This window comes from Pseudochrobactrum asaccharolyticum (genome assembly GCF_003314995.1).
Classification (GTDB): domain Bacteria; phylum Pseudomonadota; class Alphaproteobacteria; order Rhizobiales; family Rhizobiaceae; genus Pseudochrobactrum; species Pseudochrobactrum asaccharolyticum.
In genome coordinates, this window is the sequence record NZ_QNRH01000003.1 from 254,224 (window position 1) to 311,894 (window position 57,671).

Annotated in this window: 48 protein-coding genes (2 of these 48 only partly in view); 29 read left to right on the plus strand and 19 right to left on the minus strand. The window is 49.8% G+C overall.

The genetic code is table 11. The features are described 5' to 3' along the window. From DFR47_RS09570 to DFR47_RS09595, 6 genes are all read right to left on the minus strand, one after another. Positions 1 to 2,017: the 5' portion of a phosphoketolase family protein gene (locus tag DFR47_RS09570; RefSeq protein ID WP_113944186.1), read on the minus strand. 374 nt of this gene lie to the left of the window's left edge; only the first 2,017 of its 2,391 coding nucleotides appear in the window; the start codon lies at positions 2,015 to 2,017; its stop codon lies beyond the left edge, outside the window. 16 nt (positions 2,018 to 2,033) lie between these two features. Beyond that, positions 2,034 to 3,218, minus strand: coding sequence for an acetate/propionate family kinase (locus DFR47_RS09575; RefSeq protein WP_113944502.1), 1,185 nt, complete (start codon positions 3,216 to 3,218; stop codon positions 2,034 to 2,036). A gap of 62 nt (positions 3,219 to 3,280) precedes the next feature. Beyond that, positions 3,281 to 4,393: an ABC transporter permease gene (locus DFR47_RS09580; protein WP_113944187.1), complete on the minus strand. Its 1,113-nt coding sequence runs from the start codon at positions 4,391 to 4,393 to the stop codon at positions 3,281 to 3,283. Between the two features lies 1 nt (position 4,394). After that, positions 4,395 to 7,178 (minus strand): ribosome-associated ATPase/putative transporter RbbA, encoded by a 2,784-nt coding sequence (gene rbbA, locus DFR47_RS09585; protein ID WP_113944503.1) that lies wholly within the window; start codon positions 7,176 to 7,178, stop codon positions 4,395 to 4,397. Positions 7,179 to 7,180: 2 nt separating this feature from the next. After that, on the minus strand, positions 7,181 to 8,260 hold the full coding sequence (locus DFR47_RS09590; RefSeq protein ID WP_113944188.1) for an HlyD family secretion protein: 1,080 nt from the start codon (positions 8,258 to 8,260) through the stop codon (positions 7,181 to 7,183). Between the two features lie 370 nt (positions 8,261 to 8,630). Continuing rightward, positions 8,631 to 9,530 carry a LysR family transcriptional regulator gene (locus DFR47_RS09595; RefSeq protein WP_113944189.1) on the minus strand — a complete coding sequence of 300 codons (900 nt, stop codon included), beginning with the start codon at positions 9,528 to 9,530 and terminating at the stop codon, positions 8,631 to 8,633. Positions 9,531 to 10,009: 479 nt separating this feature from the next. Here DFR47_RS09595 and DFR47_RS09600 point away from each other — a divergent pair, with 479 nt between their 5' ends. The 7 genes from DFR47_RS09600 to DFR47_RS09630 all read left to right on the plus strand — a co-directional run bounded on the left by DFR47_RS09600 (position 10,010) and on the right by DFR47_RS09630 (position 17,046). Further along, entirely contained in the window at positions 10,010 to 10,885 is an 876-nt protein-coding gene (locus DFR47_RS09600) for an amino acid ABC transporter permease (RefSeq protein WP_113944190.1), read from the plus strand. Continuing rightward, positions 10,885 to 11,649, plus strand: coding sequence for an amino acid ABC transporter ATP-binding protein (locus tag DFR47_RS09605; protein ID WP_113944191.1), 765 nt, complete (start codon positions 10,885 to 10,887; stop codon positions 11,647 to 11,649). The genes DFR47_RS09600 and DFR47_RS09605 overlap by 1 nt, the downstream gene beginning before the upstream one ends. An 18-nt stretch (positions 11,650 to 11,667) precedes the next feature. Further along, positions 11,668 to 12,501 carry an ABC transporter substrate-binding protein gene (locus tag DFR47_RS09610; protein WP_113944192.1) on the plus strand — a complete coding sequence of 278 codons (834 nt, stop codon included), beginning with the start codon at positions 11,668 to 11,670 and terminating at the stop codon, positions 12,499 to 12,501. Between the two features lie 16 nt (positions 12,502 to 12,517). Next, entirely contained in the window at positions 12,518 to 13,354 is an 837-nt protein-coding gene (locus DFR47_RS09615) for an ABC transporter substrate-binding protein (protein ID WP_113944193.1), read from the plus strand. Between the two features lie 155 nt (positions 13,355 to 13,509). Then, on the plus strand, positions 13,510 to 14,901 hold the full coding sequence (gene argH / locus DFR47_RS09620) for an argininosuccinate lyase (protein ID WP_113944194.1): 1,392 nt from the start codon (positions 13,510 to 13,512) through the stop codon (positions 14,899 to 14,901). Positions 14,902 to 15,004: 103 nt separating this feature from the next. Continuing rightward, positions 15,005 to 16,183, plus strand: a complete 1,179-nt coding sequence (locus DFR47_RS09625) for an aminotransferase-like domain-containing protein (protein WP_113944195.1) — start codon at positions 15,005 to 15,007, stop codon at positions 16,181 to 16,183. Between the two features lie 14 nt (positions 16,184 to 16,197). After that, complete coding sequence (locus tag DFR47_RS09630) at positions 16,198 to 17,046, plus strand: aminotransferase class IV (protein ID WP_113944196.1); 849 nt, start codon at positions 16,198 to 16,200, stop codon at positions 17,044 to 17,046. A 50-nt stretch (positions 17,047 to 17,096) separates the two neighbouring features. Here the strand turns inward: DFR47_RS09630 and DFR47_RS09635 are convergent, their stop codons facing one another. Next, positions 17,097 to 17,666: a helix-turn-helix domain-containing protein gene (locus tag DFR47_RS09635; RefSeq protein WP_113944197.1), complete on the minus strand. Its 570-nt coding sequence runs from the start codon at positions 17,664 to 17,666 to the stop codon at positions 17,097 to 17,099. A 115-nt stretch (positions 17,667 to 17,781) separates the two neighbouring features. Between DFR47_RS09635 and DFR47_RS09640 the strand changes: the two genes are divergently transcribed. The 9 genes from DFR47_RS09640 (at position 17,782) to DFR47_RS09680 (ending at position 26,643) form a co-directional block, all read left to right on the plus strand. Continuing rightward, positions 17,782 to 18,729, plus strand: coding sequence for an ornithine cyclodeaminase family protein (locus DFR47_RS09640; RefSeq protein WP_113944198.1), 948 nt, complete (start codon positions 17,782 to 17,784; stop codon positions 18,727 to 18,729). A gap of 24 nt (positions 18,730 to 18,753) precedes the next feature. Continuing rightward, positions 18,754 to 19,887, plus strand: a complete 1,134-nt coding sequence (locus DFR47_RS09645; RefSeq protein WP_113944199.1) for an aminotransferase — start codon at positions 18,754 to 18,756, stop codon at positions 19,885 to 19,887. Positions 19,888 to 19,968: 81 nt separating this feature from the next. Then, positions 19,969 to 20,748: a transporter substrate-binding domain-containing protein gene (locus DFR47_RS09650; RefSeq protein ID WP_113944200.1), complete on the plus strand. Its 780-nt coding sequence runs from the start codon at positions 19,969 to 19,971 to the stop codon at positions 20,746 to 20,748. A 50-nt stretch (positions 20,749 to 20,798) separates the two neighbouring features. After that, a complete protein-coding gene (locus DFR47_RS09655) occupies positions 20,799 to 22,172 on the plus strand; it encodes a M20/M25/M40 family metallo-hydrolase (protein ID WP_113944201.1) in 1,374 nt (457 codons plus the stop codon). Continuing rightward, positions 22,172 to 22,840 carry an ABC transporter permease gene (locus tag DFR47_RS09660; protein WP_113944202.1) on the plus strand — a complete coding sequence of 223 codons (669 nt, stop codon included), beginning with the start codon at positions 22,172 to 22,174 and terminating at the stop codon, positions 22,838 to 22,840. Before DFR47_RS09655 ends, DFR47_RS09660 begins: the two co-directional genes overlap by 1 nt. Positions 22,841 to 22,844: 4 nt before the next feature. Further along, positions 22,845 to 23,525, plus strand: coding sequence for an ABC transporter permease (locus DFR47_RS09665; protein ID WP_113944203.1), 681 nt, complete (start codon positions 22,845 to 22,847; stop codon positions 23,523 to 23,525). Between the two features lie 371 nt (positions 23,526 to 23,896). Further along, positions 23,897 to 24,892: a DUF1852 domain-containing protein gene (locus tag DFR47_RS09670; protein ID WP_425373335.1), complete on the plus strand. Its 996-nt coding sequence runs from the start codon at positions 23,897 to 23,899 to the stop codon at positions 24,890 to 24,892. Positions 24,893 to 24,919: 27 nt separating this feature from the next. Then, positions 24,920 to 25,948, plus strand: a complete 1,029-nt coding sequence (locus DFR47_RS09675; protein ID WP_113944204.1) for a methionine synthase — start codon at positions 24,920 to 24,922, stop codon at positions 25,946 to 25,948. Positions 25,949 to 26,136: 188 nt separating this feature from the next. Next, on the plus strand, positions 26,137 to 26,643 hold the full coding sequence (locus tag DFR47_RS09680; RefSeq protein WP_113944205.1) for a flavin reductase: 507 nt from the start codon (positions 26,137 to 26,139) through the stop codon (positions 26,641 to 26,643). Between the two features lie 91 nt (positions 26,644 to 26,734). Here DFR47_RS09680 and DFR47_RS09685 read toward each other — a convergent pair whose 3' ends face one another. Then, entirely contained in the window at positions 26,735 to 27,409 is a 675-nt protein-coding gene (locus DFR47_RS09685; RefSeq protein ID WP_113944206.1) for a GntR family transcriptional regulator, read from the minus strand. Positions 27,410 to 27,798: 389 nt separating this feature from the next. Here DFR47_RS09685 and DFR47_RS09690 point away from each other — a divergent pair, with 389 nt between their 5' ends. From DFR47_RS09690 to DFR47_RS09730, 9 genes are all read left to right on the plus strand, one after another. Then, positions 27,799 to 28,824, plus strand: a complete 1,026-nt coding sequence (locus tag DFR47_RS09690; protein ID WP_374788378.1) for an ABC transporter substrate-binding protein — start codon at positions 27,799 to 27,801, stop codon at positions 28,822 to 28,824. A 93-nt stretch (positions 28,825 to 28,917) separates the two neighbouring features. Next, positions 28,918 to 29,982 (plus strand): ABC transporter ATP-binding protein, encoded by a 1,065-nt coding sequence (locus tag DFR47_RS09695; protein ID WP_113944208.1) that lies wholly within the window; start codon positions 28,918 to 28,920, stop codon positions 29,980 to 29,982. Next, positions 29,979 to 31,148: an ABC transporter permease gene (locus DFR47_RS09700; protein ID WP_113944209.1), complete on the plus strand. Its 1,170-nt coding sequence runs from the start codon at positions 29,979 to 29,981 to the stop codon at positions 31,146 to 31,148. The genes DFR47_RS09695 and DFR47_RS09700 overlap by 4 nt, the downstream gene beginning before the upstream one ends. Continuing rightward, on the plus strand, positions 31,148 to 31,930 hold the full coding sequence (locus DFR47_RS09705) for an ABC transporter permease (protein ID WP_113944210.1): 783 nt from the start codon (positions 31,148 to 31,150) through the stop codon (positions 31,928 to 31,930). The genes DFR47_RS09700 and DFR47_RS09705 overlap by 1 nt, the downstream gene beginning before the upstream one ends. 81 nt (positions 31,931 to 32,011) lie before the next feature. After that, entirely contained in the window at positions 32,012 to 33,271 is a 1,260-nt protein-coding gene (locus DFR47_RS09710) for an alpha-hydroxy acid oxidase (RefSeq protein WP_113944211.1), read from the plus strand. A 12-nt stretch (positions 33,272 to 33,283) separates the two neighbouring features. Next, positions 33,284 to 34,246, plus strand: coding sequence for a bifunctional Delta(1)-pyrroline-2-carboxylate/Delta(1)-piperideine-2-carboxylate reductase (gene lhpI / locus DFR47_RS09715; RefSeq protein ID WP_113944212.1), 963 nt, complete (start codon positions 33,284 to 33,286; stop codon positions 34,244 to 34,246). A gap of 175 nt (positions 34,247 to 34,421) precedes the next feature. Continuing rightward, complete coding sequence (locus DFR47_RS21760; RefSeq protein WP_170137475.1) at positions 34,422 to 35,414, plus strand: helix-turn-helix transcriptional regulator; 993 nt, start codon at positions 34,422 to 34,424, stop codon at positions 35,412 to 35,414. 118 nt (positions 35,415 to 35,532) lie between these two features. Further along, positions 35,533 to 37,020 carry an amidase gene (locus tag DFR47_RS09725; RefSeq protein ID WP_245416523.1) on the plus strand — a complete coding sequence of 496 codons (1,488 nt, stop codon included), beginning with the start codon at positions 35,533 to 35,535 and terminating at the stop codon, positions 37,018 to 37,020. Positions 37,021 to 37,025: 5 nt separating this feature from the next. Next, positions 37,026 to 38,432: a purine-cytosine permease family protein gene (locus DFR47_RS09730; protein ID WP_245416524.1), complete on the plus strand. Its 1,407-nt coding sequence runs from the start codon at positions 37,026 to 37,028 to the stop codon at positions 38,430 to 38,432. 126 nt (positions 38,433 to 38,558) lie between these two features. Here DFR47_RS09730 and DFR47_RS09735 read toward each other — a convergent pair whose 3' ends face one another. Genes DFR47_RS09735 through DFR47_RS09770 form a run of 8 tightly spaced genes read right to left on the minus strand, consistent with a single transcriptional unit; the run spans position 38,559 to position 47,719 of the window. After that, positions 38,559 to 39,176: an FMN-binding negative transcriptional regulator gene (locus DFR47_RS09735; protein WP_113944215.1), complete on the minus strand. Its 618-nt coding sequence runs from the start codon at positions 39,174 to 39,176 to the stop codon at positions 38,559 to 38,561. Between the two features lie 13 nt (positions 39,177 to 39,189). Beyond that, the gene (locus tag DFR47_RS09740; RefSeq protein WP_113944216.1) at positions 39,190 to 40,641 is read right to left on the minus strand and encodes an amidase; all 1,452 of its coding nucleotides are present in this window, start codon (positions 40,639 to 40,641) and stop codon (positions 39,190 to 39,192) included. Between the two features lie 60 nt (positions 40,642 to 40,701). Further along, positions 40,702 to 42,258, minus strand: coding sequence for an ABC transporter substrate-binding protein (locus DFR47_RS09745; RefSeq protein WP_113944217.1), 1,557 nt, complete (start codon positions 42,256 to 42,258; stop codon positions 40,702 to 40,704). Positions 42,259 to 42,282: 24 nt separating this feature from the next. Then, entirely contained in the window at positions 42,283 to 43,134 is an 852-nt protein-coding gene (locus tag DFR47_RS09750; protein WP_113944506.1) for an alpha/beta hydrolase family protein, read from the minus strand. Between the two features lie 23 nt (positions 43,135 to 43,157). Further along, on the minus strand, positions 43,158 to 44,792 hold the full coding sequence (locus DFR47_RS09755; RefSeq protein WP_113944218.1) for an ABC transporter ATP-binding protein: 1,635 nt from the start codon (positions 44,790 to 44,792) through the stop codon (positions 43,158 to 43,160). Next, on the minus strand, positions 44,789 to 45,607 hold the full coding sequence (locus DFR47_RS09760; RefSeq protein ID WP_113944219.1) for an ABC transporter permease: 819 nt from the start codon (positions 45,605 to 45,607) through the stop codon (positions 44,789 to 44,791). The genes DFR47_RS09755 and DFR47_RS09760 overlap by 4 nt, the downstream gene beginning before the upstream one ends. Next, positions 45,604 to 46,548 carry an ABC transporter permease gene (locus DFR47_RS09765; protein WP_113944220.1) on the minus strand — a complete coding sequence of 315 codons (945 nt, stop codon included), beginning with the start codon at positions 46,546 to 46,548 and terminating at the stop codon, positions 45,604 to 45,606. Before DFR47_RS09765 ends, DFR47_RS09760 begins: the two co-directional genes overlap by 4 nt. A 4-nt stretch (positions 46,549 to 46,552) precedes the next feature. Next, positions 46,553 to 47,719 carry a C45 family autoproteolytic acyltransferase/hydrolase gene (locus tag DFR47_RS09770; RefSeq protein WP_113944221.1) on the minus strand — a complete coding sequence of 389 codons (1,167 nt, stop codon included), beginning with the start codon at positions 47,717 to 47,719 and terminating at the stop codon, positions 46,553 to 46,555. 222 nt (positions 47,720 to 47,941) lie between these two features. On the opposite strand from DFR47_RS09770, the gene DFR47_RS09775 reads away from it, so the two are divergent. Beyond that, positions 47,942 to 48,871 carry a GntR family transcriptional regulator gene (locus tag DFR47_RS09775; protein WP_113944222.1) on the plus strand — a complete coding sequence of 310 codons (930 nt, stop codon included), beginning with the start codon at positions 47,942 to 47,944 and terminating at the stop codon, positions 48,869 to 48,871. A gap of 63 nt (positions 48,872 to 48,934) precedes the next feature. Here DFR47_RS09775 and DFR47_RS09780 read toward each other — a convergent pair whose 3' ends face one another. The 3 genes from DFR47_RS09780 to DFR47_RS09790 form a co-directional block, all read right to left on the minus strand. Further along, complete coding sequence (locus tag DFR47_RS09780) at positions 48,935 to 51,484, minus strand: TonB-dependent receptor (protein ID WP_113944223.1); 2,550 nt, start codon at positions 51,482 to 51,484, stop codon at positions 48,935 to 48,937. A 151-nt stretch (positions 51,485 to 51,635) separates the two neighbouring features. Then, a complete protein-coding gene (locus DFR47_RS09785; RefSeq protein ID WP_113944224.1) occupies positions 51,636 to 52,589 on the minus strand; it encodes a FecR family protein in 954 nt (317 codons plus the stop codon). A 126-nt stretch (positions 52,590 to 52,715) separates the two neighbouring features. Beyond that, the gene (locus DFR47_RS09790; RefSeq protein WP_113944225.1) at positions 52,716 to 53,315 is read right to left on the minus strand and encodes an RNA polymerase sigma factor; all 600 of its coding nucleotides are present in this window, start codon (positions 53,313 to 53,315) and stop codon (positions 52,716 to 52,718) included. Positions 53,316 to 53,644: 329 nt separating this feature from the next. Between DFR47_RS09790 and DFR47_RS09795 the strand changes: the two genes are divergently transcribed. The 3 genes from DFR47_RS09795 to DFR47_RS09805 form a co-directional block, all read left to right on the plus strand. Continuing rightward, complete coding sequence (locus DFR47_RS09795) at positions 53,645 to 54,154, plus strand: MarR family winged helix-turn-helix transcriptional regulator (RefSeq protein WP_113944226.1); 510 nt, start codon at positions 53,645 to 53,647, stop codon at positions 54,152 to 54,154. Between the two features lie 121 nt (positions 54,155 to 54,275). Next, positions 54,276 to 55,895, plus strand: coding sequence for an AMP-binding protein (locus tag DFR47_RS09800; protein ID WP_113944227.1), 1,620 nt, complete (start codon positions 54,276 to 54,278; stop codon positions 55,893 to 55,895). Positions 55,896 to 55,953: 58 nt separating this feature from the next. Then, positions 55,954 to 57,671, plus strand: the 5' portion of a protein-coding gene (locus DFR47_RS09805; RefSeq protein ID WP_113944228.1) for a bifunctional salicylyl-CoA 5-hydroxylase/oxidoreductase. 604 nt of this gene lie beyond the right edge of the window; the window shows 1,718 of its 2,322 coding nt (coding positions 1-1,718); the start codon lies at positions 55,954 to 55,956; its stop codon lies beyond the right edge, outside the window.

Consider the following 57,671-nt stretch of genomic DNA (forward strand, 5'->3'; position numbering starts at 1 on the left):
TACCATGCGGGTGATGCTGCGGTGACTGCAGCGCCATCAGATCAACAATATTGACAACGCGGATGCGCAAATGCGGCAGCGCTTCACGCAGCATAGCTGTGGCGGCCAATGTTTCCATCGTCGGCACGTCACCGGCGCAGGCCATCACCAGATCAGGCTCCATACCATCTTCGCTACCTGCCCAGTCCCATTTGCCAAGACCGGCCTCACAATGCTTTTCTGCTTCATCCATGGTCAGCCATTGTGGAGATGGCTGCTTACCGGCAACGATCACATTCACGCGGTTCCAAGTTTTGAGGCAGTGGTCACCCACCCAAAGCAGCGTATTGGCATCCGGCGGGAAATAAACGCGGACGATATCGGCGCTCTTATTGGCGACCAGATCGACAAAACCCGGATCCTGATGGGAGAAGCCGTTGTGATCCTGTCGCCAGACATGGGAGGTCAGCAGATAGTTGAGCGATGAAACCGGCTTACGCCATGGCAGTTCGCGCGCGACCTGCAACCATTTGGCATGCTGGTTGAACATGGAATCCACAATATGGATAAAGGCTTCATAGCAGGAGAAGAAACCGTGACGGCCTGTCAGCAAATAGCCTTCCAGCCAGCCCTGACACAAATGCTCACTCAGCACTTCCATAACGCGGCCATCAGCAGCCAGATGATCATCGCTGTTTAGTGTTTCTGCCATCCAGACGCGGTCGGTTGCTTCAAAAACACTGCCAAGCCGATTGGACGCCGTTTCATCGGGCCCGAAGACACGGAAGTTTTTATCCTCATCATTGAGGCGGAGGACATCGCGCAGATAATCACCGAGAATTTTGGTGGTTTGTTCCTGCACCGCTCCCGGTTCGGTAACATTGACCGCATATTTGCGGAAATCCGGTGTTTTCAGGTCTTTGCGCAGCAAACCGCCATTGGAATGCGGAATAGCGCCCATGCGTTTTTCGCCACTTGGCGCGAGCGCGCGCAGTTCCGGTTTCAGCTTGCCGCTTGCGTCAAACAGGTCTTCCGGATCATAGCTGCGCATCCAGTCTTCAAGGATTTTGCGGTGAGAATCATCGGCACGACAATTGGCAACCGGTACCTGATGGGAGCGCCAATGGTTCTCCACCATTTTACCGTCAACCACTTTTGGCCCTGTCCAGCCTTTTGGGCTGCGCAGGATAATCATCGGCCAGCGCGGACGTTCCGGCGATTTAAGATCGGCCTGCTCTTTAATGGCTTTAATACGGTCAAAAGCGCTGTCAAAAGTTGCAGCCATCAACTGATGCATTTTTTCGGATTCATGGCCTTCGACGAAAAACGGCTCATAGCCATAGCCGGTGAAAAGACTGTGCAGGTCTTCATCCGACATACGAGCAAGCAGGGTCGGATTGGCGATTTTATAGCCATTCAGATGCAGGATCGGCAGCACCGCGCCGTCGCGCTTCGGGTTGAGGAATTTGTTGGAATGCCATGCAGCCGCCAAGGGGCCGGTTTCGGCCTCACCATCACCAACAACACAGGCAACGACGAGATCAGGATTATCAAAAGCTGCGCCGTAAGCATGAACGAGTGCATAGCCAAGCTCGCCGCCTTCATGGATGGAGCCCGGAGTTTCCGGAGCCACATGGCTTGGCACACCACCGGGGAACGAGAACTGACGAAACAGCTTTTGCATGCCGCCAACATCTTCGGTGATGTCGGGATAGGTTTCCGTATAGGTGCCTTCCAGATAGGTATTCGCCACCATGCCAGGGCCGCCGTGACCGGGGCCACAGACATAGAGCACATCTTTGTTGCGCTTTTTAATGATGCGGTTGAGGTGCACATAGATGAAGTTCAAACCGGGTGTTGTGCCCCAATGGCCGAGCAAGCGCGGTTTGACATGTTCAGGTTTTAAAGGCTCGCGCAGCATCGGATTTTGCATCAGGTAAATCTGGCCGACGGAGAGGTAATTGGCTGCACGCCAATAGCGGTCGGTCAGTTTCAGCTGATCTGGAGTAAGCGGCTGGGCGCCAGTCTGATTATTCATTCCGGAATTCCTTAACCTATTGGGAGGATTGGTTTAAAACAGTGAGGGTTTCAGCGGCAATCACTTGCTCTTCATCAGTTGCGAGCATGAAAGCGGCGATTTTGCTTGATTGTGTGCTGATGCGGAAAGCATTCTTATTATTGGCCACCTCATCCAGTTCGACGCCCAGCCATTGTAATTTTCTGGCAATGAGGGCGCGGATTTCGGGCTGATGTTCGCCAATACCGGCAGTGAAAATAATGGCATCCAACCCGCCAAGACTGGTCACCTGACGGCTGATTTCACCGGCAATGCGGGTGGTGAAAAGATCAATCGCTTGTTTCGCCTCTGGTGCATCACTGGCCAGCAAGTCGCGGCAATCACCGCTGATGCCGGACACACCGAGCAGGCCGGAGCGATGATAAAGCATATCAGTCAGCTCATCGGTGCTCATATTCTGCTGGCTCAACAGATGCAGCAGCACACCGGCATCAATATTGCCGCAGCGTGTCGCCATCGGAATACCATCGAGCGTGGAGAAACTCATGCTGGTATCAACGCTTTTGCCTTCTCTAAGTGCGCAAAGGCTCGCTCCGCTACCAAGATGAGCAACAACGAGTTTCTTACGACCTAAATCCGGCTCAAGCTGAGTAAAATGTTGTGCAATGGATTGATAAGAAAGCCCGTGAAAACCATAGCGTTTGATGCCCTGATCGTGCATCGCACGCGGTATGGCAAAACGGCGGTTCACATCCGGCATGGTGCGATGGAAGGCTGTATCAAAAGAGGCTGTTTGCAGAATATCAGGGAAAAGCTGGCGGATCGCTTTAATCAGCGCCAAACTTTTGGGTTGGTGGAGCGGCGCATAGGCCGACAACTCGTCAATGGCCTGAATTGAGCGATCATCAATCAATGCAGGGCCTGCAAAAACATCGCCGCCATGCACAACACGGTGACCAATGGCTTTAATGCGGCTCAGGTCAATATGGGTTGAAAGCTTATCGAAAACTTCGCTCAACACACTGACAATATCCGCAGAATCCTCAGACTGCAGTTGCAAATCCAGCCGTTCTTTGCCGCGCTCCATATGAAAACTCAAAGGAGACGCGGCAAAATCAATGCCAGCTTTAGCGGATTTATGCAGAGACAAGCCGTCCCATTCAAAACTGCCGATTTTGACGGTCGATGATCCTGTATTGAATGTGAGAATTAAATCATTCATTCCAAGTCTTTCCATAATCAGCAGCTTTGCAGGCAAAGTGAGGCAGGCTTTATTGTGTCAGATCACCTCAGGAAGTTACGGAAACGTTTGAGCGCGAAGAAGAAGAGCACGGAACCGATAATCATGAGGGCTAGAAATTGCGGCCAGACCACGCTTAATCCTGCCCCACGGAACAGCACCGATTGCGCGAGAATAACAAAATGCGTGTTTGGCGCTGCCAGCATGATATTCTGAATGATTTCCGGCATGCTCTCACGCGGTGTCATCGCACCGGAGAGAACCTGCAACGGCAGCAGGATCAGCACAATCAGCAGCCCGAATTGCGGCATGGAACCGGCAATGGTTGCCAGATAAATGCCAAGACTGGTGGTGGCAAAAAGCTGAAGTGCTACCCCGAGCAGGAACAGGATAATCGAGCCGTTGATCGGTACCGACAGCACGCCTTTGACAATGAACAGCAATGACATTGCCGTGGCAACCAGCACCACAAGCCCCATCGACCAGACCTTACTGATCATGATCTCGATCGGGGTTACCGGCATCACCAGCAGATGCTCAATCGTGCCGTGTTCACGCTCGCGAATGAGTGCCGCACCGGTCAGGATGATTGACAGCATCGTCACCGAGGCAATCACGTTGGTGACCGCCCCGAACCAGCCTTTGTTCAGATCCTGATTGAAGCGGGCACGCAGGTTTTGCTCAACCGGCATTTTGCTGGCACTGCGATAATGATTGAGAAACTCGCTCACTTCATTGGTTACAATGGCCTGCACATAGCGCCCGCCGCTAAAGGCCTGGCTCATACGCGTCGCATCAATATTCAGCTGAATGGTCGGATTGCGTCCGGCCAGAAGATCACGCTGGAAGTTTGGCGGAATATCCAGCGCAAATGTATCCAGACCGGTATCCATGCGCTTGTCCATCTCATAGGTGGAGATAAGTTTCGGCGGCACAAAATAAGGCGGATAAAATGCGGTAGTAATCCGGCCGGAGATCGGGGACTGATCCTCATCAACAATTGCGATTGCCGCATTGTTAAGGTTCTCCGGCATGGCTTTGGAAGCCGTATAGATTGCCAGTGTGAACGCATAGACAATCAGGATCATCAGCATCGGATCGCGGGCAAGACCACGCAGCTCCTTGATGCCGAGACGGAATATATTGGAAATCCTCATCTCAGCGCGCCTGTTTCTTGAGAAGAACAATACCCAGCACCATCAGCACCGGAATGGTTATCAGCAACATCAGGAAAGGCATGCCCAGATCAGAGAAGCTGAGCGCTTTCGAGAAAGTTCCGCGCGAGATGGTGGTGAAGTAGGTTGTCGGATAAATCTGACCGATCAAAGCCCCCGCACCACGCAAAGAAGAAACCGGATCAATGATACCCGAATATTGCACGGCAGGGATCAGCGTCATCAGCGCTGTACCGAAAATAGCGGCGATCTGACTGTTCATGAAAGTAGAGAGCACCAGCCCCATACCTGTCGTGATAATCACATAGAGCAAGGCAGCCGTGGAATAGGTCAGGAAACTGCCGGTAAACCGCACCTGAAAGATGAATACCGCGAAGGCGGTCAGCATCAGGAAGTTGAAGAAGGCAAGGCCGACATAAGGCAATTGCTTGCCGATCAGAAACTCGAATTTCGTGACCGGTGTCACGTAGAAATTGATAATCGAGCCCAGTTCTTTTTCGCGCACAACACTCAGAACCGAGAGCATGGCCGGAATAACCAGCAGCAACAGCGGAATAACTGCAGGCACCATTGCCACCAGACTTTGCACATCCGGATTATAGCGATAGCGGATTTCCATATTGAAGCTAGTGAGGGCTGTGGTGTTGCCATAGAGCTCGCGGGCTTTTTGCGACAGCCAGTTCAGATGCGTGCCTTGCACATAGCCCTGAATGGTTTCAGCACGGGTCGGCATTGCACCGTCAATCCATGCGCCGACTTCAACAGGACGCCCATGCTCAACATCGCGGGCAAAGTTCGGCGGTATCTCAATCGCCAGACTGATCTCGCCGTTACGCATCCGCCTGTCGAGATCGTCATAATCAAGGATCGGATCTTTTTCGATAAAATAGCGCGAGCCGGAGAACTGGCGGATATAATCACGGCTGATCGCTGTGTCGTCGCGGTCAATCACCGCAAAACTTAAGTTATTAACATCGAGATTGATACCGTAACCAATCACAAACATCAGGATAACACTGCCAAGCATAGCCAGTGTGGCGCGGATCGGATCACGCCGCAGTTCCAGCGTTTCGCGTCTGGTATAGGCGAGCATGCGGCGCAGATCAGGCATCCAGCTTGCAGACGGAGCCGGAAGTTCCCGTACCCGTTTTACAGTTTGTGCTGTCTGTTCTGCAGCTGCTGCATTAGCTGGTTGCGGTGCAGGCGCAGTTTCACCAATGGCATCTTCAAGATAGCCGATGAACGCCTCTTCCAGTGTTGCAGCCGAACGGCTGGCAGTGATCGCAGCCGGTGTATCGCTGATTAGCACTTTACCGGCATGCATCAGGGAAATCCGGTCGCAAAGCTCTGCTTCATTCATGAAATGGGTGGAGACGAAGATCGTCACATTATCTTTGCGCGAAAGATCGGCGAGGATTTGCCAGAAGGCATCACGCGCCACCGGATCAACGCCAGAGGTCGGCTCATCGAGAATGAGAATATCCGGCTGATGGATCAGGGCGACCGCGAGCGACAAACGCTGACGAATACCGAGCGGCATATCATCCGGATAGATATCCATCATCTCTGTCAGGTCAAAACGCTGCGACAGTTCTGTAATACGCTGCTTGGTTCTGGCTTCTTCCATGCCAAATAATTTGGCGTGGAGTTCCAGATTTTGATGCACCGTCAGTTCTGAATAGAGTGAGAAAGCTTGTGACATGTAGCCGACGCGACGGCGGATATCGATATCTTTGGTATCAACTTCACGGCCAAACAGGCGGGCAATACCGTCACTTGCAGGCAGCAAACCGGTCAGCACTTTCATGGTCGTGGACTTGCCGCAACCATTGGAGCCGAGAAAGCCGAAAATCTCGCCGCGCGGAATACAGAAGCTGACATTATCAACGGCCGTAAATTTGCCAAAACGCACGGTGACATGCTCGGCTTCGATGGCAATATCGGTGATGCTTTCATCACGCGGCGGGATCACCACCTTATGATGGTCTTGGCGCAATTCCTCCGGTAGCAGGGCGATAAAGGCATCATCCACATTCGGTGTGCCGGTTTGTTGCATCAGCTCTTTAGGCGTACCGCTGGCGAGAATCTGCCCGTCATTCATGGCGACAAGCCAGTCAAAACGCTCGGCTTCTTCCATATAGGCCGTGGCAACAATCACGCTCATACCCGGACGATCTTTGCGGATATCGTCGATCAGCTCCCAGAACTGACGGCGGGACAGAGGATCAACGCCGGTGGTCGGCTCATCAAGAATCAGCAGATCAGGATCATGGATCAGCGAGCAGCAAAGACTGGTTTTTTGCTTCATCCCGCCGGAGAGTTTACCGGCAGGACGATCCGCAAAAGGCGACATGCCGGTGCGCGCCAGCAAATCCGCAATACGGCGCTCGCGTTCATGCTTATTGTGGCCGAACAATCTGCCGAAGAATTCAATATTCTCAAAGACGGACAGGGTCGGATAAAGGTTTTTACCCAGACCTTGCGGCATATAGGCAATACGCGGAAAAGCGGACTGGCGATGGCGCTTGTCAGCAATATCCCCGCCCAGCACATCAATGCGGCCTTGCTGCATAATGCGCGCACCGGCAACCAGTGACAGCAAGCTGGATTTCCCCACACCGTCAGGGCCAATGAGACCGATCATGCGACCAGTCGGAATATCCAGTGTCAGATCACGCAGGGCTTGCTTGGTGCCATAGGTCAGGCTGACATTTTGTATGCGGACGACAGGTTCATCGCCCGCGCTGTTATCGCTCGCCAGATCCATGCTCATTGTACAGGTTCCGCAAGGTTCTGTGGCCATGTGGCTTCAGAGTTCAGCTTCACATAGACCGTACCCGGAAGACCGGTTTTGACCTGCTGAATATATTTCTGCAGCAGTTCCTGCGGGATTTTGGCTTTGACGCGGAACACCAGCTTCTGGCGCTCTTCTTCCGTTTCAACGGATTTTGGCGTGAACTGGGCAACGTCAGCCACAAAGCTGATCTTGGCCGGAATAACAAATTGCGGTGCAGCATCCAGAACAATGCGTGCCTCAGCACCAATTGCGACCTGACCGGCCTGTGCAGTCGGCAGGAAGAAGGTCATGTAAACATCGCTCAGATCAACCAGATTAAGCACACGGCCACCGGCAGAAATCACTTCACCTGGCTGGGCAACACGATATTGAACGCGGCCCGGTTTTGGCGCCTTCAATGTGGCATCATTGATCTCAACGGCAATTGTTGAAATTGCAGCTTTGGCGGCGTCAACGGCGGCTTCCGCATCAACAACCTGCGCTTTGGCGGCGCTGATACCGGCTTCCGTTGCAGCCAGCTGTGCTTTGGCAGCACTCACGGCCGCTTCAACACCACGGGCATTGGCGCGGTCATCATCAAGTATTTGCTGCGAGACAGTGCGGGATTCACTCAGCTGTTGCGAGCGTACCAAGCGGCGTTGTGCGGCATCCAGTTGTGCTTCACGCTGCGCGATGATGGCAGCTGCTGCTTTTTGTTCTGCTTCGCGTTGTGCGACCAGACTACGGGCGGTTTCAATGCTGATTTCTGCGCGGCGCAACTGGGCTTCGGCCTGACGGCGCTGGCTTTCGGCCTGATCTGTATCCATCTGCGCCAGAACATCACCGGCATTCACAAAGTCACCTTCATCCGCCAGAATTTGACGAATGCGGCCGGGGCTTTTGGTGGAAATATCGATCTCAACGGCTTCAATACGACCGTTTCCGGAAGCAATGCCTTCCGGCAAGCTGTCATTGTTCAGCTTTTGCCATGCATAGTAACCACCGGCTGCAATTAATGCCGCCACTACAATAAATATATATTTTTTATTCGGATTTGATTCACTATTTGCCATTACCGCGCCTGACTATTTTAAAATAATTTCCCAACGGACTGGTCTATTAATCAAGCCCCGTCATTGATTATAGTCAATACTAATAATTCTAATTTAGCTTCGCAGAATTTGGCCTGAGGTAATAATTCTTTCTTTTAAATTCCTTGTTGAGCCAAAGTAGAAGTAAAACGGCGGTTTACTCTGTTTAAAACTACTCAAAGCGCGATAACTCTGCTCAGTGAATAAGAAAAATCCGGATTGCTAAGATCATAGCAATCCGGATTCTCACGAGAATTTGAACTGTGTTTGCAATCATTGCTCCTCTTTTGAAACAGAGCAGCCCCCCCTTAGACAAAACTTATTTGATCGGACAGGGGCATCGAATCTGGTCTTATAAGTCGGTTTCGATAACCGTTTTTATCCAGTCCGTGAAAATTTTAAGCGAGGAAAGATTTTCCTGATCAGATGCAGGCGTAAACCAATAGCAACTGGAACTCTTATAATTAAAATTCGGAGGATTGATTAATCTGCCTGAAATGAGGTCATTGATGATCAGGCCTCTGGGTATGAAAACCATCCCCTTTCCTTCAAGTGCTGCACTGATCGCCATTGTATAATAGCCAAACCGAAGAAAACGCGGGACTGGCGTGTTCAGCAGCTTTTTCTCTGTCACAAAATGTTGCCAGTCAATCGGCGTGCCCGGATGTTCAATGAGCACGCCATTTTGCAAATCCGCAACTTTTTCAGGGAGACCGTACTTTTTCCAATATTCAGGAGAAGCGACGAGAATAACGTCATTGCCAAACAGATAAAGACTTTTAGATGAAGACGGAGCTGTTTCACTAAACGAAAAAATACCGTCAGCTTTAACTGTACCAGGCAGCGCACCTAAGTTTGTGAACTGTACTTCTATCTCTGGATGCAGATCCGCAAATTCAAAAAACCTTGGTAAGAGCCATTTGTCACCAAGAATGGGCGGCACTTGCAGACGCAATATTTGCTGGTCAGGTTTCAAACGGGCGGTTAATAAACTTGCATCTTCGATTGCCCTGATGACTGTGGTTGCGCAATCAAGATAAATAGCGCCGGTTTTTGTTAAAACCAATCCGTTGATGGTGCGCGTAAATAATGGTGTACCTATCATATTTTCTAGCGCAATCAATTGCTTGCTGACAGCACTTTGCGACATATTCAGGCTTCGTGCTGCAGCGGTTGTATAGCCGGAACTGGCCAGTTCAATGAGAACTTTTAAGGCTGTCGTCGAAGGAAGAAACCGTCGGGCCACAGGCATAAATACCTCAATATTTTTAGTTCCGGAATGCCTATGAAAACTGTTCCATACGACGACAGGAATGAGACATCTTACAAGATGATTACTGTTTGGTTTCAGAGCTTGCGAGCACTTCAGCACAAATCAGCATAACCTTGTTTATTTTTAATGGCTAGTCGGTTTTGTCATAGGGCCTAAGCATTAATGTCGTTTGTCTCAATAAATTCACTATGGAATACATATGAGACGAACAATGCGAAGAATGACAAGGTGAGGAGCTGTCGTTTCAATGCATGGAGGAGAGGAAACGTTCGTTGAGCAAATAAGATTTTAGTATCTCTGCAGATCAAATGGCATCACCATAACTGATTGGCTGCCGGAATGAGTGCTCATCGTTATCTTGTAAACATCATAAAAATCCGCGCAGGTCTTTAAGAGCCTGACCGAAAAATATTGTCCGATGCAGAGGTGTCTCTGATTTTGAACATAGGAAACCAATAATGCAAACAATTGCCAAAACGACAGATTATGTCGTGGTGAAGCCGGGGAATTGGGGGCGGAAACTCTTAGCAGTTGTCCTGATATTATGTATCGTTTTTATCATTAATGCATTCCGCACAGGCGATATCGCTTGGCAATATGTATCAATGTATTTGTTTTCGGCCCCTGTATTAAAAGGTGTTGTGAATACAATTATCATGACATTTTTTGCCATGATACTGGGTGTTGCATTGGGCATATTGGCCGCTGTTATGCGCCTTTCAGATAATAAAGTGCTGCAGAATGTAGCGCTTGGTTATATCTGGCTATTTCGTGGGCTGCCAACACTGCTTTTATTGCTGTTATGGTTTAATCTTGCGCTGATTTTTCCGAATATCAGCCTGTTCGGATTTTTCCCGATTAAAACCATTGATATTATGACGCCGTTTTTTGCTGCTCTTTGTGGTTTGGGTATTCAGCAGGGTGCTTATACGGCAGAGGTTGTGCGTGCGGGGATTACCTCAATCGATAGCGGTCAGCTGGAAGCTGCGCAGTCGATTGGCATGACAAAGCGTAAAGCCATGCTGCGGATTATCTTGCCGCAGGCGATGCGTGTGATCATTCCGCCGATCGGGAATGAAACAATCGGCATGGTTAAGCTGACCTCACTCGCCAGTGTTATTCAATATGCGGAAGTGCTGCGCAGCGTAGAGAATATCTATTACAATAATTCCCGTGTGATCGAGCTCCTGTTGGTTGCAGCCATTTGGTACATGGTGATTGTCACGATCCTCAGCATCATACAGATTTATGTCGAACGGCATTTTTCTAAAGGCTGGCAAGGTAGCAAGCAAACCAGAACGCAAGACAATCAGACGATTGAGGGAGAGGCGTAATGGATAATGCTATCATTCGTATGCAGAACGTGCAGAAGTTTTACGGTGATTTTCAGGTTCTGAAGAATATCGATTTTCAAATAACAAAGGGCGAAGTTGTTTGCGTTATCGGACCGTCTGGTTCCGGAAAGAGCACTTTTCTTCGTTGTATCAACCAGCTTGAGAGCATTAGCAGCGGTCTGATTACAGTGAATAATGAGATTGCCGGTTATCGTCTGCGCGGTAATAAGCTCTATCCGCTGAGTGACAGTGATGTTGCGCGGCAAAGACGTGCAGTCGGCATGGTGTTTCAGCGGTTCCATCTGTTCCCCCATAAGACCGTTATGGAGAACATTATTGAGGGGCCGGTACATGTACAAAAACGTAATCCGGCAGAATGTAAACAAGAAGCTATTGAACTGCTGAAACGTGTCGGGCTTGTCAATAAAGCGGATTCCTATCCGACAGAGCTGTCCGGTGGTCAGCAGCAGCGCGTTGCAATTGCACGTAGTTTAGCAATGCGGCCTGAGGCTATGCTTTTCGACGAGCCAACATCGGCGCTCGATCCTGAATTGGTCGGAGATGTTCTCTCCACGATGAAAGATCTGGCTAAAAGCGGCACCACAATGATTGTGGTGACCCATGAAATCGGCTTTTGCCGTGAAGTTGCTGATCGTGTGATTTTTATGGATCACGGCTCAATTCTGGCGTCCGGAACGCCGGAAGAGATCCTTGATAATCCGCAAAATGAGCGCATCAAAAATTTTGTCACTGCTGTTCTATAATAAACCTGAGGGGAACTCATGAAATATACAGCATTTATACTCTCTGCCGCATTTTTCCTTGGCGCACCAATGGCCGCCGGCTTGGCACAAACGCCTTTGAAAACAGTAGAGGAAGGAGAAATCCGGTTTTTGAATAATCCGATTTATCCGCCTATGGAGTTTGTGGACGAGAAAACCGGTGAAATTGACGGTTTTGATCCTGACCTGGCTAAAGCAATTGCTGAACGTCTGAAACTTAAGCCGGTATTCGTAAAAGCAGCCTTTAGTGATTTGCAAAGTAGTCTACAAACCGGACGCGGAGATGCGATTATCTCAGGAATGAGTGATACCGTTGCGCGTCAGGATGCAATGGATATGGTTGACTATATTGTCAGTGGTCCGACCTTTTTCACCTTAAAAAGTAATGCCGGTGAAATAAAAGTACAAACAGATGTCTGCGGCCGGACTGCGGCAGCATCCCGTACGGGCACCATTCCGCGCGATGTCGCAAAGTGGAGTGACGAGAACTGTGTTGCTGCAGGTAAGCCGGCAGTCAAGTTTGAAGGTGTTGCAGATTCAAATGCGGCACGTTTAGGCATGAAGCAAGGGCGCTATGATGTTGTTGTGCAGGGAAGTGAAACGCTTGCATGGCTCGTGCAACTGGAGCCTGAAAATTATAGCATTATCGGCGATCCGATCCTGAATAATGATGTTTTTGCGATCGGTTTCAAAAAAGATAATCCGGAATTACGTGACGCTGTTCTGAACGCCGTCAATGAAATGATTGCAGACGGCTCTTATGGAAAACTGCTTGGGAAATGGAACCTGAAAGCCAATGCAATCGACAAAGCCACTGTGAATGGCGTTAAATAAGTATGAGGATGATATAATGAAAATCCGGCATATTCTGGCAACAGCTATTGTTGGTATGCTTTGCTCTGTTTCACTGGCTTCCGCGCAGGAAAAACTGCCGGTGGTCGCTGAGGGCGAATTGCGCATTCTTAATAATCCGATTTATCCGCCGATGGAGTTTGTCAACGACCAGACAGGCGAACCGGATGGTTTTGATATTGATCTGGCAAAAGCAATTGCTGAAAAACTCAACCTGAAGCCGGTTTTTGTAAAAACCTCTTTCAGTGATCTTCAGAGTGGTATTCAAACCGGACGCGGCGATCTTATTCTTTCCGGTGTAACCAATACACCGGCCCGCCGCGATGCCATGGAAATGGTTGATTACATTGTCAGCGGTCCGGTATTTTTCACGATGCAGAAAAATGCGGATGAAATACCAGGTCAGGCTGATCTTTGCGGTAAAACAGTTGCGGGCTCGCGCACTTCAGTTGCACTCATCAAAGATGTGAATGACTGGAATGAAACAAACTGTGTTGCTGTCGGAAAACCAGCGCTTGTTTATGAAGGTGTCGCAGATTCCAATGCTGCGCGTCTTGGCATGAAACAGGGGCGTTATAATGCTGTTGCACAGGGTAGTGAAACTTTGAGCTGGTTGCTGAAACTGGAACCTGACACTTATAAAGTTTTAGGAGAGCCAATCTCGAAGTCTTCTCTGTTTGCGATTGGCATCAAGAAAGATAATCTGCAGATGCGCACAGCAATTGTTGAAGTCATCAATCAACTCATTGATGACGGTACATATTCTGCACTTCTGGAAAAGTGGAACCTGCAGAAGAACGCTATCGACAAAGAAACGGTCAATCGTACCTTCTGAGTGCTCGCTGAGTGCCTGACGTAAAAGAACAGGCACTCAGCTACCTTCAAACTGAACGGCACAGTAAAAAGCCGGCCTCACAATCAATTTTTATTTGATGCGATGACCATGTCATTCAGCAAACAACCCCTTTTGTCTTCGTGATGGAGTGACAGATGTCTTCAACCGCACCAAACACATGGTCTCCTTTGTTTACTGTACCTGTTTCTAATGATTTTCAGGATTTCCATGAATGTCTGGATCAGGATAAACGAATTGCGCTGTATGATGTACAGGGCTCAAAAGTACACGCAGATATGCTGACCCGTGCCGGCATTCTGTCACAGGAAGATAATATCAAGATCCAAAGCGGACTTGATATGATTGCTGCAGAAATGCAGGAAAACCGCTTCGTGTGGCATAAAGAATATGAAGACGTGCATATGAATGTCGAGCAGCGTCTGACAGCATTAATCGGTGATGCCGGTAAAAAGCTGCACACAGCACGTTCACGTAATGATCAGAACTCAACAGATATCAGGCTTTATGCGCGTGCCGAACTTGATCAATTGATTGTTGAACTAAAACAACTGATTAGCGCATTCAGTGATCTGGCTGAGCTGCATTCAGAAACAATCATGCCAGGCTTTACACATTTGCAAGTGGCTCAGCCTATTACTTTCGGGCATCATTTGATGGCTTATGCGGAAATGTTTCTGCGTGATCTGTCCCGTGTTGAGGAAGCAAGAGAGCGTTTGAATATGTCGCCGCTGGGAATGGCGGCATTGGCCGGAACAAGTTTCCCGATTGATCCGGAATATAGCGCGAAGCACCTCGGTTTTGCGGATGTCTGCCACAACTCGCTCGATGCGGTTTCTGACCGGGATTATATCGTTGATATTGCCAGTGCTTCGTCGCTGATTATGGTGCATCTCTCGCGCTTTTGTGAAGAAGTGATCATGTGGTGCACGCCATTGTTTAACTTCATTGAAGTGGGAGATGCTTTCTGTACCGGATCGTCCATTATGCCGCAAAAGCGTAATCCGGACTTGGCTGAACTGGTTCGCGGTAAAGCAGCTCGTGTTATCGGTAATCTGACGTTCTCAGTCACTCTGAGTAAGAATTTACCGCTCGCGTTTAATAAAGACTTGCAGGAGTGTAAACCACCATTGACGGATACACTTGAAACCGTTCGTCCGTCAGTTTCTATTGTTGCGCAGATGATTGCTTCGATCACTGTTAACAAAGAGGCAATGCTGGCTGCTGCCCAGCAGGGCTATTCTACAGCGACCGATCTGGCTGATTATCTGGTGCGCAAAGGTGTAGCATTCCGCGATGCTCATCACACGGTTGCAGCCATTGTTCGTATCGCGCGTGAGCAAAAAATCGACCAGCTTTCGGATATGGCTCTGGAGAACATGCAGGCTGTCAATCCGGCAATTGCGGCTGATGTCTATTCAGTGCTGACAGTTGAAGGTTCAGTTGCCAGCCGTAATCATACAGGTGGTACAGCACCGGCACAGGTTAAGCGCGCAATCGAACGGGTTCGGGGCATTCTCGCACAATAAATCTGAGGGATCTGTGCGCTATACACAGCGCACAGATCCGGCTTTGGTGCTCTTACGGCAGCGAAACACTTCGCTTTTCAAGTAATACTTATGGAAAATGAAAATGAATAATCATTTTGCCGACCGGATGGCGAGCGTCAAGCCTTCCGCAATTCGTAGTCTTAATACCAATCCGGATATGATTTTCTTTGGCGGCGGTTATCCCGATGCCTCCCTCTTTCCGGTTGAAGCATTGCAGAAAGCCTATCAGGACGTTTTGCAACACTCGGGTGCACAGGCATTGCAATATTCATTTTCTGCGGGTTTGCCTGTTTTACGCGAGCAGATAGCCCGGCGTATGAAAGATGAGACTATTGAGTGTTCAACGGATAATATTCTGGTGTTGCAAGGTGCGCAGCAGGGTCTGGATCTGGTGGCAAGCCTTTTGGTCAACAAAGGTGATGTTATCATCACAGAGGCACCGACTTTTCTGGGCGCCTTAGGTGCATTCGCTGTCTACGAACCGGAATACGAAACTGTGCCTGTTGATGGGGATGGGCTGGATGTAGCGGTTCTGGAGCAGATCCTGAAGACAACCAAGAATGTGAAGTTTCTCTATACGATACCTGATTATCATAATCCTACAGGTGTCACCATGAGTTTGGAGCGCCGGAAAGCGCTCATTGAACTGGCCAATCGTTATGACTTGGTTATTCTGGAGGATACGCCTTATCGTGAGGTGTATTTTGATAAGGCTCCGCCACCTGCTTTAAAATCAATGGATACTGAGGGGCGGGTTATTTATCTTGGCAGCTTCTCTAAAATCCTGTCTCCGGGTTTGCGCATGGGGTGGGCGGTGGCCAGTGAAGAAATGATCCGGCGTCTGACCTTGCTTAAGCTGGGTGCCGATACGCAGTGTAGTACATTGAACATGTCTGCGATCAGTTATCTGCTGGAAAACTACGATCTGGAGAGCCACATTAAGAAAATTCGTGCCAGCTATATGGTCAAACGCGATATTTTGCTTAATGCAATGCGCGAAAATTTTTCACAGGAAATCGCCTTCACTTATCCGGATGGCGGATTGTTTACCTGGCTTACTTTTCCGTCGGATTTTAATTCGCGGGAATTTCTGCTGAACTGTGCCATTCCGCAATTTAATGTCGGCTATGTTCCGGGTGATGCATTTTATGCGAAGACTCCTGAACATAATCATGCACGAGTCAGTTTCTCAACAGTATCGGCAGAAGATATTCAAAAAGGAATATCTCTGCTAGGCGAAGCCTATAAACAATACAGATAATCCGGAGGCACCAGATGTCATCACTTGTTTATCTCAATGGCCGGTTTGTGCCTGAAGAACAGGCAACTCTGCCTGTCTTCGACCGGGCGACACTGTTTTCTGATGCAGTTTATGAAGTGACCTGTGTCGTTGACGGGCAACTGTTTGATTATCATGCTCATATGCAGCGCTTGAAACGCTCTTTAACAAAACTCGACATGAAATATGATGTTGATACCGAAGCATTGCTGGCAGTTCATCAACGATTGATTGCTGAAAATGCAATTCATAACGGCATGGTCTATTTACAGCTATCACGCGGGACGGCTGACCGCAGTTTTCGTTACAGCAATGAACCAGAGCCAAATCTGTTTTGTTTTACGCAAAAACTGGGAGTTGACCCTAAGCAGACATTACAGCGACGACTGAAGCTGATTTCAACAGAAGAGGGGCGTTGGAGTCTGCTGGATATTAAAACGACACAGCTGCTTTATGCATCTTTGGTGAAAACACGCGTTATGAAACAAGGTGCGGATGATGCATTGTTTCTTAACAATGGCTACGTCACGGAAACAACGGCAGCAAACTTCTTTATTGTAAGCGAAGCGGGGACATTAGTAACATGTCCGTTAAACGGTACATTGTTGCCGGGCATTACGCGACAAAGAATACTTGATCTGGCTTACGCGGATGGTTTTTCTGTCGAAGAACGGCTTTTTACAATTGATGAAGTTTATAAAGCACGAGAAGCTTTTGTCACATCGGCCGTTAATTTTGCGACACCTGTTGCGGAGATCGACGGAAAATGTTTGATCCCCGAGGGGAATAGTCCGGTTACGTCGAGGTTGCACAAATTATATCTGGATGAGGTGCCAAAGTCCTGAATAGTGTTTATTTGAACATAGCGGGCAAAGACATTCCGGTTTACTGCTTATCAGGATAATACATTTCTGATGAACAAAACCGGTTTGTCCTGCTTGTTCAGATATGCATAGTTTTGTGCAGAGCTATAAATCGCAAAAGTACCGGCGGGATAGTCCGTATAGACACCTGACAGTCCTAACGTGAGCGTGCCATCTGTCACAAAAAGCATTTCATGCCAGCCTGCCGGATCAGGCTCGGCCTCATAATGATCACCCGCGCCTAAACACCAGCGCCACATCTGAGCCTCTGACGCGGCCGGTGCAGAGCCTAATAATGTTGCCACGCTTTCTGGCTTATTTCCGCGCCAGGTGATCTCGTTGATATTCTCACGGGTAGTGCGGTTTGGATCTCTGACTAGTTCGACAAAATCCACACCAAGCGCAGATGCCAGTTTGTCGAGGCTCGACAGACTGATATTGGCTTCGCCCCGCTCGACAGCAACAATCATACGCCGGCTGATGCCGGAGGCCTCCGCCAGTGCGGTCTGGCTCATGCCCAACTCCGCACGTCGTTTTTTCAGGTTACCAGAAACGTGCATTAAAACATCATCACGCTCTTGACTGTGCAATATATTGCTCATAACCTATCCTTACACGCATTGGCCATGCTGTACAATTTTTTTCTTTTACCCTCCTGAAAAAGGGCAAAAGCAGATTGAACTCGACCATTCGTTTCTTGATAGGACGTAAAGAGTTATGCAGCAATATCCCATCGTTCTCGACGATGCCGCTATCCAAAATCTTTTGGGCAAGCTGGACATCAGAGACATTCTTGAGAAAATGTTCAAAGCATTGGGCGAAGGAAAAGCCGCCCAGCCGCCGCAGACATTGAGCTTATTTCCCGATGATACAGGCGATTTTATTACCTATCTGGGCGTGCTCGCCAATGAAAAAGTATTCGGCGCCAAGCTTTCCCCTTATATCGTTAATGGTGGAAATCCGGTTGTAACCGCATGGACAGTTCTGATGTCTGCCGAAACTGGATTGCCATTATTGCTCTGCGATGCAAAGCGGCTGACCGTTGAACGCACAGCGGCAACCACTGCTATTGCCGTGGATCAGCTTGCACGAAAAGATGCAGCAAAACTGGCTATTATCGGCACTGGTGCGATAGGGCAGGCGCATTTGCGCTATGTGGAAGCCATGCGTGCGTGGACTGAAGTCAGGCTCTGGTCACCACATGCACATCAGCAAAACGGATTATCTCAGACACTGGCAACAGGCGCGCCGGTCATTATAGCAGCCAATGCAGAGGCAGCTGTTCAGGATGCGGATGTCATCTTGCTTTGCACATCTTCCGGCACACCGGTGATTGATGTCAAACATCTTCGCAACGATGCACTTGTCACATCGATCAGCACCAATGTTGTCAATGCACATGAGATCGATCCGGCCGCTTTATCCGGTTTTGATGTGTACTGCGATTATCGGGAGACAACCCCGAAGTCAGCAGGAGAAATGAAACTTGCAGCCGCATCCGGTGGCTGGACCCCTGAAAATATTCAGGGCGACCTGCCGGAACTCCTCACTGCAAAAGCGGCAAAACCTGCATATCAGCGGCCTGTATTTTTCAGATCAATTGGTCTGGGGCTTGAAGATATTGCAGCAGCCGTTGCCGTGCTGGCTGCCCATCGAAAACAATAAACTGACATTTGAAAGGTGAAATCCATGAAAATTCGCGATTTTGGCGTAGAAATCTGGATGAATGCTTGGGAAAATAACTGCGAGTGGAACCTTGCAGAAACCTGCGTGGAATCTTTGACCGTTGCAGAGCTGCTTGAAATGGCCGGCAAAACCGACACTATTATGGGCGAACTTCTCCCGATGAAGCTCACTTATGGCGCCATTGAAGGCAGTGACCGGTTGCGCGACCTTGTGGCAGGTCTTTATGCCAATCAGCAGCGTTCCAATATTGTCATTACGCATGGTGCAATCGGTGCCAATGCGCTTGTTCATGAAACGCTTGTGGAGCCGGGTGACCGCGTTATTTCTGTGCTGCCAACCTATCAGCAGCATTACTCAATTCCTGAGAGCTATGGTGCTGATACACAGATACTGACACTGCGTGAAGACAATAATTTTCTGCCTGATCTCAATGAGCTCAAGGCGCTTGCAACCGCAGGCACAAAGCTCATTGCAATCAATAATCCCAATAATCCGACAGGGTCATTGATGGACGAGGCGTTTCTCAAGAAAATCGTCGAAATCGCTCGCGCGTGCGGCGCATGGATTCTGTGTGATGAAGTCTATCGCGGCACGGATCAGCAAGGCGATGGTATGACCGCCTCTATTGCTGATCTTTACGAAAAAGGTATCAGCACCGGCAGTATGTCCAAAACGTATTCCCTTGCAGGTCTGCGGCTGGGCTGGATTGCCGGTCCGGTTGAATTGCTAAAAGCCGTCTCCATCCATCGCGACTATAACACAATCAGCGTCGGTATGATTGATGATCTGTTTGCGTCGATCGCATTGGAAAATCGTGCGAAAATTCTCAAGCGTAGCCATGAGATTACCCGCACTAATCTTGCAATTTTGTCAGAATGGGTTGAGAGCGAGCCGCTTATCTCATGGGTTAAGCCGCAATCAGGCACGACTGCACTTTTGCGTTTTGACCTGCCTATCAGCTCCGAGAAATTCTGCATTGAACTTCTGCGATCAACCGGCGTGATGCTGACACCGGGCAGTGCCATGGATATGGAAGGCTATTTGCGTATCGGCTACGCAAACGGGGCAGATATTCTGCGTAAAGGCCTGAAGCTGATTTCACGCTTCCTGAAAGAGCAGCAGGCTTTGGCTGCTTAAAGCCATATAAAATTATGCTGTCCGGAGGACAATATTCTTTCGGGCAGCAAACTCAATAAATAAGAATAGGGGAACATATATATGAAACTGATTTTGAGTGCATTGGTACTGGGGGCAACACTCACAAGTGCCGGAGCACAACAATTACATATCGGAACAAGTGCCGACTATCCGCCATGGGAGTCGGTTGACGCCAGCGGTCAGATTATTGGTTTTGACCGGGATGTAGGAGATGAGCTTTGTAAACGGATGGAAACCAGTTGTGAGTGGCAGAACCAGGCCTATGACGGCTTGCTTCCGGGTTTACAGGTCGGAAAATTTGATCTTGTTATGTCAGGCGTTTCGATTAATGAAGAGCGTGCTCAGCGGGTTGATTTTTCTGCTGCTTATGCGGATGCACCCAATGCGATCGTTGTTGTTGCCGGTCATGATGCTGCCGTATCAAAATCGGCTCAAGAACTGGTCGAAAAACTGAGCAGTTCGCCTATTGGTGTCCAAAGCGGTACAACCCATGAGCAGGTGATCCGCGCACACTTTCCTGAAGCAGATATCCGCGTTTATGACAGACCTGACCAGATTGCCGATGATTTGCTTGCAGGGCGCATTGATGCGGGCCTGATGGAGCGCTCAGCCTGGGAGCCGCTTGTTAAAGAACGCGGTGAGGGTAAACTGGTTTACGCAGGGCCATTGCTTACTGGTACAGATTTTCCGGAGTTCGGAAAAGGGCAGGGTATTGCGCTGAAAAAAGGCAATGCTGAGCTGCAAAGCAAGGTCAACGAAGCAATCACTTCAATGCTGAAAGACGGCACAATCGCCGCAATTTCTCAAAAGTGGTTCGCCTACGACATTTCCAAAAAGTGATGTCAAAAAAGGGATGGCCTTGCGCCGTCCCTTAATTCTTTGGAAGAGCTATGTATCAAGAGAATATGTTCCTTCAGGCAGCTATCCGCGATCTGGCGGAGCTGGTGAAAATTCCTTCTGTCAGTGCCCGTGCACAAGATCTTGAAACCTGTGCCGCTCATGTAGAAAGCCTGTTGAAATCAGAGGGATTTGTTACAGAGATATGTGCGGGAGAAGTCGGGCCGTTCGTTGTGGCAGAAACAGGCAATGGTCCTTTCACTATGGTGATTTATAATCACTATGACGTACAGCCGGAAGAGCCGGTGGAGCTTTGGAGCAGTCCGCCTTATCAACTTACAGAGCGTAATGGCCGTTTGTACGGGCGTGGAGCTGCAGATGACAAAGGTGAGTTCATTAGTCGTCTGGCAGGTTGGCGCAAATATCGGCAGAATAATAATGATCCGCTGCCTTACCGGTTGATATGGATTGTTGACGGTGAAGAGGAAATCGGCAGCCCTTCCTTGACCGATTTTCTGCAAAAACGATTTCCGGCGCTTAAAGCCGATGTTTGCTGGTGGGAGTTTGGTGAAATTGACAGTGAAGGTCACCCTGTTGTTCTGATGGGCTTTAAAGGTGTGACCGCTATTGAGCTGCAATGCCGGACTGCACGGGCAGACTTACATTCAAGCTTCGGTGCACTTTTCGATAATGCTCTTTGGCGCATTGCTACGGCTGTGTCTTCCATGCGTGATGAAAGCGGACGCGTCTTAATCGACGGTTTTTATGACTCAATACCGGATGTGCCGGAAGCCGTGGAGCAGCTGGTTGCAACGCCGCCTTATACGCTTTTCAGCCTGCAGTCTGCGACCGGCGGCCAACGCCTTTTAGACGGCACAGATGAAAATAATTTCTATCGGCGTCTCAATCTGGAACCATGTCTGAATATCAATGGTATCAGCGGCGGTTATTCGGGAGAGGGGGCAAAAACCGTATTACCGGCTCAAGCATCTGCAAAGCTGGATTTTCGTCTTGTACCGGAGCAGCAACCGCTTGAAATCGTCACACTTGTCCGGAAACATCTGGATAAACACGGTTTCGGGGACATCGAATTAATTATTCATGATGCAGAGGTACAAGCTGTTCGCAGCAGTCATGAACATTGGGCTGTACAGCAAGGCCTCCGGCTTCTCAAAAAGCATTTTGGTAAAACACCAATTATTCAGCCAAGCTCTCCGGCGTCCGGCTTAGCCCATCCCTTTGTTAAAGAAATGGGCGTAACTCTATTCGGCGCAGGGCTGACACATCATGGTGCAATGCTTCACTCACCGGATGAGAACATCATTATTGATCAGCTTGCTAAAATGATCGATTTTTCGGCTGAGTTTTTCGAAACCGTTGCGCATCAATGTGAAGCGGAACAAAGCAATCGGGAAGAGGCAAGATAATGTCGACAGTCATTGCTTATCTTCCTCAGCTATTAAGTGGTTTAGGTATAACGCTACTGGTTGCAGTTGGTAGTTTTTTGTGCGGGTTTTTGGCGGCAATTATACTGGCTCCGCTAGCAATTTATGCGCCCGCGCCGATACGCAAAGCAATTGCGCTCTATGTTGGCCTGATCCGCGGACTACCGGAACTGCTGGTGATTTTCCTGATATTCTATGGCGGAACGGTTCTGCTGACGCAGGTCGCTGGTCGTTATGTGGAAGTTAATGCCATCACGGCAGGTATTGCGGCTCTCTCATTTGTTTCAGCGGCTTATCTCACCGAAATTCTACGTGGGGCGTTGCTCAGCGTATCCGGTGGGCAATGGGAAGCAGCGTTTGCGTTGGGATTAAGACGCCCCAGAGCATTCAGATTGATTATTTTGCCGCAAATGATGACGCGGGCATTACCCGGACTAGGGAACCAGTGGCTGGTGATCCTGAAAGAGAGCGCGCTTGTTTCAATCATCGGACTGGAGGAATTGATGCGTAAATCTGTTGTCGCGGCTGGTGCGACACGGGAGCCGCTTGCTTTCTATCTGACGGCCGCTGCCCTCTATATTGTGATCACCGGTATCTCAACTTTAATTATCCGGGCGTATTCGGTCCACTTAACACCACAGATGCGGTAGTCTCATGTCATTTGATTTGTTCTTACCTGCTTTCAATGCCATTCAGCATGGTATCTGGCTTACATTGCTGATCACTATTGCGAGTTTCATCGTTGGTCAGATTTTTGCTCTGCCATTGGCATTAGCTTTGGTGTCATCCAGATGGTGGTTAAGCTACTCAGCGTCGACCTATACTTTTATGGTGCGCGGAAGTCCTTTGCTCGTCCAACTATTTATTGTCTATTATGGTCTGGGACAGGTTGAGGCTGTCCGATCAAGCTTCCTGTGGCCGGTACTCAAAAGTCCGCTTTACTGCGCGATCATCACCATCGGTTTGAATTCAGCGGCATATATGGCTGAAATTATTGCCGGAGCAATCCGTCAGCTACCAAAGGGGCAGTTTGAAGCTGCAAGTGCTTTGGGTCTGAGCAGATATGTTGCACTCGTGAAAGTGGTTTTTCCTCAGGTTTACCGGACACTCCTGCCTGCCATTGGCAATGAACTGGTGCTGGTGATGAAAGGTTCAACACTTGCAAGTGCCGTTACCGTGATTGAAATGACGGGAGCAGCACGTATTTTTGTTGCCAGAACCTACGCGCCATTTGAAACCTTTCTGATTGCAGGTTCAGTATATTTAGTAATGGGTGCAATTTTCGGGCGTATCGTGAAAGCAATTGAAATAAAAGTAGCAATACCGCAGCGTTAAGCAAAAAAAACAGCGATGCGCTCCCAACGGGCGCGTCGCTGTTTTTATATTTGCAATACAAGCGCTTGAGTTGACCAGATGTTTAGCGATCTCGCGTGAGGCGCTCTCTTTTCAAATCTTTTTCACAGTGTTTAAGAATTCACGTATGTAGCGTGTCAGTCATATCGCGATACTGATGCGGTATGGCGATAATTCATGAGCTAAATTCACGTTTCAATGAAATCAAATCATTTTTATTCATTCAATAGCTTAGGCATAAGATATGCACCGCTCTTATCTGCAGACAATATGTAGATTGCTGACTGAGAAGACCAGAAAAGAAAACTAGGACGTCCTGAATAAGCAAAGACAGGGTTTGCTCAGGAATGAGGATGCAGATCGCGATGAATAAAGAATTTGATTTTAACATTAAGAGCATTCGTTTTGATGAGGATTATCAACCCTCAGAAAATACGCGTATTACGACCAATTTTGCTAATTTGGCCAGAGGCGCGAACAGGCAGGAAAATCTGCGTAATGCTCTGAAAATGATTGATAATCGTTTTAATGCCTTGGCGCATTGGGATAACCCAAAAGGCGATCGCTATTCCGTTGAAATTGAAATCATTTCCGTTGAGATGAATCTGAATGGTGAAGGCAATAAGAATGCTTTCCCGCTAATCGAAATATTGAAAACGAATATCATTGACCGTGTAACGAACGAGCGCATTGAGGGCATTGTCGGCAATAATTTCTCCTCTTATGTGCGTGATTACGATTTCAGCGTTGTGTTGCCGGAACATAACCGCAATCAGGCTGCGTTCAGCATCCCTGCCGGTTTTGGTGATCTGCATGGCAATCTTTTCAAATATTTTGTAAATTCAGAGAGTTACAAAGAACATTTCAGCAAAGCGCCGGTTATTTGTTTGAGCGCATCCAGCAGCAAAACCTACTTGCGTACCGGAAATCAACATCCTGTCTTGGGTGTCGAATATTTGCAAAATGAATTCTCTTCGACAGATCAGTATTTCGAGAAAATGGGATTGCAGGTTCGCTATTTCATGCCGGCGAACAGCGTTGCACCTTTGGCTTTTTATTTTAGCGGTGACTTGCTCCGTGACTATACTGATCTTGAGCTTATCAGCACGATCAGCACCATGGAGACTTTCCAAAAAATCTATCGCCCTGAAATTTACAACGCCAATTCTGCAGCAGGTGCGTCTTACCAGCCAAGCTTGAAGCATTCAGACTATTCATTGACGCAAATTGTCTATGATCGGGAAGAGCGTAGCCGGATGGCGGTTGAGCAAGGAAAGTTCGCTGAAGAACATTTTATCAAGCCGTACAAAACCATTCTTGAGCAATGGTCTGCAAATTATGTTCTTTAATGAACTAGCATTATAAGGTTGCCTATTATGAAAACACTGTTGCCTACTTCAACCGCCGGCAGCTTGCCAAAACCGTCATGGCTTGCAGAACCGGAAAAGCTTTGGTCGCCTTGGAAACTGCAGGGCGAAGAACTGATTGAAGGCAAGCAAGATGCTCTGCGTTTGGCTTTAGATGATCAGCGTCAGGCCGGCATTGATATTGTCAGTGATGGTGAGCAGACACGCCAGCATTTTGTCACGACATTTATTGAGCATCTCAGCGGTGTTGATTTTGAAAAGCGTGAGACGGTCAGAATCCGTGATCGTTACGATGCGAGCGTGCCGACTGTTGTTGGTGCTGTGTCCCGCCAAAAGCCGGTTTTTGTTGAGGATGCCAAGTTTTTGCGTCAGCAAACCAAGCAGCCTATTAAATGGGCTTTGCCTGGCCCGATGACCATGATCGACACGCTTTATGATGCTCACTATAAAAGCCGCGAAAAGCTGGCTTGGGAATTTGCTAAAATTCTCAATCAGGAAGCGAAAGAGCTGGAAGCTGCCGGTGTTGATATCATCCAGTTTGATGAGCCTGCATTCAACGTTTTCTTCGATGAAGTGAATGATTGGGGCGTGGCTACACTGGAACGGGCGATTGAAGGCCTGCAATGCGAGACGGCTGTCCATATTTGCTATGGTTACGGTATCAAAGCCAATACAGACTGGAAAAAGACACTGGGTTCCGAGTGGCGACAGTATGAAGAAGCTTTCCCGAAGCTGCAAAAATCCAGTATCGATCTGATTTCGCTGGAATGCCATAACTCCCATGTTCCGATGGATTTGATTGAATTGATCCGCGGTAAAAAGGTGATGGTTGGCGCTATCGACGTGGCGTCTAATACTATTGAGACACCGGAAGAAGTGGCGGATACGCTACGCAAAGCACTCCAGTTTGTGGATGCCGATAAGCTCTATCCTTGCACCAATTGTGGCATGGCACCGCTGTCGCGTCAGGTTGCAAGAGGTAAGCTGAATGCGTTGAGTGCGGGCGCTCAAATTATCCGCAAAGAACTTTCCGCTTAATATTCATTTGTCACAAGGTTGCCGGTTTTACGGATTTGCAAATCCATAAAGCCGGTAACTCATCCTCCCTTTCCACGGATGACGTCGGAATGCCTGTGCTGAAATTGCGGGTAGGGGATTTAAATACGAACAGGAACACCGGCGAATGGTTCAGTATCGCCTGTTCCAAATGCGTTTGAGAGGCCGGTATGGGCATTGTGGATCACCGCTTTAACATTGTGGACAAAACTACATTTCGCAGCGGGATGTCACGCCTTGGCTCGGCAGTGAATATCACCAGTACGCTTCATAACGGCAAACGCTATGGTTTTACGGCATCTGCGGTTTGCAGTGTCAGCGATACACCAGCGACACTTCTGGTTTGTATCAATCGTGCGAGTTCATGCTTCCATGCATTTGAAAATACGCGTCATTTTTGCGTCAACACACTGATGCCGGGTCAGGAGCATATCTCAAATATTTTCGGCGGAGGAGTTGCAACACCGATGGAGGAGAGATTTGCACTTGATAACTGGAGCGAAGGTCTTACCGGTGTTCCGGTTCTTGCCAGCGCATCGGTCAGCTTCGAATGCGAGCTGACCAATGCCGTGGATGAAGCAACACATCGCATCCTTTTCGGGCGTGTGATTAATATTCGTGAAAACGAAGAACAGGGCACGCTGCTTTATTGCATGCGTCGTTATCTCAACGGCTAAGCTCAGATGCTGTGTTCCGAAAATTTTTTATATTATATATCGACCCGCTGCTTGAGCCTTGTCTGTCCGCAGGTCTGGGCGCGGAGACATTTTAGTAAAAAGCCGGATCCGCACCGGAAGCAATATCATCGCGTATAGCCTGTGCCGCGCCGACTGAATCGCGCGCACGTAATGCTGCTACAATTTCATGATGGCGCTTCACATCTGTTGCCCATGTCTTTTTTAAGCTGGCATAGATGTGTGGCCCCAAACGAAGCCATAGCTGCTCAATGAACTCCATCATAATTGGCATATTAGCAACTCTGTAAATTGCAAAATGGAATTGCCTGTGTATGCGCAATGCTTCATCCATAGAGCGTTTCTGGGCTGTTAACATTTCCTCATAAAGAGCAGAAATTGTTTCAATATCTTCCTGTGTTGCCAGTACGGCCGCATGTGCCCCAGCCATTTCCTCAAGCCGGATGCGCAGCATCAGAAGCTCGCGGAAAGTCTCTATTTTCAAGACCGGCACCTTAAAGCCGCGGTTCGGCATAATCTCCAGAACACTTTCTGAACTCAGCCTTCCCATTGCTTCGCGTACCGGCATTGAACTCATTCCGAGTTCCTCAGCGATTGGCTTGATATTGAGATGCGTGCCGGGACGGTAAGCGCCGATAAGAAGAGCTTCACGAAGAGTCAGATAAGCGCGTCTGTTCATCCCGATGGAATCATCGTCGGGTAAGTATGATCTCAGGTCGACTTTATCCGACGCTACCACATTATTCATTGAACATCCTGTCTGCTCTTATGACGTGTATGCCCTAAGGTTGCCCGTAAAAATAGCCGTGCCTCAGTTTTTCACAAGGAAATCTTCAGATCATTGAAGGCTATCGCTTGGTTGCCAGACGGTTTTTCGTTCTGCCTGCCCATAGAAAATAGCTTATTTATCAAAAAAAGCCAATTTTAAACCTTGGTATGATCACACTTAAAAAAAACTTGCGTTATTTATAGCATATTTGTAATGGTGTGATCGCACTGTCGGTGTGTACATAAATTTTATCTGAGGTTTCAGGTCGCTTTGAGGTGAATGATTTGACACTTCTCGTATTCGGCAGGCTCTAAAAATTTTCCAAAAGTGAAAAGGGGAACATCATGTCATTTGCAAAAGCAGGGTTCTTGTTAACTGTGACGTCAGCTCTGTCGCTGAGCTTCGCGCTGCCTGCGCTTGCGCGGGATTTTACCGTTGTTTCATGGGGCGGCAGCTTTCAGGACGGCCAGCGCGAAATCTATTTCAAGCCTTTTTCGAAAGAGAATGGCAAGCCGCTCCTCGATGAGTCTTGGGATGGCGGCTACGGCGTCATTCAGGCTAAGGTTAAAACCAGCTCGCCTAACTGGGATGTGGTGCAGGTTGAAGCCGAGGAGCTCGCATTAGGCTGTGCTGACGGGCTTTATGAAAAAATTGACTGGGACAAGATGGGCGGACAGGACAAGTTCCTCGACAGTGCTGTGAATGATTGCGGTGTTGGCGCTATCGTCTGGTCGACGGCGATTGGCTATGATGCCGATAACCTCAAAGAAGCGCCGAAATCCTGGGCAGATTTTTGGGATGTGAAGAAATTTCCGGGCAAACGCTCACTGCGTAAGGGCGCAAAATATACACTCGAATTTGCACTGATGGCGGATGGCGTATCCTCTGACAAAGTCTATGAAGAGCTGTCCACGCCGGAAGGTCTGGATCGGGCATTCAATAAACTGAATGAATTAAAACCATATATCGTGTGGTGGGAAGCCGGCGCACAACCGTTGCAATTGCTTGCATCCGGTGAAGTCGTGATGGCCTCTGCCTATAGTAACCGTTTGGTTGCCGTCAGAAATGATGAAAAGCGGAATTTCCAGGTTGTCTGGCCCGGCAGTATTTATGCGGTGGATAGCTGGGTGATTTTGAAAGACGCCGAGAATAAAGACATGGGCATGGATTTTATTGCCTATGCCAGCCGTGCTGACAATCAGGTGAAACTTCCGAAATATGCGGCCAATGGCCTGCCAAACCGTGAGGCAGCATCCATGGTGCCAGCGGAACTGGCTAAGGATCTGCCAACTCATCCGGATAATATACAAGACGCGATCTCACTTGATGTCGATTTCTGGGTCGATAATGGCGAAGCATTGACACAGCGCTTCAACGCCTGGCTCGCGCAATAATAGCACCCTGCCGGAAAGCTCCGCAAACGACCTTTCCGGCATAGCCTGCCTTTTCCCGATTATGTCCCTTATCTGATAGCGATGGAGCGCTCCATGGCGGAATTCATTCGATTTGATCAACTTACCAAATTTTATGGCTCGGTCGGCGTTGTTGAACAACTCGACCTTGGTATTGAAAAAGGTGAGTTTGTGAGCCTGCTGGGGCCTTCCGGTTCCGGTAAAACAACATTGCTTATGATGCTGGCCGGCTTCACGCAGCCGACTTCAGGCAAAATCCTTGTTGACGGTAAAGCGATTAATGCTGTGCCAACCCATAAGCGGGGCATTGGCGTTGTATTCCAGAATTATGCACTGTTCCCGCATATGTCTGTGGGCGAAAATATCGCTTTTCCGCTGCAAATGCGCGGTGTTGGCAAAGTTGAAATTTCTGAACGCGTGGCCAAAGCGCTGGATATGGTGCAGCTTTCTGCAATGCGTGACCGCAAACCATCGCAGCTTTCCGGTGGTCAGCAACAACGTGTGGCGCTTGCCCGCGCACTGGTATTTGAGCCGGGTGTTGTTTTGATGGATGAGCCGTTGGGTGCACTTGATAAGCAATTGCGTGAGCAGATGCAGCTCGATATTCGCGCCCTGCATAAGCGGCTTGGCCTGACGATCGTGTTTGTGACACATGACCAGAGTGAAGCACTGACGATGTCGGATCGTATTGCTGTTTTCAACAAGGGACGTATCGAGCAGATTGGTACGCCGCGTGCGATCTACGACGAGCCACAGACCCGTTTTGTTGCGGAATTCATTGGTGAGACTAATCTCATTGAGGGCATAGTGGAGCGGATGGAAGGCAGGAATGCATTGGTACGGCTGCATGATGGTCAGTTAGTAACGGCCGCTTCCACAGCGCAGTTCAACACGGGTAAGAAAGTATTCTTATCCGTGCGGCCGGAACGTATTGAACTGGGCACTGAAACCACAGGCGACAATCATTTTAAAACCAGTGTTTTGGATAGTGTGTATCAAGGTGATCACCTGCGTGTGCAGCTTGATGAACGGGCGCACAATTTTGTTGCGCGGCTTGATCGCAAGGCACAGGAATGGCAGGCGGGCACCAATGTTTCAGCATGTTTTTCCGCTGCTGATTGCTGGACAATTGCAGCATGATCAGCTCCAGCAAAAACATACGCGCCATGCTTCTGATCGCACCGCTTTTCGTGTTTATCCTGTTGTTTTTCATATGGCCGCTCGGGGTCATGATGAAGCAGGCCGTGTCAGATACTGCGGTGTTGCAAGTCTTGCCACGCACAGTCGAAGCCGTGAAAACCTATAATGGCAATGATGCTCCGACACCGGAGATGAAACAGGCGCTGGTTGACGATCTTAAGGCTTCCACCGATCAGCTGGCCATGGGCGATATGATCCGCCGGCTCAACAGTGCGCAGCCAGGGTTTCGCACATTGATGACGAAGACAGTGTCTGCGCTTGAAAAGACACCGGCACCTGATCTTGAGGTCATCGATAAACGCTGGAGCCAGCCGCAATATTGGCGCGCTGTTGCCGGAGCATTGTCACCGTGGACTGATCGTAACTTGCTTGCGGCCGTTGATATGGAACGTGATGCCTCGGGTAATCTCGCGAGCAAGGATACAGGAACTTCTGCAAACCGTGCCATTATGCTCCGCACTTTCTGGATTGCGGCTTTGGTAACACTGGCTTGTGCGCTGATCGGTTATCCTTATGCTATTTTGCTTGCAGGTGCTGCCGGTTGGGTACGCAATCTGCTTTTTGCCGCTGTACTGTTGCCGCTTTGGACTTCACTGCTCGTGCGCACTGCAGCATGGTTTATCCTGTTGCAGGATAAAGGGCTTATCAATGATATGTTCATCTGGCTTGGCCTGACGGATAGTCCGCTGCCGTTGATTTTCAATCGTGCGGGCGTGATTATTGCGATGACGCATGTGCTGTTACCCTTCATGGTTCTCCCGATTTACAGTGTTCTTATTGCGGTTCCCAATAGCCTGATGCCAGCGGCAGCCTCACTGGGGGCAGCACCTTGGCGCGCTTTTCTGCGTGTGCTTCTGCCACTGTCTATGCGCGGGGTGTTGTCCGGCATGTTGCTCGTTTTCATGAGTGCCATCGGTTATTACATCACGCCTGCGCTGATCGGCGGACCTGGCGATCAAATGATCAGCTCTATCATTGCTTATTACGCCACGGGTTCGGCCAATTGGGGTATGGCAGGAGCATTGGGAATGGTGTTGCTGGTTGCCTGCCTGCTTCTCTATGCAGTTTACGGACGTCTGACAGCTGAAGAAAAGGGGAAGGCGTGATGAACCGCATCCTGAAAATCCTGTTCGGCGCTGCAGCCGTAACTTTTCTCATAGCGCCGCTTTTTGCTATTTTACCGCTCGCCTTCACAGACAGTATCTTTCTGACTTATCCGATGCCCGGCTGGTCGTCGCGTTGGTTTCAAGAGCTGTCCGGTGCTGAGGTATGGCGACGTTCGATCATTAACAGCCTGATCATCGGCGGCGGCACAACAATCCTTGCCACGACACTTGGTTCTATGGCGGCACTGGGTTTGCGGCATCATGGTTTGTTTCTTTGCGGATCGCTGCGCACATTATTTTTGTTGCCAATGGTTGTGCCGGCAGTGGTGCTGGGCGTTGGTATGCAGCTGCTGTTTGCACAACTCGGCATCGCCAACAGCTATCTTGGTGTTATCGTTGCCCACACGGTGGTGTCCATTCCTTTCGTGATGGTCAGCGTCAGCGGTGCGCTACGGGGCATTGATCAACGCGTGGAACTGGCGGCTGAAAGTCTTGGTGCATCACCTTTCACAGTGTTCCGTCGGATTACACTTCCGCTCGCTATGCCGGGTGTGGCTTCGGGGGCGGTGCTGGCCTTTGCGACCTCTCTGGATGAGGTCGTGTTGACGCTATTCGTGGCAGGGCCAAATCAGCGGACGCTGGCCAGACAGATGTTCTCCACGCTTCGTGAAAATATCAGTCCGGCAATTGCAGCCGCAGCATTCCTGTTCATCGTGGGTACACTGATTTTTGGCCTCGTTATTATGCTGACGAAACGTCAATCGCTAACAGTAAAAGCGTAAACGCTCCTGTTTCTTTAAATTCAAATGCGCATCACAGAGCTGCCTTCTATCGTGAAGGCGCAGCTCTGCCGGAAGTGAAAAATGAGCCAAGTGAAAGACACACATTCATCAAGCCGTACGGATGCTAATCTGTCAGCGGTTAAGAGACATAAGATATCTGCAACGGTCAGAAAGCGCTTCCCATCCGTCGAGCATATGAAGCGCAGCGCTCGCTGGCATATTCCGAATTTTGCGTGGGAATATCTGATTGGCGGCATCGGATCCGAGGCAAATGTTCGCCGTAATATTGATGATCTTCAGCAGGTCCTCTTTATGCCGCGCTATATAAGCGATGCTCAAAACGTCAATATTCAGACAACTCTCTTCGGAAAGACGTTTGATGCACCATTCGGTGCGGCACCCGTCGGTCTTGCCGGTCTGCAAGTGCCCGGATGCGAAGTGCATATTGCCGGTGCGGCACGTTCAGAGAATGTGCTTCAGGTTTTATCGACCCACGCTACCACCGCATTGGAGAAGATCAGATCAAGTGCCGGTTCGAATGGCTGGTTTCAGCTATATCCGCTGAATGATCCGGAAATGGAGACTGACCTCATCCGCAGGGCTGCCAAAGCAGGCTATGAGGTTCTGGTGGTGACGGTGGATATTCCTGTGAGTACGCGCCGCGACCGTGATATCCGCAACGGCCTCAGCGTGCCACCGGAATTCGGCATACGAAATGCAGTACAGATGATGATGCGGCCGACATGGCTGATGCGTCTAGCCAGATACGGTATTCCGCATTTTGAAAATCTTGAGCCTTATGCCCCAAAGGGGTTGTCTCTGACAGAGTTTGGCGAATTTCTTGACCGCGTTCTCGCAGGGCACATCACGCAGGAGCGCTTCAAACGTATCCGTGATCAATGGCAGGGTAAGATTGTCGTGAAAGGTATCCTCAGTCCTGAGGAGGCTCAGCATTATATCGCGCTCGGAGCAGACGGCATCGTTGTTTCAAACCATGGTGGTCGGCAGCTTGATGCAGCGCCGTCCTCCGTTTCGATGTTGCCGTTGGTACGAGAAAAGCTTGGCAAAGATGCGGTTATTCTCGTCGATGGCGGTGTCAGAACCGGTCTCGATATTGCCCGTATGATTGCGCTTGGTGCGGATTATGTGCTGATGGGGCGGCCATTTATGTATTCCATCGGGGCGATAGGTAATGCGGGGCCACAACATTTGATTGAGGTTCTGAAGGCAGAACTGACAGGAACACTGGGGCAATTGGGTTGCCGTTCACTTGAGGAACTATCTGGTTTTCTCCACAAGCCGTCGCCCATCGGGAGCCCAGCGGATTGCATATTGAGTTGAGGAGTAATCATTATGAATACAAATGAAGTCACGACTATTCCGGTTTATTCTCCGGAAGCAACAGCAGCTGCCTTGCCTTTCGGTGCCTTGATCGAAGCGCTGCGTGAAGCTTTTGGACAAAATCCGAAGGTTCCGTTGCGGCACCATCATCATATTCCGCAGAATGACAGTACTGATGCTACTCTTTTGCTGATGCCTGCATGGCAGACAAATGGTGGTGTCCTTGGCGTCAAGATTGTCACCATCTATCCGGGCAATGCTGCAAAGAAATTGCCGGGGCTGCACTCTACCTATCTGCTCTGTGACGGAGCAACAGGACAGCATCTTGCATTGCTGGATGGTAACCAGATTACAGTCAGACGAACTGTCGGCGTAGCAGCACTGGGTGCCTCGTTCTTAGCACGGAAAAATGCTTCCAAGCTTTTGCTTGTCGGAGCCGGTCGGGTAGGCTCAATGACACCGCATGCATTTAAAGAAGTCCGGCCGATTGATGAGGTGCGAGTCTGGGATATTGATAAAACCAATAGCGAACGCCTTGCTGCACGTCTGAATGATGAGGGGATGAAGGCTGTGGTGGTTGATGATTTGGAAGCGTCTGTGCGTAGCTCAGATATTGTGAGTTGCGCGACCCTTTCAACAGAGCCGTTAATCCGGTTTGAGTGGCTTTCACCTGGCACTCATGTGGATTTGATCGGCAGCTTCACGCCTGCAATGCGCGAAGCGGACAATGCATGTTTCAGCAATGGTTCTGTCTATATTGATTCACCGGATGCGCTCGAAGAGTCCGGTGATCTTATCGATCCGATAAAGGCCGGTGTGTTCAGCCCCTCTGCGATTTTGGGTACTTTGGCTGAACTCTGTCAAGGTAAAGCAGAAGCCCGCCGGTCGGATGAGCAAATCACTGTTTTTAAGGCTGTCGGAACCGGATTGTCCGACCTTGCCGCAGGAACATTGGCATTTAATACGTTGAAATAAATCTGATATCAGTTTCTTCGACGGGCCTTATCCTCGCAGTGCTCTGGGGGCTGCGAGGATAAGGATTATTCAGTTCAAAAACTCAAGTGATCGTCTTCGGATTACGCAGCCACATACAGATCGGTTTCAACATGAAAAATATGTGATATTTATATTTTCGTGTTGGAGGGGACATATGATGTATCGCGCCGCCGATTTAAGCTGTGTGAGGATGATATCCTCAATCATTGCCGATACCGCACCGCCGTCCGAAAAAGCTGAACTGGTACTTGATGAATTGTTCCGGCTTATCCCTTATGCTGCGGCGCAGATTTGTACATGGGATGAACATAAACATACACACTTTACTGTCGCGGCGCGTGGTTACTCCACCACTGTACGAACAGCACTTAACGGGGCTGGGTATCGTGACGATATCGTCTGGCCATTTTTGGAAAAAAATGAAGGTGCCGTTTTTTGGAAAGATTGCCCGTTTAATCGCGATGACTCTCCGTTTTATTCACGATTTTTAGCGCCTCAGGGCTACCGCGAAGGCGGTACGGTTTTACTGCGCAGTGCTAAAGGACATTATGCCGGTATGCTGATGATGAATTTGGAAACTTATCAGGCACCGGCAGAAACTGAACAGGCTTTACTAGGTATTGTCGGAGCAGGGCTTACTCCCTTAGTGGACAGGTTCCATCATGTTCGTCGTCTGGCTGCAATCTGCGCACCACAACGTGCAGCGATTGTCTATCACAACCTCTATGGCTGGATTGATATTAGCGGTGACGGATTGCCGCCGGAGGCTTTTTTACAAGTTGTTGGGGTTCCGGATATTGTAGCGCTTCCTGTCCGGTCGAATTGGCGTGATCCGGCAATGTCGTACTCACGCAAACGAAGTGATCGAGGCACAATTATCGCTTATGAAATTTATCCCCTGCATGATCAAAATTGCGAAATATTGCTGACGTGGGCACGAGAAACTTCGCCCCATCAGTTGACGGCTCGTGAAACAGAAGTGTTAGCTGCGTTAACACAAGGATTATCCAATACGCAAATTGGCAGGAAACTGGGTGTGAGTACGCGTACGGTCTCAACGCATGTTGAGCGGATACTTGATAAGTTAGATGTACCGACACGTGCAGCGGCAGCTTCAATTGCTGTTCGTATGGGGCTGGCGCACTGATTATATACGTCATTTGACGGATGCGGTTTTACACTTTGAGGCCATATATTTTTCCCTGACGAAACCACGATACGAGCGCATACAATGCGCTGCTCAAAAAGTTCGTCGGGGAGGCTTCTTGTCATTATCAGATATAACCGAATTATCGACGGCTGCTGCAATTGCTGATGCAGTTAAATCAGGCGAAGTTTCACCTGTCGAGGTGATTGATGCGACTATCCAACGTATAGAACAGCGTAATCCGAGCTTGAGTGCCGTGACATATCAGGATTATGCAGGAGCGCGTCAAGCAGCCCGGCAGCTTGAAAAAGCCATTATCAAAGGTGAGCCGACAGGTTCTTTAGCCGGTGTTCCGGTTTTGATGAAGGATTTATTCGGCTTTAAGCCAGGGTGGCCGGCCAGCTGCGGGCTGGTTTCGGTATTGCGTGATAATCTGGCAACGGGCTGGAGTATGTTTCCGCAAAGAATGGAAGCTGCCGGTGCCATTGTTCTGGGACAGACCAATAGTCCGGTTTTTGGTTTTCGCGGTACCACCGATAATAAAACTGTCGGCCCCACCCGCAACCCGTTTGACCTCACCCGTAATTCCGGAGGTTCCTCAGGAGGCAGTGCAGCAGCTGTTGCAGATGGTTTGGTTCCTCTGGCCGGTGCAACAGATGGCGGCGGTTCTATCCGCATACCGGCGGCGTGGTGCGGAGTGGTTGGATTTCAGCCATCCGCAGGACGGATACCGTTTATAGCACGTCCCAATGCTTTTGCGATATCTTGCTATTTATATGAGGGGCCGATTACCCGTACGGTAAAAGATGCAGCTTTAGCAATGACAGCCTTACAAGGGGCTGATGTGCGTGATCCTTCGTCATTGAGTGTCGATGCAGATTTCCAGCAGGCATTGGTGCAGGGTGTTAAAGGTAAGAGAATAGGATTTACGCCCGATTTTGGCATCTTTCCTGTTGAGCTAAAAATTAAAGAACTGGTTACAAGTGCGGTTAATACATTCGCAAATGCAGGCGCGATTGTTGAAAATATACATATTGGATTTGATTATTCACAAAGTGAACTGAGTGCTTTATGGAGCCGGATTACAGCAATCGGCGTTTATAATACGCTTGAAGAATTGAAAAACAAAGGGCGTGATTTACGGTCGCTTTGTCCGGATGAGCTACCCGACAGCATGATGCGTTGGGTTGATGCTGTGCCGTCCTATACATTTCAGCAATTGAGTGAAGATCAGAAAATCCGCACACGTATATATGACCGTTTTACGGCTCTGTTCGAAACTTATGATTACATTGTCGCTCCGACACTTGCTGCAATGCCTGTTCTCAATTCAACAGATGGTGAAACACAAGGGCCTTGTAAGATTAACGGAGAAACAGTGGATCCGTTGATCGGCTGGTGCATGACTTACCTGACAAATTATACCGGCAATCCGAGCGCATCTGTTCCGGCGGGACTGGTAGATGGTTTGCCTGTCGGCCTGATGGTCATCGGCCGCAGGCATGATGATGCCGGAGTGATGTCCGCTATTGCGGCTTTTGAGAGCGAGAGACCCTGGGAGGGAATCTACCGTATTCCGGAAGGGAGGTCCTTGGACAGACCCTGACCGGTTTGACGGATAAGCACATAAAATCAGATCAAGAAGCGGGGGTAACTCGCGGCCATTGCCATGGAGGAAAAGGCATGGAACAGCATAAAATTAAAAATAGGGATGATGGTGAATTACTGGCGAATGAATACGAACACGAACCGGTTCCCGCATTTGCGCGCCGTAGTGTCGCCTCCGTTACGACAGTCTGGTTAGGATTTCCAATGATTATCACCTGTGCCATGACCGGTTCGATGCTGGTGGCAAGTATGGGATTTTCAAAGGCTTTCTGGGCTATTATTACCGGTAACATTTTATTGTTTTTGCTGGTGTCCGTAATCGGGGCTGTAGGCGCACGTACGGGTATGAACTTTGCGCTACTGGCAAGCAATGTTTTTGGCAGGCGCGGCTATGTTGCAGCTTCAGGCTTGCTGTCTTTACTGATCCTTGGCTGGTTTGCGGTACAGGTGGGTTTTACCGGCAATATTCTGCACGCAGCTTTCGGGTATAATTATTTCATTATCTCACTCATTGCAGGGCTGTTTTATCTTGGCATTACCCTGATAGGTATTCGCGGATTACATTGGATTGGAGTAATCTCGGTGCCTACATTTATCATTCTCGGCACATGGGTGGCTTTTGATGCGGTGTCACGTTCGAATCTTGCTGATGTCTGGGCTTATGCAGGAAATGAAAATGGCGTGCCGATGGCTTTTGGCGTGGCTATAACTGTGGTGATCGGTTTGTTTATTGACGGGGCAACCGTCTCACCCGATTTTAATCGTTGGGCAAAAAACAGTACTCATTCATCTGTTGCTGCTTTTATTACTTTCCCGATTGCTCATACTTACGCGCTGTTGCTGGGAGCCGTGATGACTGCTGCATTGGCATTGCCTGAGGCCGATCCGTTTGCTTTGGACAATATGGTTGGCTATATTTTAAAATATGGCGCGCCATGGTTGCTGCCGCTGGCAATCATCTTTCCATTTATCAGTTTCGGTTCTGTGTGTTCGCACAATCTTTATATGTCGGCGGTAAACTGGTCTCGCATCGTTGGTGTTAAAATGCGTACTGCAGCAGTTATGCTGGCCGTGTTCGGTATTGCGATTGCGGCTGGCAATGTGTGGTCTTATTTCATTCCGTGGCTTAATTTGCTCGGTATTTTAGTACCACCGGTTGGCGCTATTTTTGCCGTGCATTTTTATACCGTGTCACGTGACCCCGTACCGGTTGACTCATGGCGTCTAAGTGCTTTTGCTGCCTGGGGAGTTGGTTCTCTCGCCGCCTATCTGATTGATCATTTTGCTCCGCAAATGTCGACGTCTATTTCATCATTCTGTGCTGCTGCGATTGCTTATTGGATTATTTCCCATCTGGTCGTGGCAAAACAGGGAGCGGGGCGTGAAATTGTTCAAAATATAAGTAATTAAAATCGGAATTTTCATTTGTCACGGGTGGAAGTTACAAGATGTAATCGCCGCCCGTGACATGCTTATATCTATGCCTATATTTCTTCATCGGGATAAAATCTCAAAAGCCGATCTCTATGCGGTTGGTTAAAGCTTGCAATAATCCCGCATCCGGTTGGCCAACGCTTGCTGGTCATCTTTATCCAGCTGTTCGGTTGCGGCTTTCATGTCACCGCTGCGTTCATCCTGCCCGAGCTTGAATTTCACTTCCATCTTTTCGATAGGCATGGTGTAACCGAGAATATTTGGCAGGCGGCGCCCCATGCCACCGGGGCCAAGCTCTTTCATTTGCCACGGCTTGTCACGGCCGCGCTCCATATGGACCACCAGATCCTGCAAATGCTGAACAGTCTCGGCATCGCTCATAATTTCCGGCTTGCCATGAATATGCGCGACCATAAAGCTCCATGTCGGCGCACTGTCACGCTGCGGGTAATTCGGATACCACGAGGAGGAAATATAGCTGCCCTGATCCATCAGAATAGCCACAGAGGGCAGACCGGCGCGCAAATATTGTCCGTGATCATTATTCATCGCAATGTGAGAGATCAGACGACGGTTTTGCCGGTCAATCATAAAGACCGGATGGGAGATCGCCACGCCGTTTTCATGCGGGGTAATCAGCGTACCCAGCACAGTGCGATCAATAAGATCAAAAATCTCATCGTCATTATGCGGCTGAAAATAGTCTTTGGTATAAAGCATGTGTTTGATGTCCTCAGGCGCAAATCGCAGGGCGGCGACTATCCCACGGATAGGCACGTTCAAGCTGGGCGGCCAATGTCAGAAGGGTTTCTTCCTTGCCATTTGCCGCAATGAACTGCATGCCGAGCGGTGTGTTTTCTGCGGTTTGCAGCAGCGGAACACTCATAGCAGGCGCACCGGCGGCATTGACCGGATGGGTGAACATGGTCAGTTCCATGAACTGGCGGGCAAAATGCTTCCAGTCATTTGAGCGGACATTCAATGTGCCTTTATCGAAAGGCAGACATGGCAATACGGGTGACAGCACCACATCCACGGTGCTGAACATGCGTCCGAAACTGCGGGCGGTTGCGTTGACCTGATTGCGGGCACGCAGAATATCCAGACCACTGAGTGAGCGACCATATTCGGCAAGGCCGAGATTGCTTGGCTCAAAGAAGTCACTATTGATTGGCTTGTCGAAATCACGCGCCAGATCATCCACTTCCATCGCCGTATAGGTGGCCACCAGTCTGGTGAAAGCATCGCTTAAAGCCTGCGCATCATAATCCGGTGTGATCTCAACAATCTCATGTCCAAGAGCCGCACACATATCTGCGGTTTTATGCAGGGCTTCCAGTACAGCCTGCTCGACCGGTGTTTCCAAGCCGGTTTTCTGCCACAGTCCGATGCGCAATTTACGCGGCGTCTGATTGACCGCCTGCATGAATGTACCGGTTTTGGCCGGCGCACTGTAAAGCGCGCCTTGCTCCGGAGCATCAGTCAGATCGAGCAACAAAGCGCTGTCGCGCACTGAACGGGTCAGGACGTGATGGCTCACCAGCCCGCCCCAGTTTTCAGTCGAAACAGGGCCGCAAGGAACCCGTCCGCGGGACGGGCGCAGGCCAAACAGGCCGGAGCAGACGGCTGGGATACGGATAGAACCGGCACCGTCATTGCCATAGGCTACCGGAACCATGCGCGCGGCAACGGCCGCCGCTGCACCACCCGAGGAGCCGCCAATGCTTTTGCTGACATCCCATGGATTGAGCGTTGCACCATGCAGGCTTGGCTCGGTGGCAATATTGCAGGAGAATTCCGGTAAATTGGTTTTGCCGATGATGACCAGACCGGCAGCACGATAACGGGTCACCAGTTCATGATCCCGCTCAGGCACATTACCATCGGCTGCACGGCAGCCATAGGACATTGGTGCACTGGCATAAGACGGACAGTCGTCTTTCAGCAAGGTCGGCACACCAAACAGCGCCCCCTGATCCTGCGGGGATTGAGCGGCAAGCTGGTGCAATTGTTCGTCTGCTGCATCGCGCATTTCGCAGATGACGGCATTCAGTTGCGGATTAACACGGGCAATGGCTGTAAAAGCTTCATCAACCGCTTCACGCGGAGAAAGCACTTTGTCCTTAATGGCTTGCGCCAGACCTGTTGCATCACTGTCAGTATAATTAAATTCAGGCGCGGCCATAGGAGGTCCTGTTCATAAAGGGGAGAACGATGCCGGAATATCCGGCATCGCGAATTAGTTTCAGTCTTTTTTGCTCACGCCCCAGAGACGGTGAGTACCGGCCGGCCAGCCTTTGTAATCCGCAACTTTAGGATTAAGCGCTGTAATTGTCGGCAGGTTGAACAGGCCGATGATCGGCACTTGCTTTGCCGCCAGCTGATGCAGCTCATTGTAGATTTTCTTACGCTCTTCGAAGTCCTGCGTATTCGCAGCCTTGGTGCGCAAAGCAATGGCTTCCTTGTCATCCCACTGATGCGCAGGCTCCTGTGCTTTGTCGCCGATCAGCGACTGGTACATCAGCAGCGGGTCAAGGCGTGCGGAATAAGCAAAAATTTCCATCTCATAATCGCCGCGGCGATAACGGTCGAGCTGGGTTGCCCAGTCACGCACTTCCAGCTGGGCATTGATGCCTGCCATGTTGAGCATGGCCTGTACAATGGTTGCGACCTGCACACGATCATCGCGGTTGGAAACCAGCAGGCTGATCGGCTCGCCATTATAACCGGCTTCAGTCAGCAGGGCGCGCGCCTTCTCCACATCATAAGCAGGCCAGGTGGCGGTGCTTTCATCGCGATACGGGCTTTCCGACGGGATGATAGACGGATTGGCAACATAGCGTCCTTCGCCAACAGCACCGACAAGCTGTGTCAGATCAATGGCATGTGCAATGGCCTGACGCATACGCACATCTTTGAGGCGCGGAGCATTGGTTTGCAGATGCAGGGTCATCCATGATGGTGTTTGCTGAATGTCGACATTCATGGATTTTGCGGTCAGCGTATCGATCAGTGTCGGATCGACTTCGTCGATCATCTCAATATCACCGGCAACAAGACCATTGCTGCGGGTGCTGGCATCAGGAACCGTCATAAAGCGCAGGGTCGGAATAAGCGCCTGTTTGTTACCGGCATAGCCGTCTTTGTCTCCGGCAAGGGCGCTGTAATCATCGAATTTTTTCAGTTCAACATAGCGACCGGTTTGCCATTCGTTGAACAGATAGGGGCCGGTACCGACAGGCTTGTCAAATTTGCCGTCCGCAGCCACAGAAGAGGGGTGGAGTATCCACGGTGTGCACTGAATTGTCGCCAGCGTCATCAGAAAATTCGGTGCCGGTGCGTTGAATTTCACCGTAACCGTATAGTCATCCGCAGCGCTTACATCTTCAATCGCAGCGCCGATGGTGCCATTATAACGGCCGGTACATTGAAAGTCGGTTTCTGCATTCAAATAGCGCTTGAAATTCCAGACAACATCTTCAGCCTTCATTTCACTGCCATTGTGAAACTTTACGCCTTTACGCAAATGAAACACATATTCTGTTGCTTCCGGATTGCTGCTCCAGCTCTCGGCCAGCATCGGCTTAATGGTCAGGTCTTCACCATAGGCAACCAAACCTTCAACCACATGCGCCAGAACCATATCTGACGGACCATCACGGTTTACACCCGGATTTTTACTGCCGATATCGGAGTGCAGAGCCAGCCGCAGAGTTTGCCCTTCCTGCGCGGAGGCAGCAAAGGAGAGGCTGCTTACCATGATGCTGAATGCCAGCACTTTCAGACTGTTTTTAAAAATCATATTATTCCCCTGTTTTTATAATTTTTAGTAACGACCTTGCACAACATCCGTGAAGAATGCCTCTGCGGGCTCAATCACGCGGAAAGGCTCATGGGCGACACCGGCCACAGTATCGCGGCGTACCCGAATGCCCTGTGTTTCAAAAGATTTGGCCAAAGCTTCAATGCGATCCAGCCGGTTTTCCCCCATCAGATCGGCACCATCCATCCAGAAGGCGCTGTCACGCGGAATGGCTATTTCCCATGTGAGATTGTCTTCCGTGCCGATCAGGGTCTGCACTTTCACTTCGCGCATAGCATCGAGATTGATTTTTTTGCCAAACAGAGCTTCGATATTTCGGGTGCCGACCCACCAGTCATAATCGGAGTTGAGCAGGGTCACGACGCCCGGTGCGCCGATAGACACAGCTGTCAGGCGTTCCGGATGCAGCATGAAAAACCGCTGGCTGAACTGACCACCACCGGAGAAGCCATACATCATAAAGCGATTATCTTTGAGGCGGTATTTGGCAGCCACCTCATCGACCATCGACAGCAGAATTTCATCATAGCGAATATCGTGAAATTTGATGCGCTTGTAATTGGAAAGCTCATCTTTCTGGATAATGCCGACCGGAAACAGCGGTGCCAGAATAATGCAGTCGTTCTTCTCGGCGAAGTCAGCAAACCGGTCACGATATTGCGATGCCGTACGCCCTGTGCCATGTACAATCACGACAAGATTATAGGTTTTTGTATCTGTTTCGCTATAGGATTCAGGTACATAGAGGCAATAGCTGAAGCGTTGATCCTGCTGACTGGCAAAGAACGGCGTGGCACCGAAATCATAAAAGCTGAGCTTAATGCCGTGGCCTTCGCGTTTAACAGTTGATGACATATTTTCCTCCCCATATGGGTTCATTATGCGGCTTCGTTGCGCCATTTCAGGCGTACGCCGCCGGTGCCGGTCGTTTCTAAAATCGGGATCGCCGAAAGCAGCTGACGTGTATAATCCGTCTGCGGATGGTCAAAGATTGCGTCCCGTGTGCCTTGCTCGATAATCTTGCCGTCTTTCATCACCACCACGCGGTCTGCGATCTGCTCCACCACCCCGAGATCATGGCTGATAAACAGGCAGGCAAAGCCATAGCGCTCCTGTAATTCCGCCAGTAGATCCAGCACTTGTGCACGCACAGTCACATCCAGAGCGGATACGGCTTCATCGGCAATCAGAAAAGCAGGGCGACGTACGAGAGCGCGGGCAATGGCAATACGCTGGCGCTGACCACCGGAAAGCTCATGCGGAAAGCGTTCTGCAAAATCACCGCCAAGGCCGACATCCTCCAGCGTGCTTTTCACCAGAGCGCTTTTTTCTGCTGCACTTAAACCCTCTGATAAACGCAGTGGCTCTGCCACGAGCTGCCCGATTTTCATCCGTGGGTCGAGGGATGAGTAGGGATCCTGAAACACAAGCTGGCAATTGAACCGGTAATCATTGAAATGATTATTTTTACGACTGACCTGTTGGCCTTTATAGCTGAGTGTGCCGGATTTAGGCTGTACGAGACCGGCGATAACCCGCGCCAGCGTCGTTTTTCCGGAGCCGGAGCCGCCGACAATCGCCACGACTTCTTTCGGGAAAATTGTAACGCTTACATCATCCAATGCGGTTTTAACCGGTGCTTTTTGAAACAGGCTTTTATTACCGATAAAATCGACAATGATATTATCTGCCTGCATCAGAGCTTCACCGCTTGCAGGCGCACGGGCAGGAATGCGGCGTGGCAATGTTGAAAGCAGTTTGCGGGTATAATCATGCTGCGGATTGCTCAGAACCTGCTCGGTCAGGCCTTCCTCAACCAGATCACCGTAGCGCATCACAACAATACGGTCGCAATAACGCGCGACCATCGGCAGATCATGGCTGATCAGCAAAACGGAGGTGCTGTTCTCGCGGGTCAGTTTGAGCAGCAGTTCCATGATTTCGCGCTGGACAACGGCGTCGAGCGCAGTTGTTGGCTCGTCCGCAATCAGCAAATCCGGTTGCAGCAACATGGCCGAAGCAATCATAATACGCTGACGCATGCCACCGGAGAACTGGTGCGGATGGGCACTCAGTGCTTTTTCACCGTCCTTGATGCCGACCTTTTCCAGCATGTTAATGATCTTAAGCCGCCGCTCTTTTTTGCTTTCCTGCGGATAGTGCAGTTCCAGCCCTTCTTCCAGCTGCCGGCCAATCGTCAAAGACGGATTGAGCGAGGTCATCGGCTCCTGAAAGATCATAGCAATGCGCTTGCCGCGAATAGAGCGAATGGCTGTACCATTCATGGCAAAAACATCTTCGTCGTCGAAGCGGATGGTTCCATTGATCGGCTGAATGGTTTTCGGCAGCAATTTCATGACGGCGCGTGCCACCATGGTCTTACCGGAGCCGGATTCGCCAACCACGCCGACAATCTCACCGGAGCCGACATGGAAACTGACCTGTTTTACCACCTGCGGGCCGCTCTGGCCGACACGCAATGTCAGGCTGTCGATTTCAAGTAGCGGGTTCATGAGCGTTTCCTCAGTCGTGGATCGAGCAGATCGCGCAGGGCATCGCCAAGCAGATTGACGCCAAGCAGGGTGAGCGAAATAGCAAGGCCGGGGAAAATACCGAGCCACATGGCCTGCTCGATATGAGCGCGGCTACCGGCCAGCATATTGCCCCAGGTTGGTGCGGGAGGAGCAACACCAAGGCCAAGGAAACTGAGGGAACTTTCGGCGAGCAAAACCCAGCCCAGCATGGAGGTCGCCATAACTGTGATTGGTGCCAGGCAATTGGGCAGAACATGGCGCAGCATGGTGAAGAACTCAGAATTGCCCATTAAGCGGGACGCCTGAATATATTCAAGCTCACGGATGGACAGTACCGTGCCACGCACAATACGGATGACCGAGGACATATAGGCCAGCGCCAGTGCGAGAATGATACCTTTTTCATTGGCGCCAAAAACAGCAAGCAGCCCCAATGCCAGCAACATGCCGGGGAAGGCCATCAATGCGTCATTGACGGCCATTAGAATGCGGTCGAACCAACCGCGCAGGAAACCGGTCAAGGCACCAAGAAACACACCAAATATTGTCGCGAGCAATACGGTCAGCAGGCTGATACGGGCGGAAGCTGCCGCACCGCGCATCAGGCGGCTGAGGACATCGCGGCCATATTCATCAGTGCCGAACGGGTGGGCAAAGCTGGGTGCCGCGAGTTTGGCAGCAAAATTGAGTGCCAGCGGGTCATAGGGTGTCCAGAAGGAACCAACCAGCATAACACAGCCGATACTGCCGACCAGAGTGCCGCCGATGAGAAGGTTTAAAGGCAGATGTTTCATTGTGCCGTCACCTTCGGATCAAAATACGGATAGACGAGATCAACAATCAGATTCACCACCACGTAGATACCGGCGATGAACAACAGGCAGCCCTGAATAACCGGATAGTCACGGGCAAAGATCGCATTAACCAGCAGACGGCCAAGACCTGGAATGGTGAAAACCGTTTCAACAACCGCAACACCGGCCAGAAGATTGCCGAGGATGAGACCAAGCAATGTCCATGTCGGGCCGAATGCATTGCGGAAAGCATGGCGCCACATCACGGTGCCTTCAGACAGGCCTTTGGCACGGGCATGCATAATATATTCAAGGTTCAGCACTTCCAGTGTCGAAGCGCGCGCCATACGCATGATAACGCCGATCTCATGGAGAAACAGCGTCATCACCGGCAGGATCAGATAGATCAGCGCGGCCTTCGGGCTTTCTGAAAAACTGACATAGCCGACAACTGGCAGCCAGCCGAGCTTCATGCCGAAGCCAAGGATCAGCAACAGCCCCATCCAGAATGTCGGGATAGAGAGCAGTAATGTCGCGCAGCTGACAACAGTAAAATCTGTGAGGCTGTTTTGCTTCCATGCTGCGATCATACCCAGCGGTACAGCAACCAGAGTTGCCAGCACTACGGCAGTAAATACGATCGTGGCACTGGTGGAAAAGCGGTCAAGGATCAGCCCTAAAACCGGTTCTTTATTGGCGATGGAAACGCCAAAATCACCCTGCAGAATATTGCCTGCCCAGATGAAAAACTGCGTGGCAATACTTTGGTTTAGCCCCAGTCTTTCACGCAGGGCTTCCAGCGCTGCGGCATCTGCCGCATCGCCGAGCATCATCGCTGCCGGATCGCCCGGGATCATGCGGACGATGACGAAAACCGCCACCGCCACAATGATCAGCGTAGGAATAGCCATGACTATTCTTGTCAGTGCAAATCGAAGCATGGCCTTAGCCTTTTATCGATACAGCCTGCGCAGGTTTTCCGGCATCCGCAGGTACCGGCGTGTCATTGCGCAGTGTATAGCTGGTGAAGGTACGGTTGAGCGCCGGCAAAGGGGCAATTTCCATGAAATTCAACGCGGCTTCCATGATAACCATGGCAACGGTTGCGGTGAGATTGCTGGTGTCGCTCGGGCGTGGCGGACGGCAAACAGCAAATGGCGTGAGAAAATCATCAAACAGGGCAGTTTTCAGCGCCTGACGATCGAGCTTCTCACCCTGCTGTTCAAGGATTTTACGCACGCGCCAGTCACGATAGAAGCTTTCTGCTACATAAGGACGACCGGTATCCACCAGTTTGGACAATGCGACAGGGCTGACCCAGTGATTGGCATGCACGATCAGGTCGTTTTCAGGATACAGCGGGAATGCCTCATCCGGCGCACATTCAAAATCAATACCGAAACCGGCAGCACTCGCAATCATAATATTGTTAGAGCAGGATTTTGGTGTGGTTGCTACAGTCTTGATTGCTTTAGCAAAATGTTCCTGCTCAAGCACTTTACGGCGCAGCAGACCCAGCGGTACACCGAGTTTTTTATAATCGCGGTCACATTCCAGATAATTGGCAGTAATCGTAATGCCTGCCTCATTGAAGCCGCTGCGTGCCAGACCGCCAGCCTCAACAAAGGTGACATAATCCGGTCCGTCTTCGCGCTGAACGCGCAGAACAACACCGGTTTCAGCACATTCCGCACGCCAGTCCCAGTTCTGGCCGTGCACCAGATTTCCGGTTTTGCTGCGTTCCGGCATGATCAGAGCGCCGGTACAGCCGTCATCCAGATCATCCTCTTCCGGCGCGCCGGTCATGGTACGTGCCATGGCCACAACTTCGGTACGGGCATTGATCATCACAATGTCTTCAAAAGCAACGCCGGAGCCATCGCTGATGCCGCGCATTTCTTCCAGATAGAGTGGTTCAAATTCGGTAATCTTGGCCGCGCAATCATCAATCAGCTTGCTTTTTTGTGCAGATGAAAGACCGAAGCCGGTCAGTGTGCCGGTATAGAGCTCAGCACTGCGTGTAATACGTGATTTCAGCAAGACCCCGTATTGACGACCACGCTCATAGGCTTCTCCGGTCAGGGCTACAAAAGGAAATGGCTCAATCGTCATTGGGGTGTCCTGTATTGTATTTTGTATTTATGTAATACACATCCTATGTCTATTTAAGGAAGTCAACAGAATTTTGATTGAAATTATACAAATTTGAAAATGACTGATTTTTATGCGGCATATGAATGGGCAAGTTGCCTCTTGCAGTAAGGGCAGCACTCGTGCATAGCTGTATCTGGTACGGTGCCTGGATTATGTATAAACAAAAAACAGAAATGGCTCATGGTTTCACAGCGGGAAGTACAGGGAAATACAGCTGAATCTGCCGGTTTCGACTGGGAGCTGAGCGGCTTGCAGGCGGATGTGGCGCGCAAGGTTCTCGCGCTGATCGGTTCCGGTAAATGGCAGTTACAAGAGCGTATTTCGGATGCTGCACTGTCGCGGGAGCTGAATGTTTCTCGCTCGCCCGTACGCTATGTGCTGAATCTGCTGACCGAATATGGTCTTGTCGCGCATGTGGCAGGCAAGGGGTATCATCTCACAAGAATGCCTGCGGAAGGTGAGTTGATTGATCAGCTGATACCGGAATCAGAAAATACCAATCTTTATAATGATCTTATGACCGCACGCGCCATGGGCGTTATTGGTACGGAAGTTTCCGAAACAGAGCTGGTGGAGCAGTTTAAGGCGACGCGCGGAGCTGTGCGCCGCGCCTTGATGCGCTTTTCTGCTGAAGGACTGGCAGAGCGGCTGCCAGGGCATGGCTGGCGTTTCACAGAGTCGCTGGACAATGAACGCGCGGTGCAAGAGAGCTATACATTCCGTCTTGTGGTGGAGTGTGGTGCTCTGATGCAACCCGATTATGCCCCGCAGGAAGATCAGCTTCAGGCATTGCTGCGTCAGCAACAGGCTATTCTTGATCTGCCGGTTGGCCAGCTTTCCAAAGATGCATGGTTCCATGCCAATGCGACTTTTCACGAAGCCATTGTTTCATGGGCGAATAACAGGTTCTTCACGCAATCTGTTCGCTGGCAGAACAGCTTGCGGCGTATGACTGAATATGCGGATTTTGGCAAGCTGAGTGAAAAACGGCTGCATGATGCCTGCCACGATCATATGGCAATCTTACGGGCGATACAGGACGGCGATATCAACTTTGCCGCTGCATTACTACGCCGCCATATTTCCCGTTCCAGCCGCGATGATTTGTAAATATTCTCAAAGTTTTGCAAAAACTGATCAGGAAGGGGCGTCCTTCCTGATCAGATATAGTTGTCAGAAACGTGCTGTGGTACTCAAGCGGAAAGTACGGCCGGGAGATGGCGTAAGTGCTTCACTCATTGCATCCAGATAGTACCGGTCAAACATGTTCTCGATACTCGCATTGAATGAGAAATTATCGTTCAGCTTGTAGGACGCAAAAGCATCATAAATCTGATAGGAGCGCCACTCACTTTCGACCATACCGACACCGCTGCGTTTGAGTGCACGATCTCCAACAAAATTAACGCGGCCGCCAACGGTCAGGCTATCTTCAAACAAGCGGGCACCCAAAGTCACTGATCCGCTATAGACCGGCGGTACATATATGCTCTGATAATCATCAGGCGGGGTGCTGTCTTTACACTGAGCACTTTCCCCTGCACGTGTTGCAAAGCAATATTCCACATTGGTGTAGCGGTTGAAATTTGCATCGGCGAAAAACATGCCTGCATCATAAGACATCGAAATTTCGAAACCTTTGAATTTTGCTCCGTCAATATTCGCATAGACCCGATAAGGATAAGGCAGACCGGCCCGGTTACCAAAAGTCCGGATAATGTAATCATCATAGCTATTATCGAAATAAGCCAGTTTAAAGCGTAGTTTATCATCATCAAGTAACAGATCGTCATTGAGATAATTGACGCCGATTTCGTAGTTTTCAGAACGTTCCGGTCTGAGGAGCGGGTTCGGCTCAATCAGACCTGGCATATTGAAAAGTGTTTCACGGATACTTGGAGGGCGCCAGCCCTGAGCATAATTCGCAAAAATCTGGAATCCGTCGAGCGGCTCAACTGTAACGCCCAGTCTTGGTGTCAGCCGTGATCCGTCAAGACCTTCAATCGACGAGTTCTCACTGTTGTCACGCGTTTGATAACCTTGGTAGCGCAAACCTGCACTAAGGGTCAGCCAGTCCACCGGCTTATAATCAGCATTCGTGAAAACAGCACCAACCGTACGTGTGCCTTCCATTCCGATATTGGTGTCCGGATTTTGTACGGTTTTCTCATAGGAATATGTAACACCGTAATTTAAGTCAAAAACGCCAAAACCGGTTTCAATGTGCGATGCATTCGACACTTCTGCACCGGTTGTATCGGTTTTAGTGTCGCCAGGAACTCCGGTCAGAATTTCTATTGCTGCCCAGTTATCAGACAAACGCGTATGCCAGACATTGGCCTGTAAATTGATCAGATCATTGTCATCAGGGTTCCATGTATATTTTGCTGTATACATATCCGACTTGGTACGGCTTAAATTTGCCTGATAGGGTGGCCAGCCACCTATGGCGACGGGATTGTTCATATCGCCGTATTCTTCACCATATTTACTGTCATAACGAATATAGCCGAGCTCAACGGTTTGATCATGGTCGAAATTAAATTTCCCCTTGAGCAAAACAGACTTGGTGTCCTGCGATGTATTGAAAATTTCGCTGCCCGGTTTATAGGCCGACATTGGTCCCCAGTTGTATTTGCCGCCAAATGAAAAACGTTTGACCTGCCGCTCACCATGTTTACCGGCGAAATAGTTCCCGTTACGGCGGTAGGCAAAGGCACCAACCAGCTCGTAATTATCCTGTTTGGTTGCCAGAGCAATGCTGCCAATATTGCTGCTGCCGTTTAGCCAGTCATTGCCGCCAAAACGTGGTGCTTCTGTTGCAGGTGGAGAAAAATACTCACGCGGCTTGACACTGTTTCCGGAAAAACCACCTTTGATTTTAATACCATAAGACTTGCCATCCATCACTATATCATCAGCGGTTAGGGTACGCATATTGACTACACCACCCATTGAACCGCTGCCTTGCGCGCCTGATGGCGGTCCTTTTTGGATGTCAATGCCACCGATAAATTCTGGGTCGACAAAGGTGCGGCTGCTCATGCCTTTATAACCGCGATAGGCGGATGAGCTTTGTTGTGCGCCGTCAACGAGGGTGGCAACGCGGTTCATGCCTTGCAGACCACGAATATTCACATCCAAAGCCTGTCCGGTGCGATTGCCGGAAGAAATTACACCCGGTGCATTACGGAATACATCACCTGTAGATGAGGGCGGTACGATCTGAATTTGATCCGCACTAATATAAGAAGATGAACCGGCAGTCTTATAAGGTAAATCCGCATTGCTTGCGGTGCCGCTGACGGTAATTGTTTCCAGTATAACGGAGCCATCTGCACCCCCGGCATTATTGCTTGCCGATGAAATACGGTCGCTGATTGTGACTGTATTTGCATTGGTGAAGTTGTAGGTCAGGCCGGTGCCTGCCAACAGCCGTGATAAGGCTTCATGTTTGCCCATCGTACCCTGAAGACCGGAGGAGCTCTTGCCGCGCACGAGGTCAGCCGGATAAAGGATCTGAAGATTTGATTTATCCCCAAAACGGGAAATTACTGCGCCCAAGGATCCGGCAGGGATTGAGTAACTGATGTTTGTCTGCTGGGCATAAGCGGTTTGCATAAAGGATGGGCTGATCTGAAGTGCTGTTGTCGCCAGCAGAGCCAGTAACAATTTTCCTGTTTTCATCCCTATGGATACGTTGCCTGAAAGTTCCGTCTGCATGATTGTAATGATACTCCGACCTGATGCCGCATACCGGCATAACAATGCCCTTTACAAGCAAAGACGAGTCCTGACGGTTACTCCCTCACCATTAAAGTTGAAAATAATTATCATGTTATAATGTTTCTGATCCGTAAGGCATTTTTGCCGATCAGGCAGGGCTTAAAAAAACAAGAAAGCGGGTGAATTCCGTAGTACGTACCGGCAATGTATTGCGGATGACATCTAATACGCCATCCGGATTTTTGATATCAAAGATGCCGCTGACACGCATATCAAGAAGTTTGCTATCGGTTGCACGGATGGTGCCGCGACGATAACGGTTCACATCTGCCAGAACTTGCCGTAGCGGCCGGTCTTCAAAAATGAGCTTGCCTCTTTTCCAGGCGGCCTCTGTATTGGCATCAACTGCATTGAGTGCACCGAAACCGGCGGTGTTAAAACTTGTCAGTTGAGCCTCTTGAACAACGCGTTTTGATTGATCGGGTGCAATAACTGAAACTGCACTTTCCTCAACCCAGACGGTCACTTCATCTGCCCATTCATGCACAACAAAGCGTGTGCCCAGAGCAGTAATACTGCCACCTGCCGCCTGCACTGTAAAAGGGCGACTTGTATCCTTGGCAACATCGAAAAACGCGCGACCGCGTAATAGTTTTATCAAGCGGGTTTGAGCGTTGTAATCAACGATTATAGCCGTATCGGCATCAAGATCCACTTGGCTGCCGTCAGCCAGTGTAATACTGCGCATTTCACCTGTTGCAGTTGCATAATCACTGGTCAGAAAATCCGGCTGCAGGATTAAAAGTGCCGCTGCGCTTGCTGTTATTGTAGCGCTGCCCGCTAAAAAAAACCGACGAGAAATGATTTTTTTGGGTGTCGTACAAGATGTTATTATTTTTGGGCGGGGATCGCCGATCACATCAAGATCCGACCAAATAATGCCAAGGGCACGATATTCAGCCTCGTTATCATGATTTTTGGCGAGCCATGCAGCATGCTCACGACGTTCTGCATCGGTTGCATGGCCAGAATTGATGGTAACGAACCATGCCAGTGCCTCACTGCGGGAGGTAGAAGCTTTGTCGTTTTCAGAGTTTGCCATCGTAACCGCCGGCTGTTTTGTTGTATGTGCGTAAAACCGGATCTATGGCCGGTGTGACATGCTTATTATTAAGACGTTTTATGCGGCCGGATACCTCACTCTTGATCCCGGAAAAATCAAATATAATCATTCCAGATGCTCGCCAAGATGTTCACGACAATGCGCAAGCGCCTTCATGATCAGTTTCTCTACACCGCTGCGCGTGATACCTAATTTTTGCGCGATCTCCGTATGGCTTAGGCCATCAAATTTGTGCATCAGAAAAACGTCTCTTTGCCGTGGAGGCAATGTTGCAATAGCTTTTTCAAGCAATGCAAGACGTTGCCGATAATCCGTTACGCGTTCCTGATCCGGAGCTTCATCAGCCGCATCAAAGGTTTCAGCGGAACCGAAATAACGATTTTTAGCTTTCGCCGCACGAAAATAATCTTTGGCGAGATTATCGGCGATACGAAATAAGTAAGAGCGTATATTCTTGATCTCACTTCGTTTTTCAGTGCCGTGAATGCGTAAAAATGTATCCTGAGTAATATCTTTTATGGTTTCAGGGTCATGACCTTTCTGCCGCAAGAAACGGGCAATATCCGTTGCATGCCGTCTGAACAGATCTTGAAGGTCCCAATTCATAACGTTTTCGCCAAAAAGGCAGCTTTTGTACAAAGCTGCTTTATAGAATTCCCAGCTAATGACGGTAATATCGTCAAATAATATGACATTAATAATCATGTTATTTTATTCTGGCAACCGGTCATTGGTAATACTGAAATGGGCAGGCCTTATCCGGAGCTTGCAAATTATCGGAAATGGCGTTCCAGTCTTTCTATTTTTTACGATAACACTTTGATTATCATTTAAATTATCCACTTCGTTATGAAAGCACATACAGCCGGATTCCATTAATTGGTTTAAGTATGAAACTTTATGCTTGAAATTATTTTTGAAAGTGACACCATAAGATCAGTTATTTTTGTGGTGTCAGGATTCCCGTTGGTATTGGTTCCCTGACACGTGATGCAAGAGGTGGTCCGGATAGCGGATCGCAACGGGGTCATAGGATGAAAAAAGCAGAAGGGCAGTTGGCGGAGCAGAGTTCTGATATCGGGACGGTGCCGTCTAAACAGAGCCTGCGCGCATGGCTTAAACTGCTGAAGTCGACAAAACATGTTGAAGCGGTGATCCGTGAAAAGTTGCGCACGGAATTTGATACGACCCTGCCGCGTTTTGATGTGATGGCGGCGCTGTACCGCTTTGAAAACGGCTTGAAAATGACAGAACTATCAGCGGCTCTGCGGGTGTCTAACGGCAATGTCACCGGAATTGTGGAGCGCCTCGTCACGGATGGTCTGGTTTTGCGCGTTCCTGTTGAGAACGACAAGCGAGCAATGCTGGTTTGCCTCACCAAGAAAGGCCGTGAGGAGTTTGCTGCTCTGGCCGCTGCGCATGAGCGTTGGATCAGTGAGATTTTCAGCGTTTTGTCACCGCAACAGTCAGCCGAGCTGGTCACTGTGATTGATACAATTGAACACGCACTGGCTTTGCAGAACGAGCACGATCATCTGCCTTAAAACAGGAGGAACACCCTCTCCAGTGCCAATATCAGGATATGCATGACACGATAACAATTTGAAGTTTCTGACATTTTTAAAAAAATAACGATGCGAGCACAAGCTTGCCGGGGAACAAAAAATGCTTGGACCAACTGCACATACAGATCAGTTTACGCGCAAGAATTTGCCGCCGGAAGAGCTCTGGCCGGAACTCTCATCGGGCGCGATCAGCTATCCGGAATGGCTCAATGCCGGATATGAACTTTGCGATGCCATGGTGGGAAAAGGCTTTGGCGATCATACTGCCCTTATCGGTAATGGTCGCCGCCGGACTTATAAGGAGCTTGCAGATTGGAGCAATCGTATTGCCCATGTGCTGGTCGAGGATTACGGGTTGGAGCCGGGCAATCGCGTTCTCATCCGTTCAGCTAATAATCCCGCAATGGTTGCTTGCTGGCTGGCGGCGACAAAAGCCGGTGCTGTGGTTGTCAATTCAATGCCGATGCTGCGGGCTTATGAACTGGGGCAGATTGTCAATAAAGCGGAAATTTCCATTGCCCTTTGCGATACACGTTTGATGGAAGACATGGAGATTTGTGCCGCTGAAAGCGCCTATCTCAAACATGTTATCAGCTTTGACGGCAGCGCTAATCATGATGCGGAACTTGACCGGTTGGCACTGAACAAGCCCGTGCGCTTTGATGCGGTTAAAACCGGTCGTGATGATGTGGCATTACTTGGTTTTACCTCCGGTACAACCGGTGAGCCGAAAGCCACCATGCATTTTCACCGTGATTTGCTGCTGATTGCCGACACCTATGCCAAGGAAGTGCTGAATGTGCAGCCGGACGATATTTTTGTCGGTTCACCACCTTTAGCCTTTACGTTCGGGCTTGGCGGCTTGGCGATTTTCCCTCTCCGTTTTGGTGCAGCAGCGGCGCTGCTTGAACAGGCAACACCGCCTAAAATGGTGGAGCTGATTGAAACATATAAAGCCACAATCAGCTTTACCGCGCCGACCGCCTATCGGGTGATGTTGCAGGCGATGAATGAAGGCGCAGACTTGTCATCATTACGTATTGCTGTTTCTGCCGGTGAGACCTTACCAGCTCCGGTTTACAGCGCATGGATGGAAAAGACCGGAAAGCCGATGCTCGACGGAATTGGCGCGACGGAGATGCTGCATATTTTCATCAGCAATCGCCTAGGAGATTCCGCGCCCGGTCAAACCGGTAAACCGGTGACCGGCTATGAAGCCAAAATCGTTGACGAGAATATGCAGGAAGTGCCGCGCGGTCAGATCGGGCGTTTGGCGGTGCGTGGTCCTACCGGCTGCCGTTATATGGCTGACGAGCGCCAGAAGATTTATGTGCGCGATGGCTGGAACCTGACCGGTGACAGTTTCATGCAGGATGAGGACGGCTATTTCCATTTTGCTGCCCGTGCCGACGATATGATTATTTCCTCCGGCTACAATATTGCCGGGCCTGAAGTTGAGGCGGCTCTGCTTGTGCATCCGGATGTGCGTGAATGCGCGGTTATCGGTGTGGCCGATGAAGAGCGTGGTCAGATTGTCGAGGCACATATCATCCTACGCGATGGTGTGGAACCATCAGCTGAAATGGCTAAAGCCCTGCAAGAACATGTGAAAAGCATTATCGCGCCTTACAAATATCCGCGTTCGGTACGCTTCATTCAGGATTTGCCGAAGACGGTCACAGGTAAAATTCAGCGCTTTATGCTGCGGCAGAGCGCCTGAAGGAAATGACCATGATTGATGCCGTTACAGTTCGGTCAGACAAAGGGAGATACTAAAGATGCGTATCGTTTGTATTGGTGGTGGTCCGGCCGGACTTTACTTCGCTCTCCTGATGAAGAAAAACCATCCGGAACATCAGATCAGGGTTGTGGAACGCAATAAGCCCTATGACACATTCGGCTGGGGTGTGGTGTTTTCGGACGCAACCATGGATTCTATGAAGGTTTGGGACGAGGCAAGCGCCGCCGAAATTCAGGATGCCTTCAACCATTGGGACGATATTGAGGTGCTGTTTAAAGGTACGCGCCAGCGGACAAGCGGCCATGGTTTTGTCGGTATCGGCCGCAAAAAGCTTTTGAATATTCTGCAAAAGCGCTGCGAAGAACTGGGCGTTGAACTGGTTTTTGAAACCGATGTCGATGCGGATACACAATATCCGGATGCAGATTTGATTATCGCTTCGGATGGTCTGAATTCCAAAATCCGCAACCGTTATGCCGATATTTTTGAACCGGATATGGTGGTGCGGCCAAACCGTTATATCTGGCTGGGTACGGATAAATTATTTGATGCTTTTACCTTTGATTTTCGCAAGACAGATCATGGCTGGTTTCAGGCGCATATTTATAAATTCGATGACAAAACATCGACATTCATCATTGAAACGACAGAAGAGGCTTACCAGAAACACGGTCTGGGCGACATGTCCCAGCAGCAGTCGATAGATTTCTGTCAGGATTTGTTCTCGGAGGTGCTGGAAGGTGCGCCGCTGATGACCAATGCACGGCATCTGCGTGGTTCCGCATGGCTGAACTTCAACCGTCTGATCTGCGGGAAATGGAGCCATTATAACGGCAATTCCCATGTGGTATTAATGGGCGATGCGGCACATACGGCGCATTTTGCGATCGGTTCCGGTACCAAACTGGCGATTGATGATGCCATTGAACTGACCCGTCAGTTCCAGTTGCATGGCCATGATAAGAGCAATATTCCGGCAGCACTGGAAACTTACGAAGAAATTCGTCGTGTGGACGTGGCGCGTATTCAGAATGCTGCCCGCAATGCTATGGAATGGTTTGAGGTGGTCGGGCACCGTTATGCCGATACGCTGGAACCGGAACAATTTATGTATTCCATGCTGACCCGCTCGCAGCGTATCAGCCATGAAAACCTGCGCCTGCGTGATAAAAACTGGCTTGAAGGTTATGAGAAGTGGTTTGCTGAAAAATCCGGTTTGCCGGTTAATACCAATACCGGCACCCGTCAGACACCGCCAATGTTTACGCCTTATCGGTTGCGCGATGTAACACTGCCTAACCGCATCGTCATGTCGCCTATGGCGATGTATTCGGCGCAGGACGGTTTGATCAATGATTTCCATATGGTGCATCTGGGGGCGCGTGCCCTTGGTGGTGCCGGACTGGTTTTCGCGGAAATGACCTGCGTTTCTCCGGATGGTCGCATTACCCCGAACTGCCTTGGTCTGTGGAATGAAGAGCAGGCGGCGGGCTGGAAGCGGCTGGTGGATTTTGTGCATCAGAACTCTGATGCCAAGGTAGGCATCCAGCTCGGTCATGCAGGGCGCAAAGGCGCGACCAAACCGGCATGGGAAGGCATTGACCAGCCGGTGAGTGATGATCAGAGCTGGCCGTTACTTTCGGCATCGGCTGCCCCTTATCTGGTCAATAGCCAGACACCAAAGGCAATTGATCGTGCGGATATGGATCGCGTGCTGGCTGACTTTGTCCGCTCTGCGGAACTGGCTGTGACCAC

What these genes read in the sequence shown, in the direction of transcription:
- DFR47_RS09685 (WP_113944206.1), bottom strand. Translation starts at nt 27,409, where the DNA reads ATGAATAATGTGGTAGCGTCGGATAAAGTCGACCTGAGATCATACTTA.
- DFR47_RS09660 (WP_113944202.1), top strand. Translation starts at nt 22,172, where the DNA reads ATGTCGACAGTCATTGCTTATCTTCCTCAGCTATTAAGTGGTTTAGGT.
- argH (WP_113944194.1), top strand. Translation starts at nt 13,510, where the DNA reads ATGTCTTCAACCGCACCAAACACATGGTCTCCTTTGTTTACTGTACCT.
- DFR47_RS09705 (WP_113944210.1), top strand. Translation starts at nt 31,148, where the DNA reads ATGAACCGCATCCTGAAAATCCTGTTCGGCGCTGCAGCCGTAACTTTT.
- DFR47_RS09605 (WP_113944191.1), top strand. Translation starts at nt 10,885, where the DNA reads ATGGATAATGCTATCATTCGTATGCAGAACGTGCAGAAGTTTTACGGT.
- DFR47_RS09695 (WP_113944208.1), top strand. Translation starts at nt 28,918, where the DNA reads ATGGCGGAATTCATTCGATTTGATCAACTTACCAAATTTTATGGCTCG.
- DFR47_RS09700 (WP_113944209.1), top strand. Translation starts at nt 29,979, where the DNA reads ATGATCAGCTCCAGCAAAAACATACGCGCCATGCTTCTGATCGCACCG.
- DFR47_RS09670 (WP_425373335.1), top strand. Translation starts at nt 23,897, where the DNA reads ATGCAGATCGCGATGAATAAAGAATTTGATTTTAACATTAAGAGCATT.
- DFR47_RS09780 (WP_113944223.1), bottom strand. Translation starts at nt 51,484, where the DNA reads ATGCAGACGGAACTTTCAGGCAACGTATCCATAGGGATGAAAACAGGA.
- lhpI (WP_113944212.1), top strand. Translation starts at nt 33,284, where the DNA reads ATGAATACAAATGAAGTCACGACTATTCCGGTTTATTCTCCGGAAGCA.
- DFR47_RS09575 (WP_113944502.1), bottom strand. Translation starts at nt 3,218, where the DNA reads ATGAATGATTTAATTCTCACATTCAATACAGGATCATCGACCGTCAAA.
- DFR47_RS09735 (WP_113944215.1), bottom strand. Translation starts at nt 39,176, where the DNA reads ATGCTTTATACCAAAGACTATTTTCAGCCGCATAATGACGATGAGATT.
- DFR47_RS09630 (WP_113944196.1), top strand. Translation starts at nt 16,198, where the DNA reads ATGTCATCACTTGTTTATCTCAATGGCCGGTTTGTGCCTGAAGAACAG.
- DFR47_RS09740 (WP_113944216.1), bottom strand. Translation starts at nt 40,641, where the DNA reads ATGGCCGCGCCTGAATTTAATTATACTGACAGTGATGCAACAGGTCTG.
- DFR47_RS09760 (WP_113944219.1), bottom strand. Translation starts at nt 45,607, where the DNA reads ATGAAACATCTGCCTTTAAACCTTCTCATCGGCGGCACTCTGGTCGGC.
- rbbA (WP_113944503.1), bottom strand. Translation starts at nt 7,178, where the DNA reads ATGGATCTGGCGAGCGATAACAGCGCGGGCGATGAACCTGTCGTCCGC.
- DFR47_RS09680 (WP_113944205.1), top strand. Translation starts at nt 26,137, where the DNA reads ATGGGCATTGTGGATCACCGCTTTAACATTGTGGACAAAACTACATTT.
- DFR47_RS09600 (WP_113944190.1), top strand. Translation starts at nt 10,010, where the DNA reads ATGCAAACAATTGCCAAAACGACAGATTATGTCGTGGTGAAGCCGGGG.
- DFR47_RS09615 (WP_113944193.1), top strand. Translation starts at nt 12,518, where the DNA reads ATGAAAATCCGGCATATTCTGGCAACAGCTATTGTTGGTATGCTTTGC.
- DFR47_RS09645 (WP_113944199.1), top strand. Translation starts at nt 18,754, where the DNA reads ATGAAAATTCGCGATTTTGGCGTAGAAATCTGGATGAATGCTTGGGAA.
- DFR47_RS09790 (WP_113944225.1), bottom strand. Translation starts at nt 53,315, where the DNA reads ATGATTATTAATGTCATATTATTTGACGATATTACCGTCATTAGCTGG.
- DFR47_RS09635 (WP_113944197.1), bottom strand. Translation starts at nt 17,666, where the DNA reads ATGAGCAATATATTGCACAGTCAAGAGCGTGATGATGTTTTAATGCAC.
- DFR47_RS09785 (WP_113944224.1), bottom strand. Translation starts at nt 52,589, where the DNA reads ATGGCAAACTCTGAAAACGACAAAGCTTCTACCTCCCGCAGTGAGGCA.
- DFR47_RS09625 (WP_113944195.1), top strand. Translation starts at nt 15,005, where the DNA reads ATGAATAATCATTTTGCCGACCGGATGGCGAGCGTCAAGCCTTCCGCA.
- DFR47_RS09765 (WP_113944220.1), bottom strand. Translation starts at nt 46,548, where the DNA reads ATGCTTCGATTTGCACTGACAAGAATAGTCATGGCTATTCCTACGCTG.
- DFR47_RS09590 (WP_113944188.1), bottom strand. Translation starts at nt 8,260, where the DNA reads ATGGCAAATAGTGAATCAAATCCGAATAAAAAATATATATTTATTGTA.
- DFR47_RS21760 (WP_170137475.1), top strand. Translation starts at nt 34,422, where the DNA reads ATGATGTATCGCGCCGCCGATTTAAGCTGTGTGAGGATGATATCCTCA.
- DFR47_RS09675 (WP_113944204.1), top strand. Translation starts at nt 24,920, where the DNA reads ATGAAAACACTGTTGCCTACTTCAACCGCCGGCAGCTTGCCAAAACCG.
- DFR47_RS09610 (WP_113944192.1), top strand. Translation starts at nt 11,668, where the DNA reads ATGAAATATACAGCATTTATACTCTCTGCCGCATTTTTCCTTGGCGCA.
- DFR47_RS09745 (WP_113944217.1), bottom strand. Translation starts at nt 42,258, where the DNA reads ATGATTTTTAAAAACAGTCTGAAAGTGCTGGCATTCAGCATCATGGTA.
- DFR47_RS09775 (WP_113944222.1), top strand. Translation starts at nt 47,942, where the DNA reads ATGGTTTCACAGCGGGAAGTACAGGGAAATACAGCTGAATCTGCCGGT.
- DFR47_RS09580 (WP_113944187.1), bottom strand. Translation starts at nt 4,393, where the DNA reads ATGAGGATTTCCAATATATTCCGTCTCGGCATCAAGGAGCTGCGTGGT.
- DFR47_RS09795 (WP_113944226.1), top strand. Translation starts at nt 53,645, where the DNA reads ATGAAAAAAGCAGAAGGGCAGTTGGCGGAGCAGAGTTCTGATATCGGG.
- DFR47_RS09655 (WP_113944201.1), top strand. Translation starts at nt 20,799, where the DNA reads ATGTATCAAGAGAATATGTTCCTTCAGGCAGCTATCCGCGATCTGGCG.
- DFR47_RS09640 (WP_113944198.1), top strand. Translation starts at nt 17,782, where the DNA reads ATGCAGCAATATCCCATCGTTCTCGACGATGCCGCTATCCAAAATCTT.
- DFR47_RS09770 (WP_113944221.1), bottom strand. Translation starts at nt 47,719, where the DNA reads ATGACGATTGAGCCATTTCCTTTTGTAGCCCTGACCGGAGAAGCCTAT.
- DFR47_RS09750 (WP_113944506.1), bottom strand. Translation starts at nt 43,134, where the DNA reads ATGTCATCAACTGTTAAACGCGAAGGCCACGGCATTAAGCTCAGCTTT.
- DFR47_RS09665 (WP_113944203.1), top strand. Translation starts at nt 22,845, where the DNA reads ATGTCATTTGATTTGTTCTTACCTGCTTTCAATGCCATTCAGCATGGT.
- DFR47_RS09595 (WP_113944189.1), bottom strand. Translation starts at nt 9,530, where the DNA reads ATGCCTGTGGCCCGACGGTTTCTTCCTTCGACGACAGCCTTAAAAGTT.
- DFR47_RS09650 (WP_113944200.1), top strand. Translation starts at nt 19,969, where the DNA reads ATGAAACTGATTTTGAGTGCATTGGTACTGGGGGCAACACTCACAAGT.
- DFR47_RS09755 (WP_113944218.1), bottom strand. Translation starts at nt 44,792, where the DNA reads ATGAACCCGCTACTTGAAATCGACAGCCTGACATTGCGTGTCGGCCAG.
- DFR47_RS09710 (WP_113944211.1), top strand. Translation starts at nt 32,012, where the DNA reads ATGAGCCAAGTGAAAGACACACATTCATCAAGCCGTACGGATGCTAAT.
- DFR47_RS09800 (WP_113944227.1), top strand. Translation starts at nt 54,276, where the DNA reads ATGCTTGGACCAACTGCACATACAGATCAGTTTACGCGCAAGAATTTG.